The 49258-nt window shown below is 43.1% G+C and carries 43 protein-coding genes, 1 tRNA gene and 1 pseudogene (1 of these 45 running past the window's edge); 23 read left to right on the forward strand and 22 right to left on the reverse strand.

Annotated features, from left to right (window positions below):
- Both JWG45_RS21660 and JWG45_RS21665 read left to right on the forward strand, forming a co-directional pair.
- Window positions 1-393 carry the 3' portion of a winged helix-turn-helix transcriptional regulator gene (locus tag JWG45_RS21660; protein WP_205281686.1) on the forward strand. The gene continues 114 nt to the left of window position 1, outside the view, so the window shows 393 of its 507 coding nt (coding positions 115-507); its start codon lies off the left edge, out of view; its stop codon occupies window positions 391-393.
- 163 nt (window positions 394-556) lie between these two features.
- Window positions 557-904 (forward strand): hypothetical protein, encoded by a 348-nt coding sequence (locus JWG45_RS21665; RefSeq protein WP_205281687.1) that lies wholly within the window; start codon window positions 557-559, stop codon window positions 902-904.
- An 87-nt stretch (window positions 905-991) separates the two neighbouring features.
- Here JWG45_RS21665 and JWG45_RS22365 read toward each other — a convergent pair.
- Window positions 992-1558: pseudogene (locus JWG45_RS22365) on the reverse strand (hypothetical protein).
- On the reverse strand, window positions 1495-1851 hold the full coding sequence (locus tag JWG45_RS22370) for a hypothetical protein (RefSeq protein ID WP_232380820.1): 357 nt from the start codon (window positions 1849-1851) through the stop codon (window positions 1495-1497). The pseudogene JWG45_RS22365 and the gene JWG45_RS22370 overlap by 64 nt, the downstream one beginning before the upstream one ends.
- Before the next feature lie 697 nt (window positions 1852-2548).
- Here JWG45_RS22370 and JWG45_RS21675 point away from each other — a divergent pair.
- The 3 genes from JWG45_RS21675 (at window position 2549) to JWG45_RS21685 (ending at window position 5874) form a co-directional block, all read left to right on the forward strand.
- Window positions 2549-4768: a PAS domain-containing sensor histidine kinase gene (locus tag JWG45_RS21675; protein ID WP_205281688.1), complete on the forward strand. Its 2220-nt coding sequence runs from the start codon at window positions 2549-2551 to the stop codon at window positions 4766-4768.
- 35 nt (window positions 4769-4803) lie between these two features.
- Window positions 4804-5211: a nuclear transport factor 2 family protein gene (locus JWG45_RS21680; protein ID WP_205281689.1), complete on the forward strand. Its 408-nt coding sequence runs from the start codon at window positions 4804-4806 to the stop codon at window positions 5209-5211.
- 105 nt (window positions 5212-5316) lie between these two features.
- A complete protein-coding gene (locus tag JWG45_RS21685) occupies window positions 5317-5874 on the forward strand; it encodes an NADPH-dependent FMN reductase (protein WP_205281690.1) in 558 nt (185 codons plus the stop codon).
- 27 nt (window positions 5875-5901) lie between these two features.
- Here the strand turns inward: JWG45_RS21685 and JWG45_RS21690 are convergent, their stop codons facing one another.
- The 3 genes from JWG45_RS21690 to JWG45_RS21700 form a co-directional block, all read right to left on the reverse strand.
- The gene (locus tag JWG45_RS21690) at window positions 5902-6780 is read right to left on the reverse strand and encodes an alpha/beta hydrolase (RefSeq protein ID WP_205281691.1); all 879 of its coding nucleotides are present in this window, start codon (window positions 6778-6780) and stop codon (window positions 5902-5904) included.
- 330 nt (window positions 6781-7110) lie between these two features.
- Window positions 7111-7446 (reverse strand): hypothetical protein, encoded by a 336-nt coding sequence (locus tag JWG45_RS21695; RefSeq protein ID WP_205281692.1) that lies wholly within the window; start codon window positions 7444-7446, stop codon window positions 7111-7113.
- A gap of 204 nt (window positions 7447-7650) precedes the next feature.
- The gene (locus JWG45_RS21700; protein ID WP_205281693.1) at window positions 7651-8271 is read right to left on the reverse strand and encodes an adenylate/guanylate cyclase domain-containing protein; all 621 of its coding nucleotides are present in this window, start codon (window positions 8269-8271) and stop codon (window positions 7651-7653) included.
- A 324-nt stretch (window positions 8272-8595) separates the two neighbouring features.
- On the opposite strand from JWG45_RS21700, the gene JWG45_RS21705 reads away from it, so the two are divergent.
- Window positions 8596-8877 (forward strand): hypothetical protein, encoded by a 282-nt coding sequence (locus JWG45_RS21705; protein WP_205281694.1) that lies wholly within the window; start codon window positions 8596-8598, stop codon window positions 8875-8877.
- A gap of 228 nt (window positions 8878-9105) precedes the next feature.
- A complete protein-coding gene (locus tag JWG45_RS21710; protein WP_205281695.1) occupies window positions 9106-10548 on the forward strand; it encodes a M20/M25/M40 family metallo-hydrolase in 1443 nt (480 codons plus the stop codon).
- A 50-nt stretch (window positions 10549-10598) separates the two neighbouring features.
- Here the strand turns inward: JWG45_RS21710 and JWG45_RS21715 are convergent, their stop codons facing one another.
- Together JWG45_RS21715 and JWG45_RS21720 are read right to left on the reverse strand one after the other, a co-directional pair.
- Window positions 10599-11945, reverse strand: coding sequence for a di-heme oxidoreductase family protein (locus JWG45_RS21715; protein ID WP_408611670.1), 1347 nt, complete (start codon window positions 11943-11945; stop codon window positions 10599-10601).
- Window positions 11946-12131: 186 nt separating this feature from the next.
- Window positions 12132-13670, reverse strand: a complete 1539-nt coding sequence (locus JWG45_RS21720) for an RCC1 domain-containing protein (protein WP_205281697.1) — start codon at window positions 13668-13670, stop codon at window positions 12132-12134.
- Between the two features lie 670 nt (window positions 13671-14340).
- Here JWG45_RS21720 and JWG45_RS21725 point away from each other — a divergent pair.
- Both JWG45_RS21725 and lsa20 read left to right on the forward strand, forming a co-directional pair.
- The gene (locus tag JWG45_RS21725) at window positions 14341-15816 is read left to right on the forward strand and encodes an NADase-type glycan-binding domain-containing protein (RefSeq protein WP_205281698.1); all 1476 of its coding nucleotides are present in this window, start codon (window positions 14341-14343) and stop codon (window positions 15814-15816) included.
- Window positions 15813-16424: an LIC11469 family lipoprotein adhesin Lsa20 gene (lsa20, locus tag JWG45_RS21730; protein WP_205281699.1), complete on the forward strand. Its 612-nt coding sequence runs from the start codon at window positions 15813-15815 to the stop codon at window positions 16422-16424. The genes JWG45_RS21725 and lsa20 overlap by 4 nt, the downstream gene beginning before the upstream one ends.
- Before the next feature lie 117 nt (window positions 16425-16541).
- On the opposite strand, the gene JWG45_RS21735 is transcribed toward lsa20, so the two are convergent.
- The 6 genes from JWG45_RS21735 to JWG45_RS21760 form a co-directional block, all read right to left on the reverse strand.
- A complete protein-coding gene (locus JWG45_RS21735; protein ID WP_205281722.1) occupies window positions 16542-17270 on the reverse strand; it encodes an MORN repeat-containing protein in 729 nt (242 codons plus the stop codon).
- 44 nt (window positions 17271-17314) lie between these two features.
- Complete coding sequence (locus tag JWG45_RS21740) at window positions 17315-19024, reverse strand: glycosyl hydrolase family 67 (RefSeq protein WP_205281700.1); 1710 nt, start codon at window positions 19022-19024, stop codon at window positions 17315-17317.
- A 1-nt stretch (window position 19025) separates the two neighbouring features.
- Window positions 19026-19895: a DMT family transporter gene (locus JWG45_RS21745; RefSeq protein ID WP_205281701.1), complete on the reverse strand. Its 870-nt coding sequence runs from the start codon at window positions 19893-19895 to the stop codon at window positions 19026-19028.
- A gap of 157 nt (window positions 19896-20052) precedes the next feature.
- Window positions 20053-21129, reverse strand: coding sequence for a fatty acid desaturase (locus JWG45_RS21750; protein ID WP_205281723.1), 1077 nt, complete (start codon window positions 21127-21129; stop codon window positions 20053-20055).
- 627 nt (window positions 21130-21756) lie between these two features.
- Window positions 21757-22917 (reverse strand): helix-turn-helix domain-containing protein, encoded by a 1161-nt coding sequence (locus JWG45_RS22545; protein WP_332476900.1) that lies wholly within the window; start codon window positions 22915-22917, stop codon window positions 21757-21759.
- 73 nt (window positions 22918-22990) lie between these two features.
- Complete coding sequence (locus JWG45_RS21760) at window positions 22991-23266, reverse strand: RNA recognition motif domain-containing protein (RefSeq protein WP_002152104.1); 276 nt, start codon at window positions 23264-23266, stop codon at window positions 22991-22993.
- A gap of 47 nt (window positions 23267-23313) precedes the next feature.
- Between JWG45_RS21760 and JWG45_RS22550 the strand changes: the two genes are divergently transcribed.
- The 7 genes from JWG45_RS22550 to JWG45_RS21790 all read left to right on the forward strand — a co-directional run bounded on the left by JWG45_RS22550 (window position 23314) and on the right by JWG45_RS21790 (window position 31916).
- On the forward strand, window positions 23314-23541 hold the full coding sequence (locus JWG45_RS22550) for a hypothetical protein (RefSeq protein WP_332476905.1): 228 nt from the start codon (window positions 23314-23316) through the stop codon (window positions 23539-23541).
- A 607-nt stretch (window positions 23542-24148) separates the two neighbouring features.
- Window positions 24149-24394 (forward strand): hypothetical protein, encoded by a 246-nt coding sequence (locus JWG45_RS21765; RefSeq protein ID WP_232380822.1) that lies wholly within the window; start codon window positions 24149-24151, stop codon window positions 24392-24394.
- A 22-nt stretch (window positions 24395-24416) separates the two neighbouring features.
- On the forward strand, window positions 24417-25046 hold the full coding sequence (locus JWG45_RS21770) for a hypothetical protein (RefSeq protein WP_205281702.1): 630 nt from the start codon (window positions 24417-24419) through the stop codon (window positions 25044-25046).
- A gap of 820 nt (window positions 25047-25866) precedes the next feature.
- Window positions 25867-27459 carry a BTAD domain-containing putative transcriptional regulator gene (locus tag JWG45_RS21775; RefSeq protein WP_205281703.1) on the forward strand — a complete coding sequence of 531 codons (1593 nt, stop codon included), beginning with the start codon at window positions 25867-25869 and terminating at the stop codon, window positions 27457-27459.
- Window positions 27460-27862: 403 nt separating this feature from the next.
- Window positions 27863-28876 carry a hypothetical protein gene (locus JWG45_RS21780; protein ID WP_205281704.1) on the forward strand — a complete coding sequence of 338 codons (1014 nt, stop codon included), beginning with the start codon at window positions 27863-27865 and terminating at the stop codon, window positions 28874-28876.
- A 46-nt stretch (window positions 28877-28922) separates the two neighbouring features.
- Entirely contained in the window at window positions 28923-29930 is a 1008-nt protein-coding gene (locus JWG45_RS21785; protein ID WP_205281705.1) for a putative solute-binding protein, read from the forward strand.
- A 12-nt stretch (window positions 29931-29942) separates the two neighbouring features.
- Window positions 29943-31916 carry a TRAP transporter large permease subunit gene (locus JWG45_RS21790; RefSeq protein WP_205281706.1) on the forward strand — a complete coding sequence of 658 codons (1974 nt, stop codon included), beginning with the start codon at window positions 29943-29945 and terminating at the stop codon, window positions 31914-31916.
- A 1456-nt stretch (window positions 31917-33372) separates the two neighbouring features.
- On the opposite strand, the gene rktP is transcribed toward JWG45_RS21790, so the two are convergent.
- The 3 genes from rktP to JWG45_RS21805 are packed head-to-tail and all read right to left on the reverse strand — an operon-like array spanning window position 33373 to window position 35532.
- A complete protein-coding gene (gene rktP, locus JWG45_RS21795) occupies window positions 33373-34467 on the reverse strand; it encodes an Arg-Lys translocation region protein phosphatase RktP (protein WP_205281707.1) in 1095 nt (364 codons plus the stop codon).
- A gap of 1 nt (window position 34468) precedes the next feature.
- Window positions 34469-35266, reverse strand: coding sequence for a twin-arginine translocase subunit TatC (gene tatC, locus JWG45_RS21800; RefSeq protein WP_205281708.1), 798 nt, complete (start codon window positions 35264-35266; stop codon window positions 34469-34471).
- An 11-nt stretch (window positions 35267-35277) separates the two neighbouring features.
- On the reverse strand, window positions 35278-35532 hold the full coding sequence (locus JWG45_RS21805; protein WP_205281709.1) for a Sec-independent protein translocase subunit TatA/TatB: 255 nt from the start codon (window positions 35530-35532) through the stop codon (window positions 35278-35280).
- A gap of 220 nt (window positions 35533-35752) precedes the next feature.
- Between JWG45_RS21805 and JWG45_RS21810 the strand changes: the two genes are divergently transcribed.
- The 7 genes from JWG45_RS21810 to JWG45_RS21840 all read left to right on the forward strand — a co-directional run bounded on the left by JWG45_RS21810 (window position 35753) and on the right by JWG45_RS21840 (window position 42681).
- Complete coding sequence (locus tag JWG45_RS21810) at window positions 35753-35929, forward strand: hypothetical protein (protein WP_205281710.1); 177 nt, start codon at window positions 35753-35755, stop codon at window positions 35927-35929.
- Window positions 35930-36092: 163 nt separating this feature from the next.
- Window positions 36093-36905: a hypothetical protein gene (locus tag JWG45_RS21815; protein ID WP_205281711.1), complete on the forward strand. Its 813-nt coding sequence runs from the start codon at window positions 36093-36095 to the stop codon at window positions 36903-36905.
- A gap of 50 nt (window positions 36906-36955) precedes the next feature.
- Complete coding sequence (gene trxA, locus JWG45_RS21820) at window positions 36956-37270, forward strand: thioredoxin (protein ID WP_100783939.1); 315 nt, start codon at window positions 36956-36958, stop codon at window positions 37268-37270.
- Window positions 37271-37292: 22 nt separating this feature from the next.
- The gene (locus JWG45_RS21825) at window positions 37293-39452 is read left to right on the forward strand and encodes a cAMP/cGMP-dependent 3',5'-cyclic-AMP/GMP phosphodiesterase (RefSeq protein ID WP_205281712.1); all 2160 of its coding nucleotides are present in this window, start codon (window positions 37293-37295) and stop codon (window positions 39450-39452) included.
- 17 nt (window positions 39453-39469) lie between these two features.
- Entirely contained in the window at window positions 39470-40600 is a 1131-nt protein-coding gene (locus JWG45_RS21830) for an acyl-CoA dehydrogenase family protein (RefSeq protein WP_205281713.1), read from the forward strand.
- Window positions 40601-40642: 42 nt separating this feature from the next.
- Window positions 40643-41800: an Lsa36 family surface (lipo)protein gene (locus JWG45_RS21835; RefSeq protein WP_205281714.1), complete on the forward strand. Its 1158-nt coding sequence runs from the start codon at window positions 40643-40645 to the stop codon at window positions 41798-41800.
- Between the two features lie 269 nt (window positions 41801-42069).
- Complete coding sequence (locus JWG45_RS21840) at window positions 42070-42681, forward strand: hypothetical protein (protein WP_205281715.1); 612 nt, start codon at window positions 42070-42072, stop codon at window positions 42679-42681.
- A 332-nt stretch (window positions 42682-43013) separates the two neighbouring features.
- On the opposite strand, the gene JWG45_RS21845 is transcribed toward JWG45_RS21840, so the two are convergent.
- The 6 genes from JWG45_RS21845 to JWG45_RS21865 all read right to left on the reverse strand — a co-directional run bounded on the left by JWG45_RS21845 (window position 43014) and on the right by JWG45_RS21865 (window position 49241).
- A complete protein-coding gene (locus JWG45_RS21845) occupies window positions 43014-44324 on the reverse strand; it encodes an MFS transporter (RefSeq protein WP_205281716.1) in 1311 nt (436 codons plus the stop codon).
- Window positions 44325-44400: 76 nt separating this feature from the next.
- Window positions 44401-44760, reverse strand: a complete 360-nt coding sequence (locus JWG45_RS21850) for a phasin-related domain-containing protein (RefSeq protein ID WP_408611669.1) — start codon at window positions 44758-44760, stop codon at window positions 44401-44403.
- Window positions 44761-44856: 96 nt separating this feature from the next.
- Window positions 44857-45429 (reverse strand): bifunctional nuclease family protein, encoded by a 573-nt coding sequence (locus tag JWG45_RS21855; RefSeq protein ID WP_118968341.1) that lies wholly within the window; start codon window positions 45427-45429, stop codon window positions 44857-44859.
- 55 nt (window positions 45430-45484) lie between these two features.
- A complete protein-coding gene (locus JWG45_RS21860; protein WP_205281717.1) occupies window positions 45485-47356 on the reverse strand; it encodes an alpha/beta hydrolase in 1872 nt (623 codons plus the stop codon).
- 525 nt (window positions 47357-47881) lie between these two features.
- Window positions 47882-48256, reverse strand: coding sequence for a DUF6968 family protein (locus tag JWG45_RS22655; RefSeq protein ID WP_408611671.1), 375 nt, complete (start codon window positions 48254-48256; stop codon window positions 47882-47884).
- A gap of 911 nt (window positions 48257-49167) precedes the next feature.
- Window positions 49168-49241 (reverse strand) — tRNA-Ile (locus JWG45_RS21865).
- Window positions 49242-49258 lie beyond the last annotated feature (17 nt).

Here is a 49258-nt window from a genome sequence, read left to right on the forward strand (position 1 = left end):
TTCGGAGAATTTGAAAGGAGTCTCGGACTTGCAAAGAATATTCTAACTTCCCGTCTTCAGAAATTGGTTTCTCAAGAGATTTTGGAAATTGTTCCCGCTTCCGACGGAAGTGCGTATCAAGAATATGTTCTGACACAAAAAGGAAAGGATCTTTTTCCGATTCTCGTTTCTCTCAGGCAATGGGGGGAGAAATATCTTTTTGACTCTAAAGAGATAAACCAAGTGCTCGTGGACGAACTTTATCAGAAGCCGGTTCGTAAAATAGAAATCAAATCCCAAGATGGAAGAGAACTCAAATCCAAGGACGTGAGGCTTCTTTTTTTAGATCAAAAAAGTAAAAGCAAATCCGCTAAGAAAAAAATAAACTCTAATTCGGATCGGTCCAAATCGTAAATTCCCGAAAACTATAAGCTCTAAAAGAAAAACATTCAAAAAATGTGAAATATTATTTGAGAATGTAGAATATCTTCTCCATTCCTAAAAAATGAGATTTCACAAAAGGACTCTCCGGATGATTCGCTGTTAACCAGAGTTTATCAAAAGGGTATCAATTCCAATGACCGAAAAACAATTCAGTCCTTCTCATTTTGGAATTTCTCCGGAAGAGATCCGTTACAAAAAATTCGTAGAATCGATCTATGAAAAACAAAACGAGGGTCCGCATCGGTACGGCGGTGGAAAAGTCGACCTCACCTTTATCAGCGAGCTTTTTAAAATCATCTTCGCGTGTTATTTTTCGGATCTTATATTTCGAGACTTCACTTCACGTAGAAGACAATCTTTCAGTTTTTTTCTTCAGACAAAGAGCAAGCTCTATTCTTATCTTTCCAGTTGGGCGTTTCGGAGCATCTTACGATCGACGGAGTTCTTGAAAATTTCAAAGCTGAACTTCCTCTCTGTATGAGATGATTTGGCCCGACGCGCTCGCGGCATACTAAGGCGATCCCGCTGCTGAAAGTGTGAAGGAAGTCATTCTTGCGTATTCCGGTTTTTACGCGATCACGTCATCCATGCGAATGGCGGTGGACCAATAAAGAGAAATCAAATAGAACCCGATCGCGGAACGGTTGATTCCCATAAATCGAACCGATAGTACAGGAGTTTGTTCTCCGGACAGTCTCGGTTGAAAGAGGCCGATCACGCCTTGTTTTTTCCGACTCGGATAAGAAGGAGGTTCGTTTTTCCTTCCGTGGATTTCGGTTTACTTCCCCTGTTTACCAATAGTTTATCGCAAGGAATGAATTACGCCAAAAAGGAAAACCGAAGTGGGTGGAACTCCTCTGCGTGTAAATTCTCTTCCAAAAGTGGCAATTGCAAGGGGATGTGTTAAAAAGAAAGAAGGTTCTTTTCAAACTTTTGTGATTAGCTCGTCGAGATCAGTAGGAGGGCCCTTGCGCGTTGAGATCCTTTGATTTTTGGATGTGTGTTTTAAAAGTTCGTATTCTTCATCGTCAATGAGCTCATTTTCCTGCCGTTCATTAACGCTCTCGATTGTTAAGCGAAGTTGTTTTTTGATTTGGTCGTTGAGGCGTTCTGAATAAATCCGAGATTCTCGTATGAACGTCTAAAAAGGTTGAAATAGCGCTGAGAGTTTATACCCTCGGTTGTTCCTTGTAGTTTACGAAAGCTTCTTGTCGAAGTTGTTCGTCCTTTTGTCAGAACTTCCACGCTCGTATTGTCTTTGACTCGATTGACTCTGAGGGTGACGGATTCGAGCGGTTTCCAGTCTAAAAAGCGAACCAGCCTGCGCGGTGTGATAGCTTCTCCGTACTGGGGAGCAATTCTGTTAGTGTTCGCTAATTTATCTGCGGCGTTGTCTCCCAGAGAATGTTGTAAGTTCGTATCAGTCACACCGATTTCTCCTAAGTTTTAGATTCGGTTCATTCTTGTTCTGGAACGTCAAAAAGACGTAAATGGTCAATAAGAACCGTCGTGCATTCGGCGGAATAAATGTATAAGATAATGATCATATCGATAGTATATTATTTATTTATTAAATACTATCACTACACTCTAATAAGTTGTTTCTTGCTTTGTATTCTTTGAGTTTTTATGCTTAGAATCTTGTCGAAAAATGAAAATCATTTTTTGGCGTTCTTGTTGTATCGGGTGAGTTTTTATCGAAACGAATTTCGGGTTTTGCGGTTTTATGAATTTACTGGAAAGATTGATTCCAGTGCGTTTTTTTAATTCTTCTATGGATGAATCCAAAAAGGAAACTTAGATTCCGGGAAAGGTAAGATTTGAACCCTCGATTTTCGTTTTGGAAATAAAAAAGAAGGATCCGATTCGTATGCGGTTTTGGTTATTTTGTTTTCGCTTGCGTCTTTTTTTCGGTTCCCGGTTGAACAGAATTTTTTATTTCCATTCTTTCCGGGCCTTTAGCCTTCTCACATGAAAACGAGCCGAGCGGAAAACGGATTCTCCGGACTTTTGCGCTTGACCTTTTTTTTCTTTGAATCGAGAATTTACGGCGTTTCCATCGTTTCTTTGAAGTGATTTCACTGATAACATTCAATGATCCCGAAATTCTAAGATTGATTTTACGATGATTCATATCCTTCAAACGATCCTCGAACAAGCGCACGCAGGCTACTGGGAGAAAAATTTCCAAAAAAAATCCAATTATCTTTCCCCCGCATGGAAATCGATGCTTGGATACGAAGATCATGAACTGGAAAACTCGATTCGAAACTGGCAATCCCATATTCTATCCGAGGATTTGATCAAAATTCGAAACGAATTCAGAGAATATCTCAGAACATTCAAACAAAAACTTTATGAAACCGACATTCGTTTTCGACATCGGAACGGAAGTATCGTCTGGTTTCGGTGCACTTGCAAACTTGTCGAAATCGATCCCAAAGGAAAACCTCTGTTGATACTCGGGACTTACTTCAATATCACTGAGTCCAAAAGAATCGAGTCCGAGTTGACCTTAACGCTGGATCGTCTTGCCCTTGCTACAAAGGCGGCGAAGGTTGGAATCTGGGATTTGGATCTGATCGAAGATCGCCTAACGTGGGACGACGCCATGTATGAATTGTACGGAGTAAGGGCTGATACTTTTTCGGGAGCGTATAAGGCTTGGGAGGCGGGGCTTCATCCCGAAGACTTGGAACGTTGTAGAATCGAACACAAAAACGCGGTCGAAGGATTCAAAGATTTTGATATGGAGTTTCGAGTGATCTGGCCCGACGGAGCGATCCGACATATCAAAGCGATCGCGATCGTTCAGAGAACGGCTTCCGGGAAAGCCTTTCGTATGGTGGGAACGAACTGGGATATCACGGAACATAAGAATTCGGAAACCGCTCTCAAGGAAAGTTACGAACTCACAAAGGTTTTTATCGAAAAAGCTCCTTCCGCGATTGCGATGTTTGATACTAACATGTGTTATATGGCAGCCTCTCAACAATGGATTAACGATTACGGTCTGATCGGGAAAGAAATTGCTGGGCTGTCTCACTACGAGATTTTTCCGGAGATAGGCGAAGAATGGAAACAGATTCATAAGGAATGTTTACAAGGTAAGGTTCAAAGAAGGGATGAAGAATTGTTTGTTAGAAAAGACGGAAGTTCCCAGTGGATCATCTGGGAAGTGCGCCCTTGGTATCGATCACAAAACGTAATCGGCGGGGTTTTGATGTACACGGAGGATATCAGCGCCCTCAAACGGAAAGAATTGGAAAGAAGTCGGTTGGAGGAAATTCTTACACGAACAAACGAAGCCGCGCAGATCGGGTCCTGGGAATTGGATCTTGAGACCAAAAGAAGAGTTTGGAGTAAGGTCACGAAGGCGATCTTCGAATTGCCGGAAGACTATACTCCGACCGGAGAGGAAGACTCGCGTTTTTTTAAAAGCGAACTGGAGAGAAAACGATCGGCGGATATTTTGGAAGAGTCTATCCTTTCCGGAAATACTTTTGACTTCGAGGTGGAGATCGTCACCGCAAAAGGAAATTTTGTTTGGACGCGGACGATCGGAAAACCCGAATATCTCAACGGAAAGTGCATTCGTGTTTCCGGCACGTTTCAAAACATTCAGGAACAAAAGGAAAGGGAATTCGCCCTCCAAGGAACCTTGGATATCGTCAACGATCAGAATGAAAGACTTTTGAACTTCGCACATATCGTCTCTCACAACCTTCGCTCTCACGCGGGAAATATCACGATGCTCCTCAAAATTTTGGAAGAGGCGACCACAGAGTCAGAAAAAGAGGAGATGATCGGCTATATCCGGAAGGCATCGGACAGTCTGATGGACACCGTTTTGAATTTGAACGAAGTCGTTTCCATTCAAACAAATAAGAATATTCAAAATACTGAAATTTCTCTCAGACACTCCATCGAAAAGGCGTCTCAGACGATCCGCGGTGAGATACAACAAAACAACGTTCAAATTCACAATCTGGTCTCGGAATCTATTCGAGTTAAGTGTAACACCGCGTATCTGGAGAGTATTCTTCTTAATTTTTTGACAAACGCGGTCAAATACAGACATCCTGAAAGGGCCCCGGAGATCACTCTCAGCGCGGAGTATCAAAAAAATCGACTCGTTTTGAGTATTCAGGATAACGGTCTCGGGATCGATTTGGATAAAAACGGGGATAAACTTTTTGGAATGTATAAAACGTTTCATAATCATCGAGATTCCAAGGGAATCGGATTGTTTATCACCAAAAATCAGGTGGAGTCTATGGGAGGAAAGATCGAAGTGGAAAGCGTCATCAATCAGGGAACGGTCTTTCGAATTATTTTTTCGTAAAAATATATTAAAAAATTGGAATTTAGAAGGTAAGAATGAGTCTTGAAGAAAACAAACGGATAATCCGGGACTATTTCAATTTTATGAATGAGAAAAAAATTTCGCAAGCCGTAGAATTGTTAAGCGACGAACTCGTCTGGTGGATCGTCGGTAAAACCAAGGTTTCCGGAAAAAACGACAAAAGGACCATACAAGTCGGTTTTAAACTTTTACACAGAACGTTCTCCGATTTTCATTTTATCCTTCATGATTTTACCGCCGAGGACGATCGGGTATCTCTCACTGCGGAGTCCAAGGGAAAACATACGAACGGAAAACTCTACAACAATCACTATCATTTTCTTTTTACGATCAAGAACGGTAAAATCCAGAATGCGAAGGAATATCTGGACACGGAACACGCAATCTGGATCGAACAATCGGAATCACAATCGACTGCTTGAGGAGTGTTTTTTTACCTTCCTAAACTAGGTTTTGTCCGAAATGAATCCTTTTTTGGAAATATTTTTTAGCCCGATTTTCGATTTGAACGATCTAAATTCTACGTTATGAAAATTCTTGCGATCTCGGGAAGTCTTCGTTCTCAATCCACAAATTCCGCCTTATTACGAGCGATCACAAAGTTGGCTCCGTCTGAAATGGAAATTACAACCTATGAAGAGTTAGGCGAACTTCCTCATTTTTCTCCGGACATCGACGGAGATAATTCTCCTCAAGTAGTTCGAAGATATAGGGAAGCTTTAAACAATTCGGACGGGGTTTTGATCTGTACACCGGAATATGCGCACGGAATTCCGGGTGTTTTGAAAAATTCATTAGACTGGGTGGTGGGTTCAGGAGAATACGTGAACAAACCGGTGATGGCTCTGAGCGCTTCTCCGTCCTATATGGGAGGCGACAAGGCTCATGCTTCTTTGATGCAAACGTTAAAAGTTATGAATGTAACCGTTGTGGAACCGGCTTCCTTTTGTGTCACTCTCGCTCGTAAAAAAATGAACGATCAAGAGGAACTCGTGGATGCCAAAACCAAGGAAACGTTTCAAAAAGCATTCTCCGAATTTTCAAAAGTAATTCACTCTTCGATGCGGACGCGCGCAGAAGATTAAACTTTGAAAAGATGGAAACGGAGAACTTTATTTCGATCTTTTTTTAGGGTTAATCTTTTTTTTCGCAGACCCTTTTGTTTTTTTCGCTGTGATTTTTGTTTGGGAAAGATTCTTATCGGGAGAAAGATAGGACTCGATTCTTTTTGCGACATTCTCCCATCCCTCGTCGAGCATAAGATTGTGCCCCATATTCGGAAAAATTTCCGGTTTTACTCCGTATGCGTTCGCGGTAAGGGTCACCTCCCAAGGTGGAAAAAATCTGTCCTTTTCTCCGCCGATCACGAGCAGAGGAGTCTTTATTTTTTTAGTTTTGGGAAGAGATAGGGCGAGCATTCCAAGAAACGCCCAAAAGGATTCGTCTTGGAGACGGGAAGCGTAGTGGAAAGCTTTTGTGTCGCTTAACAATTTGGAGAAAAACAGTTCCTGACTCAGTTTCGGATCCTCCACGAACGGAAACAACGAAAGAGTTGTAAGAACTTTTAAGAAACGAATCGGGTGTTTGAATAATAATTCCAGGGTGATTCTAAAAACACCGTAAGGTGGAACGCTCGCGAGCAAAACCGCTTTTGGAATATCAGCGGTTTCTAATGTTTTTTGAACGACCAGCCCTCCCATGGAATGTCCCACCAAAACCGTGGAGTCGGGTAATTGAGCTAAAACTTTTCGAACGTCTTGAACATAGTCTGAGATCGAAGTCCAGCGAAAGGAACCGATGCTCGGGCTTTTCCCGTGGCCCCTAAGATCGAGAGTATAAACTTCGTATCCCGCTTTTTGAAAGTAGGGAACAAAATTTTCGTTCCAACACCAAGCGCCATGCCAAGCCCCATGTACAAAAAGAATCGGAGGTTTTTCCGAGGTCGAGGATTTGGAGGATTTTAGGGCTGGTTTGTGTTCGTAGTGGACCATAAGCGGATGAAATGTCTTCGATCCTTTCCGGACTGCAACGAAAAAACGAGCCGAGTTTTTTTAAGAATTTAAAAAGCGGCCACTCGAAGAGAGCCAAACGCGCGTTTGTCGAAAAAAAAATCACCGTTCGGATTCAAAAATCAAGCTGATCGGAATTCAAACCGGGTAAGATAGGATCCCTGCGTAGAAGTCATTTGTTGATTCTATCGATTCGTAAAGGGGAAGAAAAGTGGCATAGGGTTTTTTGCCCTATGCCGTCTCATTGGCTTGAGATTTGAGTGTGAGGGGAATATTAAAAATATTCAATTTTTTAGGAACCTTTTACGGCCCTCAGAGGGGGCATCTTTTGGAATAAGAACCCTGGATCAATTTTTCACCTTTATTTGCTAAGTCCGGAAAAAGACGAATGTTGACACCGTATAATTTCTGAGCGTCCTCAAGTTTCCGAAGACAAATCGAAACTTCTTCGGATTCAGGTCCTTCGGCTCTTTCGATTTTTTCACATTCACATTTCGTTTCACCGAGAACGGTCGCATATTCCACAAGTGCGGCGAGCTGGGAATCCGACTTCGTTTTACAATTTTCGAAAACGGAAATTGAAAAGAAGACACAAACTATAGATAGAAAATTTTTTATCCTAGAGCGATTTTCGAATATCAGATTCATGACGATTTCCAAAAGATCGGATCGATCCTTCTCATAAGGAGGATAAAACACCTCGTCCGAACGTCATCAGAGGATACGTTTCTTTTGGGAATGAGTCAAGGAGGAATCTAAGTCGTTCCCCGTTTCGATGGAGAATGCCATAGGGGCTTTCACCCTATGGCAACGTGGAAAGTTGAATCTACATTCTAAAATTAGAATATAGATTCAATAGAAGAGTCGATAGGCTTTTGGAGTTCCTGCCGGAGCATCCGGTAATTCTTCAAATCGAAGGTGCTTTTCCCGGACTTGTTCGAAGACGGATTGTGTGACTAAAATTTCTCCCGCTTCCGCCGTATCCTCTCCGAGTTTGCTCGCGGTGTTGACTTCGGAGCCGAAAACGTCCGTATCTCCGATTTTCAAGACCTTTCCGAATCCGAGCCCTACGCAGAGAAGTATTTTTTCTTCCGGGATTTTGTCCTGGTTGTAGTTTATAAGAATCTGTTGCATTTTGATCGCGGATTCGATTCCTTTTCCCACGTTTCGAAAGATCACCAGGAAACTATCTCCTTCGGATTTTAAAAGAATTCCGTCGTGATCTTCGATGATCGGAATGAGAATTCTTTCTGATTCGTGGATGGTTTGCAAAAAGTGAATGATCCCGAATCTTTCGACTCCTCTGGAAAAACCGGAAAGATCCGTAAACATCACACACCATTCTTCTCCGAAAAGATCCCAGATTCTTTGATCGACTAATGTTTTGTCGGCTCCGGGTTGCAATCGATCTTGGATCAATTTTTCCAATCTGTCTTCGGAGGCGCTTGCTCCGATCGTTCTACGAAATGCCATAAGACCTCTTTGGAGAATTTAGAGATGAATCCAAACGAATTCAGAATCCAAACGTTGTATTCAGAATTCACTTTCTGTCAACGGGAAACTGAGAGATCTCGCTTTTTCTTTGAGGAATCGAGCCGGGTGGCTGAAAGGAACAGACGTTCTACAAGAATAAATTCTTTCCTATAAGATAAAATTTTTGCTCACAACGGATCTTGTGTTCCTCTGGAGGGGGAAGAAGGAAGAGAATCTCTCAAAAAAAAGAACCACTTCCAGGAGCTTAGAATTAAAGAATCAAGTCGTGTTTATCACAGAGCAGTCCGCGGTCAAGGAAGCGCCGTGGTCGTTGGAATCGACGTCGCAAAACCACTTTCGCATCCCGCATACACGTTAGGCAACGCGGACGAGTTGGAAAATCTCAAAGAAGAAGCGGAGACTTTGTGTTCGAAAATCATAGTCTTTCGGCGATATCTTCGAAACGAAAAGGACGTAAGGACGGCGGCCAAAGGAACGTTAGATGCTTTTGATGGAATCGAGATTCTTTTAATAACGCGGGGCGCGCTTACGTTTTGTTCACAACTTACGGAAGACTCCCGGGATCTAGGGTTGACATCAACTTGAAAAAAGCTTGGCTCGTTGTTAGGAGGATCATTCCGATTCGCATCGCGCAAAAGTCGGCGGATCATCAACATTTCTTCGATCGCAGACCTCGGAGGAATGAATCGTCTTTCACACTACGCAGCTTCCAAATGCGGATTCGCGGATCTTTTGACACTTTTAAGAATTTAGATCGATGAAAATTCGCACGATGATTTGATTGTCTCTTTGACAAAAGATGGAAGGTAGATTATGATTTTCGTTCGCATATCTTCGTGGTTCCTGTGTTTTATTCTGATCGGTTGTTTTTATTCTTCTCCGATCCGAACGATTCCCCTCAAACCGAATTCGGTTTCCGTCAACTGGGAAGAACGAACAAAGGAAGCGGTTCGGATTCTTCAGGATTTGATTCGAATTCGTACGGAACGAAAAAACGAAATCGAAGTCGTTCGTTATCTCCAAGCTCTTTTACAAAAGGAAGGAATTCCTTCGAAGATCTACGCTTCGAAAGAACATCCAGAACACGCAAACTTGGTCGCGGTTCTCGAACCCAAAAAGAAAAGCTCACTCAAAGGAATTATCTTGGGTAATCATAACGACGTTGTAGAAGCCGACGAATCCGAATGGACCGTTCCTCCTTATTCCGGTCAGATCGTAGACGGAAAAATTTACGGAAGAGGGGCTTTGGATATGAAAGGCCTTGCTGTGATGCAACTCGTCGCGTTTTTAGAATTAAAACGTTCCAATATAGAACTCAAACGAAAAGTGATGTTTTTGTCGCTCGCTGACGAAGAGAGTGGAAGTCTCTGGGGCGCCCGGTATATGGCGAAGGAACACAAAAGTATATTCGAAGATTATGATACGATGTTAAACGAAGGCGGAGTTGCCACCAAAGACGTGGGAATTCCGGGTTCGACGATCTTTAACATTCAATACGCCGAAAAGGGAAACCTCTGGTTAAGACTGAGAGCAAAAGGCCAGAGCGGCCACGGGAGCGCGCCGACTTCCGATTATGCGACGTTGAATTTGATTCGGTTTTACGAAGAGGTTTTAAGTTACGACGTAGGGGTTAGAATCACGGAAGAGACCAGAGCTTATTTCTATCAGTTGGGAAAAGTCGCTTCCTTTCCCACTTCCTTTTTTTTGAAAAATGCGTCTAACCCCTTGATCAAACCCTTTCTCACCGGAACTCTCAAAAAAAGCAAACATCTCGCGGCGATGACGAGTAATACGAAAGCGATTACGGGAATTCAATCTTTGGAAGGGGGCGGATACAACGTTCTTTCCGGAGAAACATTAGGAAAATTGGATATTCGAGTACTTCCGGGTTTTGATACGAAAGAATACTTCGAAAGAATCAGAGAACTCGCCAAACCGTACGGAGTGGAAGTCGAAATCGAGGACGATATCGGTCCGGATGATTCTCCTCTCGAAGACGAACTCTTTCAGATTCTCGCGAACGTTTCCGTTTCTAATGTTCCCGGAAGTGTCGCTGCTCCGTTTATGTCTTCGGGAAAAACGGATAACGCACGATTTAGAAGAATCGGGATTCGTTGTTACGGACTCAATCCTGCCGTGCTGACTTCAAAGGACACGGAAACACTTCACGGGAAGGATGAAAACATCAGTATCGAAAACTTAAAACTGGGGTCCCGGATTCTTTTTGAAACTCTCTATCAGTATGTGACTCCTTAGAGACTTTTCGAACCGGCGCGGAACACTTTGGCTTGGTTTTCTTCGCGCTGTTACAAGGATTTTAAAAAGTTTAGAAGATGACTCCTTTCTCTGATATCTAATTTTAGAAAGTAGTTTTTACTTTTTTCGGCTTCTCCTCCGTGCCAGAGAATCGCTTCAGTCAAATTCCGCGCCCTTCCGTCGTGAAGATAGCGGGTGTGACCGTTCACTTCTTCAAAAAGTCCGATTCCCCAGAGAGGAGGAGTTCTCCATTCTCTTCCGTTCGCCTCCCCGTCCGGTCTTTGATCGGCGAGCCCTTCTCCCATGTCGTGTAACAAAAGGTCGGTGTAAGGACGAATCGTCTGATTGGATAGTTCGGGAAAATCCGCGTCAGAGCGAGTTAAGATTTTTGGAATATGACAATTTTTGCAACCTGCCTTGAAGAATAATTCCTTACCGAAAAGTACGCTCGAGTTGGAAGCTTTTCTCCGGGCAGGAACTGCGACGAGCTTCATATAATTCGTGATCGCGTCTATTTTGGATTGTGGAATCTCAGGAGCTCCTCCGTTAACGGCGGCTTGACATTGGGTCTGGCCGATCAAGCAGTTTTCGTCTGGGAAGAGAGGGGAAGTGATTCCCAGGTCACCCAAAAAGGCGGCTGAATTTTGAAGGATCAAATTCGGGTTGTTCGCTTTCCACCCGAATCTTCCCAGGCTCGAACCGGAACCGGTTTGATTCTGAATGTAATTTGGTTTACCGGAAATTCCGTCACCGTCGAGATCGTCCGGATCCGCAAAGGAAAGAATCGTATTTTCGGGAATCGCCTCCAATAGACCGAGCCCGATTACTTGTTGAGGAACCCTCAGAGAAGTTTTGATGTCGGTGGGAAAAGCCCCATATCCTAAATTCGAAAAATTGAATATAGGAAAACGAAGGTTATAGGTCGAACCGTCAGCAAATTTGCCTTCGATTTCTTGATAGGTTAAAGTCGCGGTTCCTTCCTTGGATACTCCCGCGACGGAGTTGGGTTGAAACTGGCCTCCGTATTGTGGATCCGGAGAATGGGAATTCGGACCGGAACTCAATCGTATGAGACTGAAAGTTAGAGCCTCTCCGTCTTCTTCCAGGGCTCTTCCGTTTCCGATATGACAGCTAACGCAAGAATTGGAATGGAAGAATGGACCAAGTCCGTCCCGATCCGGGAGGGTCGCCGAAAAACCCGGAATCCAAGGAACCTCAAAAACGGCTTGTCCCACGGTAAACTCCGAAATCACGTTCAAAGAAGAATCCGGTGCAAACTGACGAAAAGCGGAAGCTCCGATCTGAAAACTAGTCATCCGGTTTCCTCCTTGGTATTCCTCTCCAACTTCATAATCCCAGGGATTCACCGAAGGGAGATTAGAGAGGACGAGAAGGATGGAAGCGAGTTCGAAACAAGAGAGATCGGAGGGACAATTTTCATTCTTCGGAATTTGACAACCCACAAACGAAAGAACCAAAAACCCTGCGAAGAAAAACCGAATTCTCCAATAAGCCGCTGCCTTAGAAGGAAAAAGACGAAACGTATAAATCGAAATTTTAGTACACATTCTAAATAGTGAATATTAAGGAAGGTTTATGTAAACTGGAGTCGCTGCTCCCCAGTTCGTCTGAAGATCAGGCCTTCCTAGAGAACCTTTGAAATTCCAACCCCAGCCGTAAAGCGAGCCGTCCGCCAGAAGGGCGAAGTTGTGGGTAGCCCCGCATCCGAAATGGACAAGATTTTTGATGCCGATTACTGCGCTGCTGGGCGTGTAAATTTTTGTAGTGGCGGTTTCTCCGATCCCGAGATTGGCCGTGGCACCGTTGGCTCCCCAACCCTTAACACTTCCGTCGCTTAAGACCGCAAAGCTTTGGGTTCCGCCGGCCCAAACGGATACAGCATTTTGAATATTCAAAACTTCTGCTGGAGTGTGGCCGGGGGTCGGAGAGCCGCTTCCGCCGATTCCAAGTTGCCCGCTTGCATTCAAACCCCATGAATAGACCTTACCGTCGGATTTGAGCGCGAGAATATGATCTCTTCCGTTTGCAATCTGTTTGATTCCGCTGAGACCCGCAACTTTTAGAGGTGTAGAATGAATCGTTGTATTCGTATCGATCGCTCCGTTTCCAAGATTACCGTATTGATTTCTTCCCCAGACATAAACTTCACCGTTTGTGGTAAGCGCTGCGGAATGTTGAGAACCTGCAACGACCTGGATGACGTCGCTAAGTCCCACAACCGAAACCGGTGTGGAGGAGATGGTTGTCGCGGTCATCCCGGTTGCTCCGTTTCCTAGTTGGCCTACGTTATTCAAACCAAAGGAAAGAATTGTTCCATCCGATTTCAAAATGAGTCCATGATCAAAGCCGTATGCGCCCATCACCGCGTCGTTGACACCGGGAATTTCGGAAGGTGGCAATCGAGGTCCGGCGTTGGAAGGAGTTGTGGGATCGGTGTTATTGCTTCCTATTCCCAATTGGCCGTTTGCATTGGTTCCCCAGGTAAAAACTTTGCCGTTCTTTAGGATCGCCATTGAATTGTTCTGCGTAAAATGAATGCTCGAAATTTCTCCGATCGAATTCAACTTCGTGATGATATCATTGATCCCGTCTCCCGTGGAAGTTCCGGTTCCGAGTTGACCGAAATTATTTCTTCCCACCGTGTAGACGTTTCCGTCTTTTAAAAAGCCGGAGTGAGCGGCTCCCGCGGAAAGCTTGGATCCGAAGTAAATATGAATTTCTTTTTGTAGGATCTCCCCGTCCGGACCTTTCCATCGAAACTGAAGTGTATTCTCTCCGTTGACCGGTTTGAAAGCAGGAACCTTAGTCAAAAGATTCTTTTCTTCGGAGTTGATGGAGCCTGTGTTTACAAAAGCGACCCTTTCTCCGTTTCGAAATACCTCCAAAGTTCCACTTTCCTGCGTGGAAACCGAAGGTTCGAGTTGGTATACGGAGACAATTTCTCCTTCCTTGGGAGAAACGACTTCAAAAACACCTGAGGAGGAAGAATTCGAATGTGCCAGTGCTAAACCAACGGATGCAAGCGCATTGGCATCGGAGGCTTTTTCGCCACAATTCAGAATCCAGAGAAGGCTAGCGAGGGAGAGTAGTTTGGATTTCATAATTTCCTCTTATTTTGATAATGAGAGTAATTCTCAATATCAATCTAGCCATCCAAAAGATAAGTTGGCTTGCGTCAAGAAATTCTTCTGGATCGAAAGAGAAATCGGGGCTTGTTTTTGGTTTGAAAGATCCATCCAAAAATGCACTTGGGATCTCCAGAGATTCGCCTTGTCGGAGCTACGACGCCCTTCTGTAAAAGTCGCGCGCCCCACCCCAAATTTTGGGTGGAGGGGTGGGTGGCGGAAGAATTCCGGAAGCTTTCCTCTATCACAAAATCAAACTTTTCGCAAGAGAAAATTCTCTTGTAAGAATTCCTACAAAATTCCTTGTCTCAGGAGCTTTCTCGTTGCACCGCCTTTGAGTTCATATCCTTACCCACAAGTTGTCTGGGTTTTCAGTTAATTTGTCGGAGCTACGACGCCCTTCTGTAAAAGTCGCGCGCCCCACCCAAATTTTGGGTGGAGGGGAGCGGTGGCGGGAAAAATTCCGGAAACTATCCTCTATCACAAAATCACAGCTTTGCAAGAAAAAGTCCCCGTGTCGGAACTCCGACAAAATCTGGGGTATTTTGAATTGTTTTTTTTTCGCAATTCGTGAACGAGGATATGCATTTGACAGAGCTGGGAAGATTCTTAAACTCGTGAAAATTCTTTCCTGGAGAATTCTTAGATGAATCGTAAAGCGAGTATTCTTATCCCAATCCTTCTTTTGGCGGTCGGTTTTTGGAATTGTAAAAAAGAACTGAGCGTGTCGATGGCCACCTCCACTTCCTTAAGCGACAAGCTCGCCTTTGCGGCGTTAGGTGGAGGTTCCTGGAAACCCGAAGAAGGCGCTGAATTTGTAAAAATGCATTTTTATCCGGACGAAGGTTTTCAATTAAAGAAGGTGGAAGTAGATTCCTGTAAGGGAGAATTTACGGATGCGGTCACGGCTTATATCAACTTTGACGAACTCAGCGCTTCGGCTACGTTAAGCGGAACCAAGGCGATCGTTTCCTTTGATAAACCTGTCTACTCACGATCAGTGACAATTAACTTTCGAAAGAATAAGGATCTCTGTATCGGAGAAATCCGTTTTTACGACGAAAGAGACAAACCGTTCTCGCTCAAACTTCCGAAAATCGTGGAAGGTTCCGCCAAAGCTTCCGAAACCGCGAGCCCTGTTTTATCCTACGACGTGATGAATCTTTTTGATTCCCGTTACGAGTATGCTTGGGCTTCCGATAAAAAAGGAAAGGGCGTAACTTTGGATTTTAAATTCAAAGAACCTCAGACCATTAACTCGATCAAAATCTGGAACGGTTATCAAAGATCGGACCAACATTGTTATTCCAACGGAAGATTGAAAACCGCAACTCTTACGGGAGACAACGGTTATGTTCAGAAGATTCAAGTGCAGGATATCCTCGGCCCTCAAGAGATCGTTTTGGAAAAAAGTTTCGAAGGCTCCTCTCTCCGTTTGACCGTCGATGATATCTACGCGGGAAAAATGTACAAAGGATTGGTTCTCAGTGAGATTCGATTCGGAAAGGATAAGAACTGGATTCTTATCAATCCGATTTCGAGATCGCAGACCATAGCGCGGCAAAATCATCTTCAATTCACTCCACCCGATTTGGATATGATTCTCAATCACGGGCTTCGCGGTTCGGAGGTTTCCGCACTTCCGGAAGAAATTCAGAGCACGGAAACAATCGCACAAACGGAATCTTCCGCTTCGACGGAAGATACAAACGGAGTCAGAATCGAATCCAATTGGTCTTTGAGAATGCGTTCGGACGGTTCCTTTTTTATGGAAGGAAACACTCAGGATCAAACGAGCGGAGACACAAGTTTCGTGAATAAGACGAGTAAGTTTTACGCGATCGGAAACTACGAAGTCAAAGAATCGTCCGCCGATTCCTTAAAGTTGAGAGTATTCGGTTATATGCGAAAATACTCATCTTCTTTCGAGGAATCCTATGGAGACATGGACTGCAACGGTTGTGGAAGAGATTGTAACATGGCAGAAACGGATCCGGATAAGAAGGAGATTATCTTTCAGGATTTTATCACGATCAAAAAATTAAACGGAAATATCTATGTTCAGAACACGAGCCCGAGTCGAAAACTAGATTTTAAAACTTTGGAGATGGCTCTCGAGTGAGGTCGTTTCCGGTTTTGATCGCGGTTCTTCTTTCTTGCATTCTTATCATAGAATGTAAAAAAGAATCCTCCGCTTCCGATTCACAATTATGGGGACCGGAGGAAAACGATCCCAATCGTCAGATCCAAGTTTCGATTCTCTGGGAGAAAAAACATTTTCCCTTCGAGATGGAACTCTTTGAAGGAGCTTCCCAGAGACCGGTGGATCTTTGGGCGACTGGTACGGTGAAAAAAATCTCCGATGCCCCGGTTTCTTCTTCGATAGGCGGGAATGGTCTTTATCTCAAACCCGGTTCCAAAAAGAAATTTGTCCTTTTGGTTCGTAATACCAGCGATCAAGACTTTTACTTTTTTGCGGCCCCTCACTCGATGGAACCGGCGGAAAGTTCCTTAGGTTTTAAGTTCAAATGTCTTTGTATCAACCACGCGTTTTACGTTCCTGCGGGAGAAATCTGGTATCGAGTCGTCGAGCTCAGAACTGGGCGAGAGGCGCTTGGAAAAGAATTAAGAATCACTCATACACTCGTGGGGATGGACGAAAAAAGGGTTCAACTCTATCAGAAAAGAATGGGGTCGTCGTCGGGGGCTTCTTCTTCGAACGAGGACTGAAATTTTGTTAAACGAAATCGTCTAAAACGAAAAAACGGACTCTAAAAGTCCGTTTTTTTTACGCTTCCGAAAGATCGAAATATCCCCGTTTCCATTCTTAGAGAGAAGTTTTGGAAATTAATTTTTTCCGTATGGGGATTCCGCTCCGCGTCCGCCGCCGCAAAGAACGATCTTGTTTTGAATTCTGCAGTTCTGTTTGGATCCGTCAAAGGAAGAACTCATGGTTCCTTCCGCAGAATTCCTTTCGTCCTGAAATTCTCCTTCATAGACGCTCGTATCCGGGAAACGAACCTTTCCAGGACCCATCATCGAACCGGCTTGAAACGTTCCTTCTAAAAGGGCGCCGTTTTTAAAGATATAAGTTCCTTTTCCCTCTTTCAGATCGTCCTTAAATTCTCCGTCGAATCTGTCTCCGTTTGCATATTTGATTCTTCCCGGACCGTTTCTTAAGTCGTTTTGAAACGAACCTCTGTATTCATCGCCGTTATCATAGACATAAGTTCCTGTTCCGGAATTACAATCGCCTTGAATACAACCTTTTGTCGGTTTGGCGTCGGGGTCAACGGCTGTGGAACGACTGGATGCGTTCGAGGAAGAAGTTTCCTCTTCCCGGTTTTTTTGCGCCTCGTCTTCGGAGTAGGTCGATCTACTTGCGCCGTTCGCGGTTTCGTTAGAAACGTTTTTTCTGTCTCCCGAGGAACACTGAGTGAAAAGAATCAAAAATACGAGCACGTTTGCGAAAGTTTGGAGCTTTGAATTTTTGAAAGAGACAAAACGAGTCTCCAAGGCGCTAAAGAGAATCATAATTTTCGAATACTGAATCGAAACGTTTCTATCGGAGTTCATAGTCAAAATATTATTATGCAAGGGAAAATCTGTCAAACCGATTTCTATTTTAAGAGTTCCGAGACCGGCATCGCTTGCTGATTGATAAACGAAGGAAGTTTGGAACTTATCTTTTTGTATAAGAATAAATAAAAATGTCTCATAAGAGGAGAAAAAAGGATTCGATCCGGGATTCTCATGTTTTTATTTCTTCGAATGAATAAATTCAGTAAAAGTTTCGACATAAATCCGGGAATTCTTCTGCGGGAATGAATTCTGAATTGATAAGCGTTCGGATAATTTTCCGCGTAGATCTTTGCGAGATGAATCGTCTCTTCCAAAAGATAGTTTTCTCTTTCCGGATCCGGAAGATAAAGAAGTTCGCGACAAAACGCAAAGAGTTGAAACGTATCGTATTGAAAACGAAAGTTATACGGTAGAGAAATTCTTTTTGCGATTCTTCCCATCTCTTTTAAGCTTTCTATCGCGGCGTAACCCGTTAGAACAGACGCTTTTTTGTCTTTGCAAAACGTGTCGTAAAGAATTCTAAAATGATCGCTGATCGTCACCCGATCCCAGGTGATATGAAGCAAAGGTGGAATCCTGACCCTGTGGATATAAAATTCCCGATCCGCAAATCCAGGGTCATAGAGAAGATTCAAAATCACTTCGTCGGAAAGTCTTAGAAATCGGATGAGCTCGGCGAGATGTTTTTTTCCGGAAAACTTTCGAAGACTTTTTTTTACGTTCCAATCCTTTTTAAACAAACCGAGGCAAACAAATGTGTTGAGCTCGTTCCAATAGGAAGTGTCCTTTAAAAACGTAATATTCTTAAAAGAGGACCAACCACCCGTTTGACACCAAACGCTGAATCCCACGAGATTTTTTACTTTTTTTAGTTCTTCTTTGTAAGACGCATACTGCCAGCCTATAAAGGAAGGAAATTCTCCAAAACCTTCGTATTCCCTTCTTGCCTGGAATTCCACAAGTTTGGGTTTTTTATCCTGGAAGAAGAGTGGATTGAGTTTTAGATAACGAAAAAAATCTCCTTCTCCGTATTTCATGGAAATGATCAGATTTTCTTCCGGAACGTTTTGAAAAACCTTTTCATAAGTTTTTACATTCCAGATGAGATCTCCGATCGGATACGCGCCGATCGTCCAAGTTCTGAATATTAAAGTTTTAGAATGTTTTTTGAACACGGGTAGGATTTCTTTGAGAAGCCGATTGGCGTCCTCCGGAGTTTTTAAAAAAAGTTTGCTTTGAAAGTCGCCTTTGACGTCGACTCCGTCGGACTCGCCGATCCTTAAAATGATTCCGTCTATGGTTTCAAATTCCGAGAAGAGACGGTCCAAAACGGAGAGAAACAGGGAAGCCACCCGAGCAAAATCTCCTTTTGTTTCAGCTTCGATATGAGAATTGTAAAATAAAAAATCGCTCGTAAGAAAGACCTTCATCCCGTTCTTCTTTGCCGTCCTAAAAAGTTTACGGTAGGATTTTTTATAGGATTGAATTTTGGAACGAAGTGCGTTCGGATAAAATGCAAAGTCGGCGAGAAAGGAAAGTTCGTCGATGGTGATCGCGTTGTATCCCATACCGTTCACTTTTTTTACGTAAGAATCGAAATTCTCACGTATCTTTTTATGTGTTTTTTTTCTAAACTTTTGATTCTTTTCCAAGAGTCCGATCGGCGCTTTGGACCAGTTCTGCGATTCTCCTGGAGCCTTTACAAAAAAAGGAGCGCTGGAATCAATCAGAGCCAGTTTTAAGTTCATCTTACGGGACTTCCTTTTTATAACGGATCGTCTCCAAAGTTCCCGCGAAAAGAATCAAAACGCCGCCGATAATTTCACGATATCCCGGTATATCACCTAACAAGATCCAGGCGAGAAGAATGGAATACACGGGCTGGATGCTCGAAAGAATTCCCGCGGTTTTAAGTTTTAACTGAAACATCGACTTCATATACAATGTGTGAGCGAACGCAGTAAAAAAAGTTCCGAGTAAGATCATAAGACCCAGAGAACGATAGTTTGTAGGAATCGGATCCCAGTAACAAACGGGCGCGAGTAAGATTGCGGCCGTCAGTGATTGTAAAAACATCACTTGCGCGCTTCCGTGATGAGAGAGGAATTTTTTTGCGACCAAATTCCGATAAGAAAACGTGAACGCCGAAAAAAGCCCGGAAAGAATTCCCAAGAAGAGATCGTTTCCAGGTTTCAATTCCGGAATTAAAATACCCACTCCTAAAAGAACCAGAAGTGCGAGGAAGAGATCCGTCTTTTTAGGTCGTGACGCAAAGTGGATCGGTTCGAGAAATACCGTGATCACTGGATGTGTAAACAAGGTAAGAACCGCAACGGCGGGAGAAGCAAGGCGTGCTGAGGCAAAAAATGTGATCCAGTGGACCGCCAAAAGAACTCCGGCCCCGAGGGAAGCGATGTTGTCCGTTTTCGTTGTAAAGAAGACTGGTTTGTCTCTCCATTTCAAAAAAAGGTAGAGTCCTACACTCGCAAAGACGGTTCGGCCGAATGTGATCATCCAGACGCTTTCGTCGATCAATTTAGCAAAGAGAATATTTCCGCTGATGAGAAGCATCGCGAATTGAAATTCGAGGAACGTTTTTGTTTTGGATTCGGAGGACATGTCTTGGCTTCTTCAACCAAAAGACGAGAAAGGTTTCTCTTGGAAAACAAATTTGATTTTTTTAGAATCCAAGAAAAGCGAAAAAGAAGGGAAACCGTTTTAATTTTGTAAAACTGACTTTCCCGCTTTTGGATAAAAACGAGAAAGTTCGATCTTGTTAAGCGAACTCAGATTTGACCGGAAAGTAACGGTTGGCACGGAGCATACTTTCAAAATCGTTAAAACGAATTCCGTAACGTTTCATCGCTGGATGAACAAAAGGAGCCACCATCTGTCGGAGATAGAAGGGTTGATTGACTACGAAGTGGTGGATTCCGTGAGTGCTTCCGAAGTTAAAACAAAAAAGATGAAGAGGAGCTAAGAACCAAACGTTTAAAACTTGAGTCTGTTGATTGATATTTTTTACGTCTCCGTAGTAGTGCATATTGGAAGAAACGATCTGAATGCTCGATTGACGGATCCAGTTTGGGATCATATACACGACCGCAGCAGTGTTGAGAAAGGAACGAGCCGATTCTAAAAATTCCGGAAAGGAAAACGGGAAACCTAAGAATTGATTTCCATAATGGAGCAGATTGAGTCCGAGAAATTGATACCAGAGCGAGTAATAGACGACGAGCCAAGGCCAGCTTTCTCTTACGATTTCCTTTCTTTTAAACTTGGGTGCATCTTTGACGAGCTTTCTAAAATTAAGAATCGCCGAAATGTTTCCGTCGATCATCGCAAAGAATCGAAACAAACCAGCCTCCATACCGTTGCCGATCAGTCTTTCTTCGATATCGTCTTTGTTTCCGGAAACCTTATGATGTAAGGTATGAATCATTCTTCGATACCAGGGGCTGACCGTATTTCCGCGAAAGATCCACACGGTCCAGAAAATCAGATTTTGCATTCTTTCGTTGTCTTTGAAGTAGAGGTTATGGATCGTATCGTGTTCGATTTCGTGTAAGAACGAAGCAAAGATCGCGTTCGAGACGATGGCGGCCCAGGCCGGAATCACGTTCGCGATGTAAAGTCCTGCGGTGAAAATCATCATCGCAGCCGAGCCGAAAGTGATCGATGTACCTAAAAAATCCTGGTGTTTGAGAATCGAAAATTTCTTTCTTAGATTTCTGTCTCGAAATCGGATCCAACGCATAATCTTAATATTCTTTTCGCGTAATTCGAGGGTTTCCCATTTTTTTGGTTTTCTTTTGGGAAGAATTTCTTTTTTCGCAAGTGTCAGAGTGTTCATTCGGACCTCTTTTTCGTTTGGAGTTAGGGGAATCATAGGGTCTTTTCCGGAAAACGTCGTCCTATTTTATCGATTTGGTCGGGTGACGAAGTAGGAATCGATAAATTGCTCCTCGTAAAGCGGCCTTCACTCGGAGATGGACGGTTCATTTTCTGAGTTTTGTATGAGAATTACGCGAAGTTTGATTTTGATAGGAGTTCCTACGAAAAATCGAAGGGGGAATTCTACTTGCGAAAACTAGGATTTTGTGGCGTAGAAGAGGTGGCCCGAGATTTTTCCGCCAGCACCCCAAACCCAAGTTCAGTATAACCTTATTCACAAGTTCAGAGGAGATACACGAGAATCCTCCCGAGGAAAGGAATGATGTAAGAGTTCCTACACAGGGATTTGTGCTTGCAAAATTAGAATTCTGTGATAGAGGAGAATTTCCGGAATTTTTCCGCCACCCGCCCCACCACCCGAGAATTTGGGCGGGGCGCGCGAGTTTTACAGAAGTACGTCGGAGTTCCGACAGATTGCCCTTGAGATACAATTATTATTTTGCGGAAAGAATTTAGGCAGATTACAAAGGATTTTTTCTTCTCTCAGATTTTTAGGATAAAAACGAATTCTTTCGATTTTAAAAATTCAGTTTCGGTTTTCTTGCAAGGACTTGAAGCGATACTCGCTCGGGGTGAGACCTGTATGCTTTTGAAACGCTCGGTTAAAAGAGGATTTGGTTCGAAATCCGACGGAGTAGGCGATGTCTAAGATACTCTTATCTCTTTCTTCTTTAAGAAGGTCGCATGCTTCGGAAACTCGAAAATCGTTTACGAAAACCGAAAAATTCTTTCCCAATTCTTGATTTAAAAATTCGGAAACCTGATGTGTGGAAAGTGCGAGTTCGTCCGCGAGATCACCGAGTCCAAGATCTTCTTCCCGATACAAACGATCTCTTTTCATCAGTTGTATTAGATTTTCCTTTAATACTTCGCGATCGATTCCCACAAGGAGGGAACGCGCATATTTTTCCCTGGTCGCCTTGGCGACTTCTTTGAGCTTTTGAAAGAATTCCGGATTTCTATGACCGATCAAATAAGCGGCGCAAAGTGCAAATCCCATCCCACCCATAGTCAAAACCAGAAAGTCCGGAATTTTGGTGATAAAAAAGAAACTTCCCAAGGTGAGATGAATGAGAGATGCCGCGACGAGAAAACTCAAAATCCTCGCGGTGGGTTCCGATTTCCAGATCTCCCATCTCCAGAGATCTCGAGAACTTTTCAAAACGAGAGAAATATAAAATCCGATTCCGCAAACTGCGGGAAGTAAAATCCAATCCAGCGGGCTTGGAAAGATTTTCTCCACTAAAGCTCGGTAGAGAATTGACTCAATGTCTTGAGGGAAAAAGAAAGTTCCGAAGTAGATGAAAATTCCCAAACTGGGAAGAACGCTGTGAAGCGCGCCTTTGATCTTAGAAGACGGAAACGATTCTCCGGAGCTCACCGTATAGATTCCGTATAACACCGGACCGACGAAGTAAAGAGCCGGTATATGCAACAGAATCAACCAAGAAAATGAAGTGTTTTGAGAAGAAAGAATCGAGAGAGAACTTCCCTGGAGGACGGACATTCCCAAGAAAAGAAATCCCAAAAGATAGTTGAGACGATTTTTATAAGGAAGGACGATTTGTCCCAGAAACATCAGAAAACCGAGAGAGGTTCCGAAAATTCCCATCCAATAAAAGATAGAATGAATAGTTTTTGGAAGAAAGTGAACGGACTTTAGAAAGGAGAAGCCAAACTCGGACACAATAGCGAATGCTATTCGCTCGAATGACTTCTGTCAAGGGAGAAAAGCGAATGCTTCTCTCCCTTGAAAAAGATCAGTATCTAGATCGAGATTTTTCGGGAAAAGGTTTTTTAGGAAGCGCTTCGTTGACTTTGATTTCTCTTCCACGGATCTGAGTTCCGTTTAAGCCGTCAATCGCCGCGTTTCCTTCGTCTTTGTTCGCCATTTCCACGAAAGCCAGTCCCCGGGATTTGCCGGAAAGTTTATCAGTGATGATGCGTACAGAGGTTACTTCTCCGAAAGATTCAAAAGCTTTACGGAGATCGTCTTCGGTTGCCTGATAGGCGAGGTTGCCTATGTAAATGTTCATGAGAAAGGGTCCTTACAAAAAATTACTGGCTTTTAAATCTGAATCAGATACTAGGGGAGACCAATCAATCAGCGGGGTTCGAGAGTGAGATGACCTTTCCTGGTTTGCTTACATCGTTCAAAAGTTCTCAACTGACCCGGGAAAAGGCAGCTAAAAATTCCAGTCGCGCTCACGGTAGTCATAGTCAAAAAAATGTCAAGAAAATCTCAGATTTTGTGTCGGGAACGGAGAAAAATCAAAATCGATTTGAATCTTTTTTTCGATTTGGAGATTAAAATCGCTCCTATGTCTCTCATACGCGAGCGTTTACTCTGATTTTCGATTCCCTTTTTGAAAAGAAAAGCCGCGCGCAAACTCACTTCTATTAAAATTTGAAATTTTGTTTTTCTTTGAGATTCTGGGATTCTTTTTTCGAATCCGTTCAAGAATCGAATTTTATTCTTTTGGATTTTTCGTTTTCGGAGATTCTATTTCAGAGTTTCTTTTTTCTAAGAATCCAATGGGAGCCCTTTGTTTTAAAAGCATCTAAGGGATGATTTTCTAAATTCAAAAAATGGAATCTGATTCTTTCTCTTTCTCTTTTCGCTCGAATATTTTCAAAATCCATTCCCGTTGTTATAAAATATCGATCGTTTTATTTAAATAAGTCTTTATTTTTAAGCTTAGTTTTTGGATTTTTTTGGGGAATCGACACAATATAAGCCTGAAATAAGGAAACTGTATCCGGTCTCCGTATTCTTTCCCTGCGATTTGAAACGGAGATTCCGGTTTTGGAAATACACGACGGTTCTTTGATCCTTTGCGGATTTTTCTTCTGCAAGTCGGAAAAGCAGAAATTGGATATGTTTTCCTTTTACGCCAATATAGCCGGACGACGGAGGATTGAAACTTTTCAATCTTTTGAACGAATATCCTTCTCTGAAAGCCGGGTTTCAGAGTCTCCAGCCGGATCCGTTCAACGTTAGACTAGACAGTTCTATGAAAAAACCCGCTCGTCGGGATATTACAGGTTTTTTAAGAGTTTCTTCGGACATACTTTTGAAGCCGGAGGCTCGTGTCAGAGAATCTCTTCTCAAAACGAACACTCTCATTCATCGTTTGAAAGACGCTCCTTCCCGCGCCGTTTAAAAATTTTTCTCTCACGGTAAAGATGAAACTGAGACAGGAAAGTGTGATCAAACACGACGGACCCAACGAGGGATTCGTGAGTAATCTGGATCTATCGTTTTCCAGCGACTCCGTGGATTCGCAGCGAAGGGGACTTAGGACCCAAGCGGCGAAATCAGGAATGATTCTGACTCGAAAGCCTGCGACTCCGTTTCCTTCAACGTATCAATTTACGCAGAGCCACGCAAATACTGGTTTTTTACTTTCCCTCCATTCGGTTACGATTTCACAAGCCGCGTTTCATCTCTGGCAAAGAAGAGGTCTGGACATCGATATGAACAATGCTTTTATCGATACGATCAACGGTTATTCCGGAGGTAACCCGCTCTTTCAGTTGATCACGACCTTGCTCACGGCTTCTCCGATCATAACGATCTTAGCGCAGGACCGCGAAAAGTTACAAGGTCTGAACGGCTCGAATGCCTTGGCTCCTGCGGCAAAACCCTATGGCGATATCGAAATGATCATGGAGCCGGTTCTGGCTCCAAGCGTAAAATTCAAATCGATGACCTGGACAGGAATACCAAAATTACGTCTGTATTTTACGGAAATGCAATTGAAGAGCGTCGCAAAAAAGCCGGCAAGTTGCTCAGCGCTTACGGGGGGGAGTTAAACGAGTGCGGAAACGATTCGCGTCCCAACGGTTACTCTTATACGTTAGGCGCGGTTGCAATCGGTCTTTTCGCTGACGCGGATTTTAAGTTTATTACGTTCTCCAATCCGAACAACGATCCTAATTTAAAAAACTTGAATGCACTTCATGTTGTTATTTCCACTTCGAATTTGGATTAGAAGTGTTAGAGGGACCGATGTTCAATCCTTTCGGATTGGATCCAAACGAAATATACAGCGTGATCGAACCGCTAGTAACTTCTCTCGTGGTTCCTTTGATCAACAGCATTCTAAAGGAAGTTCTACTTCCACCGCAAATCAACTTTCCAAAGTTAAGACATTCCTACGAACAACACCGCGTGTGCGATCAACGCAAGAAACGACGCAATTGAGTTTTTCACACTCGGTCCGGAAAATACGTCCGACCCGTAAATGTTAGGCGGAATGAGATTTGTGGGAGCGGCAGCAAATGAACCAGGTTCCTTGATTCTTTGTCAATAAGGAAGGTTTTGAATCCGCAAAGAATTAAGAGTCATCGTGGGCCTATCAAAAAAGAGGACTGAGAAGAGCATCCTCTATTGTAGTAAGAACACGTGTTCTCGTTTTTTTAAAAAAGTCCTACTTTTTGCTATAGGAAAAAATAACCTTCCTCCGGTTTCGTCCTTTCTAAAAAAACGTAAGTTTCTATAAAAAACGAATTCCAAAATTGGAATTCTCTGCTTTCTAATAGAGGCGAAGGAATTTTGGTTGAGAAAAAGACATCAGTATTTATTCAAAATTTAACGGAACGGTTGCAGGATCAAAAAGGGATTTGAAAATCAATGAATATAACTCTCTATCAAATTTCATGCTACTTGGTTGCGACCATTCTGGCCTATAGGACGCTTCATAATTTATTCCTCTTTTATAAGAATAGAAAACAAATTTACCTTCTTCACTTTGCATTTCTGCAAGTTGCTTACGGCTTTTATCTGTTTTTTTTTACAAGGACAATCAATACAGGGAGCGCGCAGGACGCTCTGATCTGGGAGCGCCTTGAAAACGCATGTATTCCGATTTTTGGAATGAGTTTGGTTCTTTTTGTAAATAGCTATCGAAGAATTTTCAGCAAAGACTTTGTTTATCTCTACATTCTTCTCAACGTACTTTTATCTGCGGTGATTCTCGTAGATCCAAATTCGTACCAAATTGGGTTGACTCACGAAAGGAAATTTCCGGCTTTAGGGATCATCATCTATGAAACCGCGCAGCCGCTTCTGGTTCAGTATTTTTATCTTTCCGGGATTCTTATGATCTTTTGGACTTTGTTTAAGGTTATCACTGAGTTTTTAAAAAATCTATTTAGAAACCTGTTTCTTTTGATCGCTTTAGTTATCTTTTGTACGAACGTTTTCTTAGATATTTTGGTTGCAATGGACTTGCTTCCGTTTCCGTACACTTCTCATTTTAGTTTTTTGATTTTGATGTTTTCCGTGGATTCTTTTTTGACTTTCAATCAATCGGGAAGGGAAATTCGAGAAGAATTGAAACAGGCCTTGGTTTCTCCGGAAGAATTTAAGTTGAAGCCCGATAAAGCGGCCGCTCATTCTAAGACAAAAATAGAAAATAAAAACGCCGAGTCAGAGGAGAGGAATTTTTCGGAAGGAGAGAAAGAACAGATTTTTATCCGTGCTCTCGGAAGTTTGGAATTGGAGAAAGGGGGAATTCGGATTCCACAGACGGAAATCTCCAGCAAGAAGAAGATGCTCAAACTTGTGAAAATTCTTCTTATTCGTTTTGAGAAAGGGATTCATAGGGAAGAACTTTTGGAACTTCTTTGGCCTGGAATGGCGGATAAAAATGCACTCAACAGTCTTCACGCTCTTTGTTTTCGTTTAAGGAGAATTATAGGAAATCCGGAAGCTCTTGTGTTTTCAGAGGACCGGCTTTTTTTCAGACAGGATCTTGTTTTGACCGACTTCCAGATGTTCGAAAAACATTATGAAGGTGGAGCAAAAGCACTTCGAAAGGGAGACACCGGACTTGCGATCCAGGAGTTTCGTTTTGCGAGAGCCTTCTACCGAGGGGATTTTTTTGACTTCGATCTTTATTTTCCGGAATCGGAAATTCGGAGAGAATATATCCGAAAGAGTTTGATTGAGATTTTTCGTTTTCTTTGTGAGAAGGACGTGGAGAGGAAAGAGATGGAAGGTCTCCTGGAAGATTCTGCAAGTTGGATTCGTCTGGATGACTTGGATGAACGGGCTTGGAGATTTCACTTCGAAGCGCTTTTGCAACTTGATCGTAAGAATGAAGCTCTTAGGAAATTCGAAGAGTTTAGAAAAGCCCTCCGAAAAGAATTGGGTGTGGATCCGGAATCGGAAACTCTTAGTTTGATTGAAAGGATTCGCTCCGGAGCCGTTAGCCGCGCTTAAGATGCCGGCTCCGTTTTGGCCGTTTCTCTTTTTCTTTTTTTAGGTCGATTCCTATTTTTCATGTAGGAGCTATTACAATTTAGAATTCGGTTTTGTTTTTCTTCCACTTGCGAGGTTGTGGCTGTTCGAGCATCGCATGAATTTTGGGATCCGCCGGGCGGGCTTGAGGACATTAAACCTGTAAACGTAGGATCTCTTACAAAAGCCTGCCACTCTCACCAAGTCGCTTGCAAGGAGGGAAGAGAAAATTTATGAAACTTTTATAAGTTGCTTCTCTTTTTCGATTTTAGAATTTTGTCTCTCTTTGGATAAAATAAAACGAGCATTCTATAAAAAAATCATGGACGGATCTGACGCCGTGATTAAGTTTCATAAAAATCTCTGAAGCGATAAACATGCCCGAATGAAAATTCAAAAGTTAAAATTTGGTTTTTTCTTATTTGTAACGATTGTTACAATAAACGCAACCTCCTGTTCCTTAGTTTACAATCTCACGGGAAGGACGATTTCCTCTTATGCAGAAGATCATTTGATACCTTTTCTGCTCGAGTCAAGGGATTTGGATTCGGTCTGTAGCGCAGGGGTCAGTTTGGCTCCCCTCATAGCCTCTTTTGAAAGAGTGAGTCGGAGTCCGGATCTTCCCGTTCTCGTGGCGATGCTCGGCGCCGGGATGTGCGCAGAAAAGAACGCGCAGGAAGCGGAACTTCATTATCTCGCCGCCGTTCGAAAAGGCAAGGGTGACGAAGCGACGGATCATCAAGCCGTCGAAATTCGTAATCACGGACTTGCGGCAAAACGTTATGGAGAAGCATATAGAAGATTCAATCTTTACTTCGGAGAATGGAACGGCAAATGTCCTTCTCTTTCCAAAGACGATCAATTCTATTATCTAATCGGACTCTCTGCGAGTCTTCTCGCGATTCTTCACGATCGCGCAGCACAAGGAGCGGGTAACGTTCCCACGGATATCCCTTCGATGGTGTCTAACGCATCCAAATGTTTGAATCCGGAAGAATGGTGGGGAGTTCCTCTGGCGCTGGAGGCTGTCATCTGGTTATCGATTCCGGGGGTAACGCCGACTGGAAAAGATCCTTTTCAGCAACTTGATCGTGCCGTTGCGTTAGGCGATAGAGCGGGAGTGAGTCTTTCCCGCGCGTTTCAAATACAAGCTCTTGCAGGAAGAGGAAATCAAGAAGCAATCAAGAATGCGGTGAAAGAACATTCTAAACTTTTGGAGAAAGGCCAATCCCAAAAAGAATATCAACTTCTGGAAGCTTACGCGGAACAACTTTCGAGACACGAATCCGATAAAATTTGGATCAAGGAGAAAGGACATAGAGGCCCTTTACTTCTTGGAAGTTTTCCACAGGGAAAACGGGACATGAAAGAAGACGACGATCTTCTGAAAGGTCTCTGATTTTTTACGACATTCTATTTTGAATTCAATTGATAGGAGAATATCCATGAAAAGAATCCGTATCTTTTTAATCGCGGCATTAGCTTTTTCGCTAACGTCATACGTCTTTGCGGCAGATCCGATCAACAAAACGATCTGCGTCTTTGATCCTTCCGGAACTCACGGAGATATTTATAAATCCGCTCTTCGTTACCAAGCGCAGGCACTCAACTGGGGAATCCGTTTGGAGCCGAAGGCATATACCGACGAGGTTGTCGCGAATTCGGATTTCAAAGCGGGTAAGTGTAACCTTGCGTTTCTCACGAGCCTTCGTGTCCGCGGATATGTTCCTCAGTCGGGTTCTTTAGAAGCGATCGGAGCGCTTCCTTCTTACGATCTTCTGAAAAGGACGATCGACGTATTGTCCAATCCGAAAGCAAGACAACTTAATGTTTCCGGAGAATACGAAACGATGGCGATGTTTCCGGGAGGAGCCGTGTACCTTCTTCTTAGAGATAAGAAACTTCGTTCCATCAAAGATCTCGCCGGAAAAAAAATCGCCACTCTGACTTACGATCAAGCCGCGACTACGATGGTGGACGTGGTAGGCTCTTCTATGGTTCCTGCAGAAATCGCTACGTTTGCAGGAATTTTTAACAACGGACGCGCGGACGCGTGTTATTCTCCGGCTGTCGGTTTTAAACCTTTGGAACTTATGAAGGGTGTTGCACCTAACGGTGGAATTGTAAAGTTTCCAATCGGACAACTTACTTTTCAGATCGTCGGAAAGACCGCTGATTTTCCGGCGGATTACGGAAATCAATCCCGACAGTGGGCCGCTACGCAGTTTGAAACGATGTTGGAACTCACAAGAAAGGCTGAAAGAGAAGTTCCTGCGAAGTATTGGCTGGAAGTTCCAAAAGAAGAAATCAAAGGTTACTTCGAAAAGTTCAGGGAAGTTCGTATCAAACTCAGAGACAAAGGTGTCTACCATGCATCGATCTTAAAACTGATGAAAGGTGTTCGTTGTAAGGCCGACTCGAATGCGGAAGAATGTTCCGATTCCCTAGAATAAGACAAAACAAACATGGCAAAAAAAATCGTATCGTGGGCAGTACTGCTCTTTCTTTTCGTCCCTCTGGTTCAAAGTTTTGGTCAATTGGTTCAAGCTCGAATGCTCGAGCTAGGGGAAACCATCTGGCCGCGTTATGCGGAGATTAGAATCAGCTGTATCGCCTCTGAAATCAATTCCGTGGAAAAAGTCGAGGTGAGCGCTTCCGATTCCGCGCTTTTGGATGAATTGAATTTGGGTTCCGGAAGCTCCGCGAGTTCTCCAAAAAAAGAGAACGCTCCCGCAGCGCCAGTATTGACTCCGTTGGAATTGACTCTTGGACAAAAGCTCTATTGTGGAACTGAGAGAAAACTTTCCACAATTACTATATTTGCGATCGACTATATTCCGATGACGATGGTGATTCTTTTGCTTGTGGCCGGAATCGTTTCCACTACGAGACGTTATCATATCGCCCTAAAAAATCCGGAGAATCGAAAGGAAGAATTGGCTTCGGAGGTCAGCCAAATCATCGCGAACCTCATTCTAACGCTTTCCGCGGTCTCTATGCTTCCGTTTAGCAAGGGGGTTGAAGCCCAGATTCAGATCCTTTGGATCGGAGGATTGCTCTTTCTTATCGCACTCAATTTGAATAATATTCGAAATTCTGAATTTACCCATCTTTCGGAAGATCGGGAAAAAAGTCGGCTTTCCGAAATTCTTCTCTCGATTCCTTTGTATTGCTGGATGGCTCTTATTTGCGGAATTTATTTTACTCTGATCGAACAACATCCGGCGGGTCTGGCGATCTATCTTCAAAAATTGACGGCGCACGCGACTCTTTACATTCAGATTGGACTTTATGTTTGGACTGGTATTCTTCTAAGGGATACTTCCTTAGGAAGACGATTTTTCGATCTTCTAAAACCTTGGAAATTGCCGGCGGAATTGCTCGCGGTAATCGTAGTCATCGCGGCCGCCTTGCCGACCGCATATAGCGGCGCTTCCGGAATCGTCGTACTTGCTTTAGGCGCTACGATATTCGTGGAACTCAGAAGGGCAGGGGCCTCGCAGGAAAGAGCGTTAGCCGCTACAGCGATGAGCGGAAGTTTGGGAGTTGTGCTTCCTCCTTGTTTGCTCGTCGTCATCGTCGCTTCCTTGAACTTGGACGTGACAACGGATGAGCTCTTTCATTGGGGTTGGAGAGTTTTTGGAGTTTCGACAACTCTCTTTTTAGTGGTGAGCTGGTTTTTGAGAAAGGGTTCCTGGAAGATTCAACCGGAAGCAAACGCCTTTGGAAAAACTTGGGCCGTATTTAAACCGTTTAGTCTTTACATTCTAATCGCGGTAGTCATCGTATTCGTGCTTGTTTTTGGATTGAATACACATTTCGACGAACACACGGCCCCTTATATGTTGCCGATCGCGATGTTGGCTCTGATCTACTGGGATCACAAACAAAGCCAAAAAGAACATCATCCTGCTTCTGGTGCTAGAGACGTAATCAAGATTTCCAGAACTTCTTATGATACGGGTTCTCATCTCGGGGCACTTTTGATGTTGATGGGGCTTTCCGCGTGTATGGGAGGAGTTTTTGAAAGATCAAACGTGATCAACCTTTTTCCGACTCAATTAGGTTCTCCACTTTCGGCTATGATCATTCTTACTATCGTTCTTGTGATCATAGGAATGCTAATGGATCCTTATGGAGCCGTAATACTTGTTTCCGTCACCCTCTATCCGATTGCAAAGGCGAACGGAATTCATCCACTTAACTTTTGGATGACCGCGCTCGTTTCCTTTGAATTAGGATATTTAACTCCTCCGGTCGCTTTGAATCACCTTTTGACAAAACACGTAGTGAGGGAATATCTTGAGAGTGAACCTGAAATCCATCACGCAAGTTTTTTTTCGAGATACGAAAGAGTGATCGTGCCAATCATCGTTTTGTTTCTGACTCTGATTGTCACTGCATTCGGTCCGCTTTTGTATCAGAGTTGGAATTCTTAAAGTAAGAATCTTGGATCTTTCTTTTGGAAAGAAAATGCCCGGACCGGTTCCGGGCTTTTTTATTTTCAAAAGAATCGACAGAAAAAAGAAATCATCGAGAGAAAGAAACGGAGCGCTTTTAAAAAGTCGTCTCAATTTCGTAAAAACGAAAAACAAATCCGAAAACGTAAATACTCTTGCGAGTTCTCATATATGAGAAGGTTTGAATTTCGGTATCCTAAAAAGAAGCAAAGTAAGTCGGAATCGGAATTCCTGTGAAGGATAAAATATGCTATAATGTAGTAAATTTAAAAGCCGACAAAATATTCGAAATATTGCATGTAATTCGATCAGGTTCCGGTTTATTTAAGAACGGACCCAGGAGAAGGTTGCGAAATGGACCCAGACAGCTCAAGGGCCGATCAATCCTATTTCCGATTGGATCCGTTTGAATTTGGCTAGGCAATTTGGGCTCGATTTTCCGGGAACCTATATCATTCATGTGTAAAAGAAGTTGGCAAATTCCGTCCGAGAAACCGAGATTCGGGAAATGATCGAAAGGAGTGAGAGACTCAATTTGGGAACCGAGTCTCTGGGAAGTTTTTCCTAATCTTACGCGGGGCAATTGAATCGAATTTCGGAAGAGCAAAAAGAACTTCGTTTTCTCTTTGACGTAATCTTTCTAAATTTTGACAGGGATTGCGTTAACACAAACATGATCGGAGACTATCTTGTATATTCCTGGTAGACATCGCTTCTCTGATGGAATTAGCTGTCTTGTAACCAGGCAATCGAAGCCTCTGGAGATCGTTTGGGAGTGACCTCGTTATCACCCATTTTACCAAGTGGTTTTGAACCTTAAATCCTTAAGAAAAGTAGAACCTGAAAAGAGGCGGGAAATCTTAGAGGGAATACCAGACACTTGGCTGAACGTATACGATTCCGACGTGGTATTCTTAAGAGAAGGACTCTTTTTGAGAATGGATTTTCTACTAACCAATTTTTATCCAGTTTTTCAAGAGAGGATCGATAAAATTCATAAAATTGAATATAGCACGAAGGAAGAAATCAAAGAGGGCAAGGCGAGTGAAAAAAGAGTGTTTGAGAAAAAGTTCGGAAAAATTTAAATCTCGAGTGTTCGAATTTCATTTTCTGGGTCGTATTTTTGATCTTGGATAGAATCTTTTTTTTTAAAGAAGCGCGAAACGATATGGTTTTCTAATCGTGGTCGGAAAAACCGAAGGGATGGGTTTTTTATCAATGAGTTCGGGGAGAGGTAGATAAAGAATCTCGTCAAGAAGAAATATGGCTGTCGGAGTTCCTACAAAGAATGAATTTGAGAATTGTGCTCGCGAATAGTATAATTTTCTGATAGAGGAAAGTTTCAGGAATTTTTCCGCCACCCACCCCACCGCCCGAAATTTGGGCGGGGCCCCGCGATTTTTACGCAAGAATTGTCGTATCTACGACAAAACCATTATACTTTTCGGGTCACTGCAAGTATCGCAGACGTTTCCAGAACATTCTTCCCGTAACGTTTTTCAATGATCCTTCCACAATCCAAGACGAGATCTCGAGAGTTCGTAAATTTCTTTCCGGAGAGGGACATCTGAAATTGTTTCGTAAATTCGGAAGAGGGGATTCCGATTGCGGAATAAATTCGATCCGAAGTGAGAATCCAGTATTCTCCCATCTTCAGGGATATTTTTTTGAGATCGAATTCAACTGCTTTGTAATCGAAATAACGGACCTTTGTTTTTTCCAGAGGAGTCAGTTCTTGATTCTTATAAATAAATGCGGGCATCTCTTGAAAAGAAATGTAACCTAACTCTCCGGTTTTGGTCTCCAGATAAAAGAGGGAAAGGTTTAAGAATGGAATCGGCATCTTGGAAAGAATCTTTCCAATCTTAAAAATCCATTCCTCTCCTCTAAGGCCGGTTCCTTCATTGGCCAAAGAAAAAATACCTTCCAATCTCGCCTTAAAAGCCGATTCTAAAACTCCAGGACTTGGAAATCCGGCGAGAACTCCGATACAACCGTCTGCTGTCGGAATGACGTTCACATAATCACAGTTAGAGTCCCCGCTCATTCTCGGGAAAAGGGAAATATCCAAGTTTCGAATTTTCGGTAATTGAATCCGATAAAAAGCCCTCTGAATCGAGTCTGCAATATCTCTGGTTCTTTCGTCGATTGTGTCCTGAGTCGGATTGGCTTCTAATTCTTTCTGTTGAAAGAATTTGAGGCGAAATGCTCGAAGGAGTTCTCCGATCTCGTCGTCTCTTTCCTCGACCGGATTTTCTTCATAAACGTCGCTTCCCCAGTCTTGTACCAGGGTAACGAGAGAGTGCATAGAGGCATAGATCATCTTTACGGAGTAAAAAACGAGAGAAGCAAGAAGTGTTGAAAAGGAAAGCGAGATCGCGAGTCGAATTGACAAAGAGATCGCCTTGTTTTGTCCCAAAGGAGATTTGAGAATGATGTCGTCCGTTACGGTATAAACCAAAAAGAATAAAAAACTAAGAACAAAGACGGCGACAGGTAGTTTGAGTTTGGAAGGAATTCTAATTAACAATTTATTCTCTCTCTATCACCTTCATCAGCACGATCGAAACTGCAAACAGAATGGTCAAAGGAACAAATAAAAACAACATGGAAATCAAATCCGGTCCGGGGGAAAGAACCGCCGCAGCCACCGCTAAACCTATGATTGCCTCTCTCCATTTGGAAATTAAAAAAGAAGCTCTGATGATTCCCAAACTTCCAAGAAGAATGAGTACAATGGGAAGCTGAAAAGATAAACCGAAAATCAAATGGATGTTAAAAAAAATTTCGTAGTATTCGTCGATCGGAAGTTTGGATTCGATATCGGGAGGACGAAAGTTGACGAGAAAAATTCTCAAAAGATTCTCAAACGCCTCCGTCCAACAAAGCCAAACTCCGAACCAGAAAAGAAGAGTGCTAAAAAAGATCAGAAATTTTCCGTATCGATCGGTTTTTGGATCCAGAGCGGGAGAAACAAAACCCCAGAGAAAAAAAAGAACAAACGGAAGCCCTAAAAGAATCGAGATCATAAAAGAACTCTTCAAATAGATCATAAACGGGGCCATCAGTTTGATCTGATAAAAGGTCGCCTGCGGCCCTAAGACGTTTTTGTACGGTTGTGCTAAGATCTTATGAATTTCTTCCCCGAAAAAAAGGGAAATTCCCATAATCGCCACAACGACCAAAAGAGATCGAATGAGAACCATCCTGAGTTCTTCCAGATGATCTCCCAAAGTCATAAACTTTTCTCGATCTCGTATCAGAGACTCGGTCGAACGTTCCGGCAGAGGAAGGGAAGTTGGTTTGGGCTTTTTTTTAGTTCCGGCCATTCCGCGGCTGGTCAGGCAGATTTAGATTTTTTAGACTTGGAAGCTTTCGCCTGAACTTCTTCTTTCGGAACTTGTTCTTGGCTGATCTGCTGAGAAGGTTCGTCCGATTCTCCCGTTAGAGATTTACGAAAGGACCGAATTCCGTCCCCAAGATCCTTTGCCAGAGAGGGAAGTCTCTTTCCTCCGAAGAGTAAGAGCGCGATAAAAAGAATCAGAAGAATTTCAGTCCATCCGAGTGATCCGAAGACTGCCAGTGGTGCAAACATAGTAATACCTCAAAAATTGGCCCTTGGAAAGCCATCGATCCGAAAAACGGATTTTTTAGACTTTGGAAAGTCCGATAATTGGACTTTTTAAGCCCGACACTTATCTGTCAAATAGTTAGTAATTCGTCCCAGTAGAGTCGAAAAAATTGCATTCCTTCCTTTTCAAACTCGAAGCGGAAAACGGTTTCTTTTTTTGGGAATTCCTGATAAAGCTGACTTTATGGAATTATCTTCAATCGGTCCTTCATCGGGGGCTTCTCTTTCGGAGTTCCCTTCGACGCAAAACTCTTCTTCTTCTCAGAGTGTGATTCAGCAAGGCGCTCCCGAAAAACAGGAAGGAATTTTAGTTTCCGATCCGATTGCCTCCACCGGAAGTTTTGTAAACGTTGAAGCCTAAACGTACATCCTTTTTTGGAGAGCGAAGAATGGGCTCTTTTTAGGAAAGAAAGCGCTCAAAATTCTCTGAAAACGGACCGAATCTGAACGGTTGTATTCTTTGAACTCTTTGAAACTTACCGATACTTTCAATATACCAGATTTGGAAAAAGACTGATTTTAGTATGGCATTAACCAAAGAGCAAAAACAGGAATTCGCGGAAAAGCTGACGGACTTCAAAGTCTACTTAGACGATCTGAAAAAGGAAAGTAATCTTTTCAAGTCTCAGTTGAGAAAGGATCCGCGACTCGAACCTTACTATCAAGTGGCTCTTTCGATCAACGCGATCAAGACCATCAACACCTGTCTTTTGGTAAACGACTTGAGTGTCGCGATCTTGGACATCAAAAGTGACACCTATCTAAACACGGGGCGAAAGGAAGTCTACAATGCGATTTCCTATATGGAAAAGATCGTGGGAGTGGATTACGAATCCGGACTCGCGGAAAACAAAGACCTTCTCGCCAAAATCCCTGAATTTACGCCGGTTCAGAGATTGAATTTTATAAAAGCAATTCGTCAGGTAACTAACAAAACGATAGAAGCGTTTGGGACGAACAGCAAATGGAAATGGAGTTTTCCCGAAATTCATTTCAAAATCGCCGTTCTTTGTAAAAATCTTTTTGACTTTCGCGCCTTCGAAAAAGAACGAGATTTGGAAAATCCAAACTATTACATCCGTCAGGAACATTTCAATTTGGTCTTGGAACTTTGTAACTACGCCGCTCAGGAATATCGGGCTAAGTTCGATCTTTCCACCCAGGACGTCGGGGATCTCAAAAAATCCATCGGTATGCTCGAAGTAAACCGAAAGATCCTCCAAACTACGGGGGATACGACCGAGGATCTCGAAAAAACAAAAACATTGATCGAATCCTTAAAAGAGAAAGTCGAATCCTTAGAAGCGGATAAAGAGAAAAAGAAAAAGAAAAAATAGACCGAACGAGTCAGATATATATTATAGGAAAAAAGGAGACTGAATCAAAGATGGCACTGGCAGAAGTCAACGATTCAAATTTTAAGACGGAAACATCCGGGGGACTCGTCCTCGTGGATTGTTGGGCGGAGTGGTGTGGCCCTTGTAGAATGGTTGGACCCGTATTGGAAGAACTCTCAGGAGAAATGTCCGGTGTGGTGAAGATCAAAAAACTCAACGTAGACGATAATCAAGATACGGCTCAGAGCTTAGGAATCTCTTCTATCCCGACGTTGCTCCTTTACAAAGATGGACAACTCGTGGACAAAGTGATCGGAGCTCTCCCAAAAGCGCAAATTAAGAATTTTATCGAAAGACATAAATAATTCTTTTTCCTCTTCACAACTTATGCTGAAAGAAACATACAAAGGTTACACGGAATTGCCTAGAGGAGGGTATCTCATCGATACGACCGAGGGATACCTCCAAATCGGCTCTCCGCCCGAAACGATAAAAGATACGATGGGGTTTGAAAAAAAATCCCCATTGGTCTTCATTCTTCCAAACAAATTCTTTCACGTAGAAAAGGGAATCAGCACGGCTGAACTCGAATTCCCGATTTATTATAATTTTTTTCTAAGACAAAAAAAAACATTCATCGTCTGCACCGAAGAACAAAGAAAACAGCTCATTACCGTACTCAAAGAATCTTTGATGGGTCCGGAGAACATCAACTTAAAGAGTGAATTCTTAAACGGAGAAGAATCTTTCGGCTTTCCCGATATGAAAGCGGAGATGGCTTATTTCCGCGGTTACAAAGGACTCGAAGACGTAGTCGACTTCAAAGTATTCGACTCGGAAAGTTCGGTTCATTTCGGAGATGTCGCGATCATCAAGTTAGAATCGGGGGACTTTCTCATCGAAGACGGTGACAGAAAGATCGAAGTTCCTGGAGAAGTCGGATTCAATATCAAATACGATATCGGAGAAAGACCGACCGAACCGTTCCAAGCTCCGATCATAGGAATCACTTGTCTCGGACCTTCTCACGGATTTGATCCCGAAGACAATACATCCGGTTTCATCATCTGGCTCAATCACCAAGGGATCATGGTGGATCCTCCGGTGAATTCCACCGAATGGTTGCGTCAGTCGAACGTAAATCCGAAACTCATCAACCACGTCATCTTAACTCATTGCCACGCGGATCATGACGCGGGCACGTTTCAAAAGATCTTAGAAGAAAATAAAATCACCATTCACGCGACGGAAACGGTGATGGATAGTTTTTTACGGAAGTATTCCGCACTTACAAAAATTCCAAAGAAGGAATTACAGGAACTCTTTCACTTCCAGCCGATCATCATCGGAAAAGCGACGATGATCAACGGCGGAGAATTCAATTTTCATTATGCACTTCATTCGATTCCTTCCGTTGGTTTTGAATTCTTCTTTCAAGATCAATCCTTTATGTATACCTCCGATCACCTAAACGAACCTGAAATTCACGATACGATGTATGCACAAGGAATTCTTCCCGAATCGAGATGGAAGTTTTTTAAAGAATTTCCTTGGGATCGAAGGATCATCTATCACGAAGCGGGTATTCCTCCATTACACACTCGAGTGAGTTATCTCGCTTCTCTTCCGGAAGAGATTCAGGAAAAGATCACGGTCTATCATATCGCAAGAAAGGATATGCCGACCGGCACCAAGCTCAAACTCGCTCGTTTCGGAATCGAGAATACACTTTATCCGGAGATTACACCTCCAAAACATATCGAAGCCTACAACCTTTTGGACGTGATGACTCAGATCGATATCTTTCATGGGTTCCCGATCGAAAAAGCAAAAGAATTTTTACTCATCGTCAACGAAGAAAGATACAAACGCGGAGATCATATCATCCGTAAAGGAACGCCGGGAGATAAGTTTTATATCATCGCGTCCGGAAACGTAAAGTTCGAAGGCCTCAATCAAGACGGCTCGGAAGGAGTTCCCGTAAAAAGATACGGGACCTACGAATACTTTGGAGAAGCGTCTCTTGTGTTGGATCTCCCGAGAGCCGCCGACGTGTACGCGGAAACTGACGTTCTCGCGTTGACGATCGAAAAAAATAAGTTTTTGCAGTTCATCCGGAATTCGGATTTAAAGAACAACCTAACGCGTCTGAATAAAATTCGAGACTCTAATTCCTGGAAAGCGCTTGCAGAATCCAGACACTTTCGAGGACTAACCAGTCACCAGATTACGCAGTTGGAATTGATTATGACCCTGCATAAAGTGAACGCAGGTTCAGTACTTGTGAAAGAAAAAGAATTTTACGGTGATGCCTATATCATTCGAAATGGAAAAGTAAACGTCTATCAGAACGGCAATTTATTGGCCGAACTTACCGATGGGGACTTCGTTGGAGAGATTTATAATATCTCCAAAAATTTTGTTTCGAATTATACATTTCGAGCTGAAGTAGATACCGAACTCTATTCCATTCAGCAGAATGATCTGATCGATTACGTAAAGAAGAATCCCGGCGTTTATATGAGAATGAACACAGTCTATTCGTAGACGTTAGGGAGATTAGAATGGAAAGAGTCCTACAATTTACGGAAGAACACGAAACGTTCCGTGAAATGACGAGAAAGTTTTTTGAAACGGAAGTCGCTCCGCATCACGAATCTTGGGAAAAAGTCGGAATCGTTCCGAAAGAAGTTTGGAAAAAAGCAGGTGCGAGCGGTTTGCTCTGCCCGAACATTCCGGTTGAGTACGGTGGAGCCGACGCTGATTTTCTATACAATGTAATCATCATAGAAGAATCCGCAAAAGTAGGGAATAGCGGATTTTTTATTTCCTTACACAACGACGTGATTGCACCTTACATTTCGACTTATGCGAACGAACAACAGAAAGCCCGTTGGTTGCCCGGTTGCGCTTCGGGAGAAAGTATTCTTGCGATCGCGATGACGGAACCCGGGGCCGGTTCCGACCTCAAAAGTATCCGAACCACGGCGATTGAAAAAAGCGATCACTACGTCGTAAACGGACAAAAAACATTTATTTCCAACGGACAATTGGCAAATTTAGTGATCACGGCTGTTAAACATGACAGTGGCGCGATGTCCCTCCTCATGGTGGAAGAGGGAATGAAGGGCTTTGAAAGGGGAAGAAGACTCGAAAAAATTGGTTTAAAGGCTCAGGATACTTCCGAACTTTACTACAATGATGTAATTGTTCCGAAGGAAAATCTGATCGGCAAACAAGGACAAGGTTTTCGATATTTGATGCAGAAGTTAGCTACGGAGCGTTTGGTCCTCGGACTCGCAGCCGTGGAAGCGACTGCGCTCGTTCAGAAAATGACCCTTCAATACATCAAAGAAAGACAAGCGTTCGGTAAAAAGATCGGCTCCTTTCAGCATATCAAGTTTAAGATGGCTGAGATGGCGACCGAACTGGAGATGTGCCGAGCCTTTGCCGATAAGGTTACTTTGGAGACTATGGCCGGAAAATCGGATACCGCACAAGCCTCGATGGTAAAATGGTATTCGACAGAGATGCAAAAACGTCACACGGATGAATGTTTGCAGTTCTTCGGCGGTTATGGTTATATGATGGAGTATCCGATCGCCAGAGCGTATCTGGACGCGAGAATCCAGACAATTTACGCGGGAACGACGGAAATCATGAAGGAGATCATAGGAAGAAGCCTAGGTCTCTGAAATTAATTTCCAAAAGTTACCGTCGAATAAAACGGGATAAAAATGAATACCTGCCGCAAATCAGTTTTAGGAAAAATTCTTCCTATTTTAATTCTTTCCATTGCCGGACTGGTTCCGGCGGGTTCTCTTTTCTCACAAGTGACTTGTACAGGACAGGCTTGTAGCGTCATTCCTGTGAGTATCACTTCTCAGTTCAACGGCTTGGAAAACGAGGTTCGAACAAAATACCTCAACGAAGTCGTGAAATCGATGGCGGATTCCGCACTTTTAACCAATATCAATTCTTCGATGATGGGACCCGGGACCATCAATCGATTTCAGGTCGGAGCCGGGGTTTCCGCGGCCGGAGTCAAGAACGAGGACGTTCAGATTCAGTATGCGGGAATCAATCTTCCGAATCTTCCGAATGGAGGAGCTTCTATCAGTCCATCCTTTATGGCGGGAGTCAATTTAGGATGGTTGACGATGAACGGCCCCTCCGATCAGGAAGAGGAAAAAAGAAGTTTCCTTCATAGAATCAATATCTATGTTCACGGGTTTCAGGGTAGTTTGGGACAGGGTGACCTGAGAACCGCCAATGCTTCTGCGGCGAACGATTTCAAACTCGCGGGAAATTTTAATTCCTTCGGCGCTACGGTTCGTTTTCAACTTTTGAGAGAACGTTATACACGATTGGATTTTTTCGGATTTACCGGACTCAGTTTGGGACTTGGATTTCACAGTAAAACCGAAGAGCTCTCGATGGGTTATTCTCCGACTTCTATTCCGAAAGTTTCCTTCGGACCTGCGAGCGGACGTTGGGATGCGGATTTTAGCATGGATTACAGAGCGAAATCGCAATCCCTTCCGATCGACATTCGGACAGGGGTACGACTTTTTTATCTTCTTACAATTTTCGGAGGAGCGGGAATCAGCCAGAACACCGGGAGTTCGAATTTGAACCTCCTCGTTTCCGGACCGATCACTCTCACTCTGGACGCCGCTGCGGCAGGATTGCCTCTTGAATTCTTAAAAGGATATTCCGCATCCTCCACGGGGACTCTTTCCATCCGAACTCATGGAGAGGCGAAAGCGAAAGACACAGTCAATTATTTGATTGGGGGTGTGGAGTTGAATCTGATCACCTTCAAACTTCTTGTCGAAGGACTTGTTTCCGAGAAGTTTTATTCTGCGAATGTGGGTGTGAAATTCGCTCTTTAATTTCCACGGCACGGTTTTTGCATTCTTTTCCATAGAACCTCGATTTTGGAAGACGAGAATTTCCCCGTCTTCCAAAAAGAATCCGGATTTTTCTTAAGAATGGATTCTTTTGTGTTTCTAAAACACTTTCGAAGAGGGGGGTTCTCTTAGAATTTGGAGAAAATTTTAGTTTTGCATTCCATTCCAGGAATCGGAACCGAAGTTTTCATAATACAAATTCATAGGAGAATTGCTTTAGAAATAGACAGAATGCGCTTGAGGAAACCGTTATGATTCAAACAACTACAGAATCTTCCATTCATATCTCTTGTATTCCAAGGGACGGATCGTATGCCCTCAAGGTAAACATTTCCAACAACGAGATCGGAATCATCTACCGCGTGACCGCGGCCCTTTTTGTAAGAGGGTGGACAATTGAAGAAGCCGTCGCGGAAACTTCCCAGGATGGTTATATCAGCGATATCTTTATCATCAGAAATGTGGAAAATCTTCCGATGACGGATGAGATGCTCCAGATCATTCATTCCGATTTGAAAGAGATGTTTTTTCAGGGTGTTTCCGTCCTCAATTATCTCGAAAAATTTCCCGAAAAAGCGGAATATCTAAAGAACAAGGAAAGATCTCAGATCGAACTTTTTTTATTCAATTCTCACGGAAGCGATTGCACCGTGATGGATCTGAGAATGAAGGATCGCCCCGGGATTATTTTTGAAGTGTCTCAGCTTCTTTTTCTCTATGGAATCGACATTCTTTCTTTCAAAGCGGTTACTGATTCGGGATCCGTTCGAGATACGTTTCTTTTGAGATTGGAAAATGGAAGCAAACTGGATGAAACGCTCCATTTTGAAAGATTGAGCGTCGCTTTGAAAACGATTCTTTGAAGAATTTTTGAAAATAAAATCACTTTTGAAATGGTCGTTTGAGGCTTCTAAAATTCTTAGAAGCTTTCCGATTCTCGAAAAAAATCTTCGACCATTACTTTCGATTTTTACCGCAAATTTTAGCGGGACCGGAATTCTTTGAGACGATCTTATTCGTTTGTTCCGGCAAAGGTTTTTACGGAAAAGAATGTTGATAGCGGACTTAAAGTCCGTTTCCGGTAAGAGTTACTGCGGATTTTGAATTTCAATAGAGAGCGGTTACATCCTTGAATGTTTTGAAGAGGTAAAGCTTGAACAACGATTCTTTTTGTTCAAGTACAACCAAAGAAACTTTACTCGCTCGTGTGAGAATGGGTGTGAACTGGTTGTTTTAGTTTCCAGATCAGAAGAAGAAAACAAAAACAAATGATTCCCGAAGTGAGAAAAGAGACTGCAGGTCCTTTGCTAAAGTAAATCAGGCAGAATGCAAAGGGAGCGAGTCCTCTTCCCAAGGAGGCAAGGCTTCGAAACATTCCGAGGTTAGTTCCTTGTTCTTCTTTTCCGGAAACTAAGGAAACTAACGTGGAAAGAGAGGGGTGGAGGAGTGCGCTTCCCGAAGATAAAAATGTGAGAGCGATAAAAAGCTGATAAGAATTGGAAACAAAGTAGAGAAGTGCAAAACCCAACAAGAGAGAGATCGAACCGGCTCTTACGAGACGTGTTTCTTTTACTTTACCGGAAAGTCTTCGGAAAACACCACCCTGAATCAAAACGATGATCAAGCCTATATAAACAAAGGTAAAACCGATTTCGCTCGGCGAGTAATTCAAAAATTGACTCAGATAAAAATTGATCGAGAATTCAAATCCCGAAAATGCAAAAACAAAGATAAAGTAAAGAAGGGAATACAAAACAACTTCTCTGTTTTTGGAAGTAAAAACTCCCAGAATCGGATGAGTTTTTTTATGAGTCATCGTCGCCTGTGGATCCGTTTTTAACGTTTCTCGAAACCAAAAAAGAATCATCAAAAGATTAAGGAACGCTACGAATGTCGCCGCTAACGCGGAAGCGGGAAACGCAGTCAGAGTGATTTCCGGAAACATGAGTTCCATAAAACTCAAATCCACTTTTGCAAAAAGTCCACCGATCGGGGGTCCTGCGATAAAGCCCAAGCCGACTCCGGCTCCGATCAGTCCCATTCCTTTGGCGCGATCTTTTTCGCTCGTGATATCTGCCATAGCTGCGGAGGCGACCGAAATATTTCCACCCATCATCCCCGTGATGACTCTGGAAAAAACGAATAGAGAAAAACTTCCCGAAAAAAGCCAAACCGCATAACCGAAAAAACTTCCTAGACTTGTAAAAACAAGAATCGGTTTTCTTCCGATCCGATCCGAAATTCTTCCCCAGATCGGTGCAAAGGCAAATTGTAAAAGGGAATAAAGGCTCGCGACGATTCCTCCGAAGAGGGCCACAAATAAAGACCAATCTCCTCCGGAAGCTTCCATAAGAATTCTTGTAAGATCCGTGAATTTATCTAAGACCGGATCGCCGGATTTTGCAAGGAAGATCTTAAGGGTTTCGGGAAAGATGGGAAAGATTACGGAGAATCCCATCATATCGATAAAGACTGTAAAAAAAAGTACGAAGGATAGTTTATTCATGCTTAGGAAGAACGGCCTGAAAACAATACTCTTCCAAGCCGTCCGCCTTGTCTCAACATTTTCGAAAAAAGGAACGTTATTGTTTTCTACTTAAGAGCTGTTTTAATTCGTCCAGAGTTGTTCTTGCCGCGGCCTTGAATTGTTCCGGGATGGAAGATTCGACTTCGGCGGAAAGACGGATGAAATTCTCCTGAAGTTTTGCCAGGGCTTCTTGTCTTCCTTCTCCACCTTTGGAAAGTAGATCGGTCGCGTCCTGAACCGTTTTGTTGAGAAGTTCGCGAACTTGATTCGCTTTGAAGCTCTGGTTCGCTTCCCCTTTTTCTCTAAGTTCTTGGTAGATCTTGTCCAGTTCGGCTAAGGATTGTTTGATTCTTCCTTCTCCGTTTTGAAACAACGCGATTCCCGCGTTTAGAATGTCCATCAGTAGTTTTTCCAATCTAATTCTCCTCTTCGTCGGAATTCAAAAGGTGAATCCGATTTTTTCGAACGTTTGCACCGGTTGTATCGATCTATTTCTATTCTTTCGAGTAAATTATGAATTTTCGATCAGCTTTTTGATCTGGTCTCGGATTCTCGCCGCGCTTTCATAGTCCTCGGTTTTGAGAGCGTTGTTTAAGGATTCTTGAAGAATTTCGAGTTGGGTTTTCGGTAGTTGGGAAATCTTTTCTCTGGCGATGGATTCGCCGGGAATCTCTTCGTCTTTCATTTCGATTCCGGCTTCTTCGATTACTTTTTTTGCGAGATAGATCGGAGCATTTGCACGGAGGGCAAGTGCGATCGAGTCGCTCGGTCTTGCGTCCAGAATGATTACGTCCTCGTCTTTTCTAAGAGTAATCTTCGCGTAAAAAGTATTGTCTATGATTTCTTCGATCGAAATTTTCACGATGCTTACGTTCAGAGTTGTGAGGAGAACGGTCATCAAATCGTGGGTCATGGGTCTCGGAGGTTTGGTCCCGTCCAAAACCGAAGTGATGGAATGTGTTTCCAAGGGCCCGATAAAAATCGGAACGACTCTGGAATCGGAATCATCCTTCGTTTTTAAAAAAACCGCGAACCCAACGTTGGTCAGGGAAATATCTGAAATTTTTGCTTCTACGAGATCCATTCCCTTTGGAGGCTATCTTTGCAAACCTTTGGTGTCAAATGCTTTCCCGCAGAAATTAATCCAGTTTCTGAATCCAATCGTGAAAGCCGGCGCACATTTCTCGAACCGTCGGCATGTGGAATAGAATTCCTAAATGTCCCTGATCGAATTTTACGATTTGATTGTTCTTGGAAGGAAGGGCTTTTAATTCTTCTTCGACGGAATCCACGGGAACGATTTTGTCCAAAGTGCCTAAAACCGAATAAATCGGAAGTTCGAAATTTTTCTGTAACTCGGTGTAATTGATCGAACCGTCGAAAGAAAAGAATGCGTGGTCCTTACTCAATTGAGAACGGATGAATTGCAGAATGACCTTTGTGGATTCTTCACAGAAAATATCTTCGATGAGAAAATACCATTCCGGAGGAGAGATTTGTCTGTAACCTACGAAGTCCCTGAGGTTTACGACCTTCGTACTGAGTTCGAAAGAAACCGTTCTCAAGGAAGAATGGAGTCCTAAGAGAAATTTAAAAAACTTATTTAAGTCCACAGTTGGAAGCGTGGATTGAAGGGAGAATGTGGTAAGGTCAAAGATAAAATCGGAAATCGATTTTGTGGGAAGAAGGCTGAGTCCCGTTTTGATCGCGTTCATCCCGGGAATGTTCGTTCCGACGGAAACGAAGTTCGGAGAAGTGACCGAGATGATTCCGGAGATCGCTTCTTTCGGATCGGGAAGCGGAACCTTGGTCTGAGGGTACTTTGCGACAAAGGTTTCATAGGCGGAAGCGTAGTAGCGGGGAATCATTCCGCCCATACTGTGTCCCATCACAACGATCTTTTCTTTGGGAAAACTTTCACGGATCCAATTTAGGACCGCGGGAAAATCCTCTTGGATGAAGTCGTCGATCGTCCAGCCTTCCTTGATTCCATTGTAAGGAAGAGTTTGTCTGGAACGACCTCTCATGTCCATCGAGAAGACACGGTAACCGTATTTGAGAGCCATCTCTCGTGCTACCTTATCCATAACCGATCTTCTACAGAAAAAACCGGGAATCAAGAGAAGAATTTTTCCCGTGTCGTTTGTCTTTTCAGGCTCGAAACGTTTGAGACTCACCGAAAAACCGTTGCTCGAAGGAATGATATAACTCGCGTCCAGACGATACGAACAGTTGTAAGTATGACAGTCGAAGATGATCGAAGTTACCGGATGAACCTGACCGGAAGTTCTCGTGTAATAGAGATGTTTTGCGTAAGAATGAAGATCTGCTTTTTCGATATTCTTCTTTGCGATATAAGGATCGGCTTTGTTGTCCATTTCTCTTGCAACGACGAAGTCGACCACGTCGTAGAGGGAACTGAGTTGTTCTTTGACCTCTTCTCTTTGTTCGTCCGTCATTCTATCGCGACGAATTCCCCAGATCATACCGATCGGATTTCCTTTCACAAAAAGAGGAATTCCCGCGGCGTAGTTCATGGTTCCCGAAAGAAGATGTCTTAAGTTCGGGTGAATCTTCTCGTCTTTCAAACTGCTAAAGACAACTTCCGGACGTTTTTTGGTTTCGACGGCGATGATCGCTTCTCGGATAAAATTCGCGGAGAGGTTGTCCTGATCCTGGATCGAAACGGGAAGCGTGCGGTTAATAAATTCTTGAATGTCTTTGAGCCCGATTCGGGTCGCGATCTCTTTCATTTTGAAATGAGTCGCAGAACTTACGATCTTTAGATTCTTATCTTGGATCGCTTCGAAGACTGCGTAGTTGAACATCGGTTGGTTGTTTGTGAAAGTCAGGGCGACGATTTTATTTACGAATGCGGACCAGACCTTTTCTAAAAACTTATAGGTGTAATCCGGGACCGGAAAAATAAAAATATCGTCGGGAGAAACGTTAAGTCCGCTTTTCCCTCTTCTCTTACGAGCAACAGGTTTTTTTTCCAAGAGTTCAGCCATACTCGTGTCAGAATTGAACCTAAAAACTTCTCTGCCAACCTGGATTTAAGCCCTTTTGAATCTTTTTGAGGGAAATATTTTGCGAAAATAAATAGGCTCTTGAGTGTTACCTGAGAATTTTGCGACCGCGTTTTCTGGAGATTCTAGGGAAGGAATCAAGTTGCTCTATCATTCTCTAAAATTGAATAAAGCTTAAATACCGATTAGGAAAAAATTTCGGGCGTGCCCCGGACGTCGTTTCGATTTCCTCCCAGTTTCCATTTTTTTTTTGAGCAAAGAAACTCCGCCGGGTCGCGTCTCTCCAAGCTCGCGCATTCGCGCTCGTCTCTGCGAGACGCTTCGCGCTTTCCGAACCGCTCACGCGGGGATTGTGAAAGGAAGTTCTTCTTGATGAAACCTCTTTTTACATTTCTCTGAGAGATGGATTTTGATTCGTATTTGTTAAGCGAAAATTTTTAATAGGACATTGGCATTTTGGGTCTTTCCGATCCATTTTAGGGGTATGAGGAAAAATGATTTTCAAATTCAGAATTTCCGAGATGTGGAATTTACGTTTTCGATCAAAAAGAAAAGGGTCTCTGACATTGATTCTTTGAATTCCTCTTTTCTTTGGAGAAGTTTTTGCCGGGCGATTTCTTTTTTAAGAAATATTTCCGGCGTATCAGGAAAGGGAAAGCCGAGGCGTTCCTTGTTTTGCCAGGAAATCTTCCCAGAATTTAGTTTTTGAGAATGAAGTCGTAGGATGGAGCCGATCATTTCGACCGTCAACTGAAGGGCTTGGATCGAATCGATTCCAAAAGCAGCTTTGATTTCATCGAATCCGATTCCTTGGATCTGAAATGGACAATACGGGTCTATTTTTTCATCCTTGAAGGGTTTCGGTTTTCCGATTGTTACGATTACCTTTTGTTTTGTTTTGTTTTTTCTTTGGAGAGCTCCAGTTCTTCTTTGCGATGACGGTTCCTAATTTGAATTTCTCTTTCAAAGGGTTGGCCTCTCTGAGAACTAAATGCGAGTTCGGATTTTTGTGTTTGTTCGAACTTTTACGAAAGGAATTGTCGTAGGTCCGACGCCTCTCCGTAAAAGTCGCGCGCCCCGCCCAAATTTCGGGTGGAGGGGTGGGCTGGCGGGAAAAAACCACGGCGGACTTTCCTGTATCACAAAATCATTCCAATCTCAACTCAAATTTTCACAGCGAAGTTGTCGGAACTCCGACAATCTTTCGTGAAGACAGCGGACACGCGCTGATTCCTGGGTGGAGGGCCTGAGACGAAAAAGTCCGATGTCTTCCTATATCACAAAATCGTAATTTTAAAAGAAGAAATTTCTTTGTAGCAAATCTGGCAAACGAGGCGATTTTCGTCTCAGTTCCACTTAGTTTACGGGCAGTGTCCTCATTGAGAGGCGGTGATTTCGTTGGTGAAAATTGACTGAATTTAGTTTCTTAAAAAAAATCTTTCTTCTACTTAAAATTCTCTCACGCACGTTGTGAAACTTCAGATCAAAACTTGAACCTCAGGTCCAAAGAGTGGAATTCATCTTAGCTCTCTTGAACCTTCGCTTTAAGAATTCGGACTTGCCGTTCCGCAGTTTTTCGTCGTAAGCGGATAGAAACTCAGCAGATTCTTCCCTATGGATCAGAATCTATCACGGCGTCTTTTTCGTGCTCTCGCCATCCGTAGCTCGAGTCGCTTTTGTTACGCTCTCTATGGATCGCTTCAAAGGCTCTCACGAAAAATCTTTCAGTCCATCTGGGCGACTTTAGTTTAAGTTTAAAGATTGAATTTGAAGAGTGAAAAGGTCTTCTCCATTGGGCCCAGAAGGACTTGAACCTTCGACCCGCAGATTATGAGTCTGCCGCTCTAACCAACTGAGCTATAGGCCCGGAGAGTTTCCAGTTTT

This window comes from Leptospira ainlahdjerensis (assembly GCF_016919175.1).
GTDB classification, from domain to species: domain Bacteria; phylum Spirochaetota; class Leptospiria; order Leptospirales; family Leptospiraceae; genus Leptospira; species Leptospira ainlahdjerensis.

Bases quoted from the DNA above. Each gene is read 5' to 3' on its own strand.
- JWG45_RS21665 (WP_205281687.1), top strand. From the start codon at position 557: ATGACCGAAAAACAATTCAGTCCTTCTCATTTTGGAATTTCTCCGGAA.
- JWG45_RS21675 (WP_205281688.1), top strand. From the start codon at position 2,549: ATGATTCATATCCTTCAAACGATCCTCGAACAAGCGCACGCAGGCTAC.
- JWG45_RS21680 (WP_205281689.1), top strand. From the start codon at position 4,804: ATGAGTCTTGAAGAAAACAAACGGATAATCCGGGACTATTTCAATTTT.
- JWG45_RS21685 (WP_205281690.1), top strand. From the start codon at position 5,317: ATGAAAATTCTTGCGATCTCGGGAAGTCTTCGTTCTCAATCCACAAAT.
- JWG45_RS21690 (WP_205281691.1), bottom strand. From the start codon at position 6,780: ATGGTCCACTACGAACACAAACCAGCCCTAAAATCCTCCAAATCCTCG.
- JWG45_RS21695 (WP_205281692.1), bottom strand. From the start codon at position 7,446: ATGAATCTGATATTCGAAAATCGCTCTAGGATAAAAAATTTTCTATCT.
- JWG45_RS21700 (WP_205281693.1), bottom strand. From the start codon at position 8,271: ATGGCATTTCGTAGAACGATCGGAGCAAGCGCCTCCGAAGACAGATTG.
- JWG45_RS21710 (WP_205281695.1), top strand. From the start codon at position 9,106: ATGATTTTCGTTCGCATATCTTCGTGGTTCCTGTGTTTTATTCTGATC.
- JWG45_RS21720 (WP_205281697.1), bottom strand. From the start codon at position 13,670: ATGAAATCCAAACTACTCTCCCTCGCTAGCCTTCTCTGGATTCTGAAT.
- JWG45_RS21725 (WP_205281698.1), top strand. From the start codon at position 14,341: ATGAATCGTAAAGCGAGTATTCTTATCCCAATCCTTCTTTTGGCGGTC.
- JWG45_RS21735 (WP_205281722.1), bottom strand. From the start codon at position 17,270: ATGAACTCCGATAGAAACGTTTCGATTCAGTATTCGAAAATTATGATT.
- JWG45_RS21740 (WP_205281700.1), bottom strand. From the start codon at position 19,024: ATGAACTTAAAACTGGCTCTGATTGATTCCAGCGCTCCTTTTTTTGTA.
- JWG45_RS21745 (WP_205281701.1), bottom strand. From the start codon at position 19,895: ATGTCCTCCGAATCCAAAACAAAAACGTTCCTCGAATTTCAATTCGCG.
- JWG45_RS21750 (WP_205281723.1), bottom strand. From the start codon at position 21,129: ATGAACACTCTGACACTTGCGAAAAAAGAAATTCTTCCCAAAAGAAAA.
- JWG45_RS21760 (WP_002152104.1), bottom strand. From the start codon at position 23,266: ATGAACATTTACATAGGCAACCTCGCCTATCAGGCAACCGAAGACGAT.
- JWG45_RS21770 (WP_205281702.1), top strand. From the start codon at position 24,417: ATGAAACTGAGACAGGAAAGTGTGATCAAACACGACGGACCCAACGAG.
- JWG45_RS21775 (WP_205281703.1), top strand. From the start codon at position 25,867: ATGAATATAACTCTCTATCAAATTTCATGCTACTTGGTTGCGACCATT.
- JWG45_RS21780 (WP_205281704.1), top strand. From the start codon at position 27,863: ATGAAAATTCAAAAGTTAAAATTTGGTTTTTTCTTATTTGTAACGATT.
- JWG45_RS21785 (WP_205281705.1), top strand. From the start codon at position 28,923: ATGAAAAGAATCCGTATCTTTTTAATCGCGGCATTAGCTTTTTCGCTA.
- JWG45_RS21790 (WP_205281706.1), top strand. From the start codon at position 29,943: ATGGCAAAAAAAATCGTATCGTGGGCAGTACTGCTCTTTCTTTTCGTC.
- tatC (WP_205281708.1), bottom strand. From the start codon at position 35,266: ATGGCCGGAACTAAAAAAAAGCCCAAACCAACTTCCCTTCCTCTGCCG.
- JWG45_RS21805 (WP_205281709.1), bottom strand. From the start codon at position 35,532: ATGTTTGCACCACTGGCAGTCTTCGGATCACTCGGATGGACTGAAATT.
- JWG45_RS21810 (WP_205281710.1), top strand. From the start codon at position 35,753: ATGGAATTATCTTCAATCGGTCCTTCATCGGGGGCTTCTCTTTCGGAG.
- JWG45_RS21815 (WP_205281711.1), top strand. From the start codon at position 36,093: ATGGCATTAACCAAAGAGCAAAAACAGGAATTCGCGGAAAAGCTGACG.
- trxA (WP_100783939.1), top strand. From the start codon at position 36,956: ATGGCACTGGCAGAAGTCAACGATTCAAATTTTAAGACGGAAACATCC.
- JWG45_RS21825 (WP_205281712.1), top strand. From the start codon at position 37,293: ATGCTGAAAGAAACATACAAAGGTTACACGGAATTGCCTAGAGGAGGG.
- JWG45_RS21830 (WP_205281713.1), top strand. From the start codon at position 39,470: ATGGAAAGAGTCCTACAATTTACGGAAGAACACGAAACGTTCCGTGAA.
- JWG45_RS21835 (WP_205281714.1), top strand. From the start codon at position 40,643: ATGAATACCTGCCGCAAATCAGTTTTAGGAAAAATTCTTCCTATTTTA.
- JWG45_RS21840 (WP_205281715.1), top strand. From the start codon at position 42,070: ATGATTCAAACAACTACAGAATCTTCCATTCATATCTCTTGTATTCCA.
- JWG45_RS21845 (WP_205281716.1), bottom strand. From the start codon at position 44,324: ATGAATAAACTATCCTTCGTACTTTTTTTTACAGTCTTTATCGATATG.
- JWG45_RS21855 (WP_118968341.1), bottom strand. From the start codon at position 45,429: ATGGATCTCGTAGAAGCAAAAATTTCAGATATTTCCCTGACCAACGTT.
- JWG45_RS21860 (WP_205281717.1), bottom strand. From the start codon at position 47,356: ATGGCTGAACTCTTGGAAAAAAAACCTGTTGCTCGTAAGAGAAGAGGG.